This is a genomic window from Acinetobacter sp. MB5, from assembly GCF_003261585.1.
In the GTDB taxonomy this organism is placed as follows: domain Bacteria; phylum Pseudomonadota; class Gammaproteobacteria; order Pseudomonadales; family Moraxellaceae; genus Acinetobacter.
In genome coordinates this window covers 114,827-172,497 of sequence record NZ_POVU01000007.1, presented here as the reverse complement: position 1 = coordinate 172,497, position 57,671 = coordinate 114,827, and the positions used below count along the sequence as shown (strand labels likewise).

Annotated in this window: 49 protein-coding genes and 2 pseudogenes (2 of these 51 running past the window's edge); 17 read left to right on the top strand and 34 right to left on the bottom strand. The window is 39.6% G+C overall.

Annotated features, from left to right (window positions below; translation table 11 throughout):
* The 4 genes from murD to C1A47_RS10795 all read right to left on the bottom strand — a co-directional run.
* On the bottom strand, positions 1 to 533 hold the 5' end (the start) of the coding sequence (gene murD, locus C1A47_RS10810; RefSeq protein ID WP_111895047.1) for a UDP-N-acetylmuramoyl-L-alanine--D-glutamate ligase. It extends 817 nt beyond the left edge of the window; only the first 533 of its 1,350 coding nucleotides appear in the window; it begins with the start codon at positions 531 to 533; the stop codon falls past the left edge of the window.
* 154 nt (positions 534 to 687) lie between these two features.
* Entirely contained in the window at positions 688 to 939 is a 252-nt protein-coding gene (locus tag C1A47_RS10805; RefSeq protein WP_111895046.1) for a DUF6587 family protein, read from the bottom strand.
* An 18-nt stretch (positions 940 to 957) separates the two neighbouring features.
* Entirely contained in the window at positions 958 to 2,811 is a 1,854-nt protein-coding gene (gene feoB, locus C1A47_RS10800; RefSeq protein WP_111895045.1) for a ferrous iron transport protein B, read from the bottom strand.
* Positions 2,808 to 3,068 carry a FeoA family protein gene (locus tag C1A47_RS10795; protein WP_111895044.1) on the bottom strand — a complete coding sequence of 87 codons (261 nt, stop codon included), beginning with the start codon at positions 3,066 to 3,068 and terminating at the stop codon, positions 2,808 to 2,810. Before C1A47_RS10795 ends, feoB begins: the two co-directional genes overlap by 4 nt.
* A gap of 154 nt (positions 3,069 to 3,222) precedes the next feature.
* Between C1A47_RS10795 and xerD the strand changes: the two genes are divergently transcribed.
* From xerD to thrC, 4 genes are all read left to right on the top strand, one after another.
* Complete coding sequence (gene xerD, locus C1A47_RS10790) at positions 3,223 to 4,140, top strand: site-specific tyrosine recombinase XerD (RefSeq protein WP_111895043.1); 918 nt, start codon at positions 3,223 to 3,225, stop codon at positions 4,138 to 4,140.
* Between the two features lie 115 nt (positions 4,141 to 4,255).
* Positions 4,256 to 5,071 (top strand): DsbC family protein, encoded by an 816-nt coding sequence (locus tag C1A47_RS10785; protein WP_111895042.1) that lies wholly within the window; start codon positions 4,256 to 4,258, stop codon positions 5,069 to 5,071.
* Between the two features lie 98 nt (positions 5,072 to 5,169).
* A complete protein-coding gene (locus C1A47_RS10780; protein ID WP_111895041.1) occupies positions 5,170 to 6,471 on the top strand; it encodes a homoserine dehydrogenase in 1,302 nt (433 codons plus the stop codon).
* Positions 6,472 to 6,528: 57 nt separating this feature from the next.
* Positions 6,529 to 7,668, top strand: coding sequence for a threonine synthase (gene thrC, locus C1A47_RS10775; RefSeq protein ID WP_111895040.1), 1,140 nt, complete (start codon positions 6,529 to 6,531; stop codon positions 7,666 to 7,668).
* Positions 7,669 to 7,875: 207 nt separating this feature from the next.
* Here thrC and C1A47_RS10770 read toward each other — a convergent pair whose 3' ends face one another.
* Positions 7,876 to 8,886: a D-alanyl-D-alanine carboxypeptidase family protein gene (locus C1A47_RS10770; protein WP_171294375.1), complete on the bottom strand. Its 1,011-nt coding sequence runs from the start codon at positions 8,884 to 8,886 to the stop codon at positions 7,876 to 7,878.
* A 214-nt stretch (positions 8,887 to 9,100) separates the two neighbouring features.
* Between C1A47_RS10770 and C1A47_RS10765 the strand changes: the two genes are divergently transcribed.
* The 3 genes from C1A47_RS10765 to C1A47_RS10755 are packed head-to-tail and all read left to right on the top strand — an operon-like array spanning position 9,101 to position 12,802.
* The gene (locus tag C1A47_RS10765) at positions 9,101 to 9,736 is read left to right on the top strand and encodes a response regulator (RefSeq protein WP_111895039.1); all 636 of its coding nucleotides are present in this window, start codon (positions 9,101 to 9,103) and stop codon (positions 9,734 to 9,736) included.
* A gap of 13 nt (positions 9,737 to 9,749) precedes the next feature.
* Positions 9,750 to 11,318, top strand: a complete 1,569-nt coding sequence (locus tag C1A47_RS10760) for a sensor histidine kinase (RefSeq protein WP_111895038.1) — start codon at positions 9,750 to 9,752, stop codon at positions 11,316 to 11,318.
* 14 nt (positions 11,319 to 11,332) lie between these two features.
* On the top strand, positions 11,333 to 12,802 hold the full coding sequence (locus tag C1A47_RS10755) for a sigma-54-dependent transcriptional regulator (protein ID WP_111895037.1): 1,470 nt from the start codon (positions 11,333 to 11,335) through the stop codon (positions 12,800 to 12,802).
* Positions 12,803 to 12,830: 28 nt separating this feature from the next.
* Here the strand turns inward: C1A47_RS10755 and C1A47_RS10750 are convergent, their stop codons facing one another.
* The 4 genes from C1A47_RS10750 to lptF all read right to left on the bottom strand — a co-directional run bounded on the left by C1A47_RS10750 (position 12,831) and on the right by lptF (position 17,851).
* Complete coding sequence (locus tag C1A47_RS10750) at positions 12,831 to 14,021, bottom strand: S41 family peptidase (RefSeq protein ID WP_111895036.1); 1,191 nt, start codon at positions 14,019 to 14,021, stop codon at positions 12,831 to 12,833.
* Between the two features lie 10 nt (positions 14,022 to 14,031).
* On the bottom strand, positions 14,032 to 15,579 hold the full coding sequence (gene gpmI / locus C1A47_RS10745; RefSeq protein WP_111895035.1) for a 2,3-bisphosphoglycerate-independent phosphoglycerate mutase: 1,548 nt from the start codon (positions 15,577 to 15,579) through the stop codon (positions 14,032 to 14,034).
* Between the two features lie 99 nt (positions 15,580 to 15,678).
* Positions 15,679 to 16,749, bottom strand: a complete 1,071-nt coding sequence (lptG, locus tag C1A47_RS10740) for an LPS export ABC transporter permease LptG (protein ID WP_111895034.1) — start codon at positions 16,747 to 16,749, stop codon at positions 15,679 to 15,681.
* Positions 16,750 to 16,759: 10 nt separating this feature from the next.
* Complete coding sequence (gene lptF / locus C1A47_RS10735; protein ID WP_111895033.1) at positions 16,760 to 17,851, bottom strand: LPS export ABC transporter permease LptF; 1,092 nt, start codon at positions 17,849 to 17,851, stop codon at positions 16,760 to 16,762.
* A gap of 156 nt (positions 17,852 to 18,007) precedes the next feature.
* Here lptF and C1A47_RS10730 point away from each other — a divergent pair, with 156 nt between their 5' ends.
* The 3 genes from C1A47_RS10730 to C1A47_RS10720 are packed head-to-tail and all read left to right on the top strand — an operon-like array spanning position 18,008 to position 20,496.
* On the top strand, positions 18,008 to 19,441 hold the full coding sequence (locus tag C1A47_RS10730; RefSeq protein ID WP_111895032.1) for a leucyl aminopeptidase: 1,434 nt from the start codon (positions 18,008 to 18,010) through the stop codon (positions 19,439 to 19,441).
* Positions 19,434 to 19,841: a DNA polymerase III subunit chi gene (locus C1A47_RS10725; protein ID WP_111895031.1), complete on the top strand. Its 408-nt coding sequence runs from the start codon at positions 19,434 to 19,436 to the stop codon at positions 19,839 to 19,841. Before C1A47_RS10730 ends, C1A47_RS10725 begins: the two co-directional genes overlap by 8 nt.
* Before the next feature lie 34 nt (positions 19,842 to 19,875).
* On the top strand, positions 19,876 to 20,496 hold the full coding sequence (locus C1A47_RS10720; protein ID WP_111895030.1) for a hypothetical protein: 621 nt from the start codon (positions 19,876 to 19,878) through the stop codon (positions 20,494 to 20,496).
* A 28-nt stretch (positions 20,497 to 20,524) separates the two neighbouring features.
* Here the strand turns inward: C1A47_RS10720 and C1A47_RS10715 are convergent, their stop codons facing one another.
* The 6 genes from C1A47_RS10715 to glnK form a co-directional block, all read right to left on the bottom strand.
* Positions 20,525 to 21,184: a riboflavin synthase gene (locus C1A47_RS10715; RefSeq protein ID WP_111895029.1), complete on the bottom strand. Its 660-nt coding sequence runs from the start codon at positions 21,182 to 21,184 to the stop codon at positions 20,525 to 20,527.
* 21 nt (positions 21,185 to 21,205) lie between these two features.
* Positions 21,206 to 22,498 carry a DNA adenine methylase gene (locus tag C1A47_RS10710; RefSeq protein WP_111895028.1) on the bottom strand — a complete coding sequence of 431 codons (1,293 nt, stop codon included), beginning with the start codon at positions 22,496 to 22,498 and terminating at the stop codon, positions 21,206 to 21,208.
* 2 nt (positions 22,499 to 22,500) lie between these two features.
* Entirely contained in the window at positions 22,501 to 23,580 is a 1,080-nt protein-coding gene (gene ribD, locus C1A47_RS10705) for a bifunctional diaminohydroxyphosphoribosylaminopyrimidine deaminase/5-amino-6-(5-phosphoribosylamino)uracil reductase RibD (RefSeq protein WP_111895027.1), read from the bottom strand.
* Between the two features lie 3 nt (positions 23,581 to 23,583).
* Positions 23,584 to 24,042, bottom strand: a complete 459-nt coding sequence (nrdR, locus tag C1A47_RS10700) for a transcriptional regulator NrdR (RefSeq protein ID WP_111895026.1) — start codon at positions 24,040 to 24,042, stop codon at positions 23,584 to 23,586.
* Between the two features lie 122 nt (positions 24,043 to 24,164).
* A complete protein-coding gene (locus tag C1A47_RS10695; RefSeq protein WP_111895025.1) occupies positions 24,165 to 25,568 on the bottom strand; it encodes an ammonium transporter in 1,404 nt (467 codons plus the stop codon).
* 61 nt (positions 25,569 to 25,629) lie between these two features.
* Positions 25,630 to 25,968 (bottom strand): P-II family nitrogen regulator, encoded by a 339-nt coding sequence (glnK, locus tag C1A47_RS10690; protein WP_004749947.1) that lies wholly within the window; start codon positions 25,966 to 25,968, stop codon positions 25,630 to 25,632.
* A gap of 244 nt (positions 25,969 to 26,212) precedes the next feature.
* On the opposite strand from glnK, the gene C1A47_RS10685 reads away from it, so the two are divergent.
* The 3 genes and pseudogenes from C1A47_RS10685 (at position 26,213) to C1A47_RS10675 (ending at position 28,271) form a co-directional block, all read left to right on the top strand.
* The gene (locus C1A47_RS10685; protein ID WP_111895024.1) at positions 26,213 to 26,440 is read left to right on the top strand and encodes an accessory factor UbiK family protein; all 228 of its coding nucleotides are present in this window, start codon (positions 26,213 to 26,215) and stop codon (positions 26,438 to 26,440) included.
* Positions 26,441 to 26,509: 69 nt separating this feature from the next.
* A pseudogene (locus C1A47_RS10680) lies at positions 26,510 to 27,349 on the top strand (YifB family Mg chelatase-like AAA ATPase); the annotation flags it as partial.
* A gap of 103 nt (positions 27,350 to 27,452) precedes the next feature.
* Positions 27,453 to 28,271 carry a hypothetical protein gene (locus tag C1A47_RS10675; RefSeq protein WP_111895022.1) on the top strand — a complete coding sequence of 273 codons (819 nt, stop codon included), beginning with the start codon at positions 27,453 to 27,455 and terminating at the stop codon, positions 28,269 to 28,271.
* A 5-nt stretch (positions 28,272 to 28,276) separates the two neighbouring features.
* Here the strand turns inward: C1A47_RS10675 and C1A47_RS10670 are convergent, their stop codons facing one another.
* The 8 genes from C1A47_RS10670 to C1A47_RS10635 all read right to left on the bottom strand — a co-directional run bounded on the left by C1A47_RS10670 (position 28,277) and on the right by C1A47_RS10635 (position 39,905).
* The gene (locus C1A47_RS10670) at positions 28,277 to 29,764 is read right to left on the bottom strand and encodes a hypothetical protein (protein WP_111895021.1); all 1,488 of its coding nucleotides are present in this window, start codon (positions 29,762 to 29,764) and stop codon (positions 28,277 to 28,279) included.
* A 115-nt stretch (positions 29,765 to 29,879) separates the two neighbouring features.
* A complete protein-coding gene (locus C1A47_RS10665; RefSeq protein WP_111895020.1) occupies positions 29,880 to 31,964 on the bottom strand; it encodes an AAA family ATPase in 2,085 nt (694 codons plus the stop codon).
* 71 nt (positions 31,965 to 32,035) lie between these two features.
* Positions 32,036 to 33,886, bottom strand: a complete 1,851-nt coding sequence (locus C1A47_RS10660) for a hypothetical protein (RefSeq protein WP_227539771.1) — start codon at positions 33,884 to 33,886, stop codon at positions 32,036 to 32,038.
* 27 nt (positions 33,887 to 33,913) lie between these two features.
* Positions 33,914 to 35,359, bottom strand: a complete 1,446-nt coding sequence (locus tag C1A47_RS10655; RefSeq protein WP_111895018.1) for a hypothetical protein — start codon at positions 35,357 to 35,359, stop codon at positions 33,914 to 33,916.
* Positions 35,329 to 36,384, bottom strand: a complete 1,056-nt coding sequence (locus tag C1A47_RS10650) for a TniQ family protein (protein ID WP_111895017.1) — start codon at positions 36,382 to 36,384, stop codon at positions 35,329 to 35,331. The genes C1A47_RS10655 and C1A47_RS10650 overlap by 31 nt, the downstream gene beginning before the upstream one ends.
* Positions 36,381 to 37,292 carry a TniB family NTP-binding protein gene (locus C1A47_RS10645; RefSeq protein WP_111895079.1) on the bottom strand — a complete coding sequence of 304 codons (912 nt, stop codon included), beginning with the start codon at positions 37,290 to 37,292 and terminating at the stop codon, positions 36,381 to 36,383. Before C1A47_RS10645 ends, C1A47_RS10650 begins: the two co-directional genes overlap by 4 nt.
* 10 nt (positions 37,293 to 37,302) lie before the next feature.
* The gene (locus tag C1A47_RS10640) at positions 37,303 to 39,207 is read right to left on the bottom strand and encodes a Mu transposase C-terminal domain-containing protein (RefSeq protein ID WP_227539770.1); all 1,905 of its coding nucleotides are present in this window, start codon (positions 39,205 to 39,207) and stop codon (positions 37,303 to 37,305) included.
* Entirely contained in the window at positions 39,204 to 39,905 is a 702-nt protein-coding gene (locus tag C1A47_RS10635; protein ID WP_005291218.1) for a heteromeric transposase endonuclease subunit TnsA, read from the bottom strand. The genes C1A47_RS10640 and C1A47_RS10635 overlap by 4 nt, the downstream gene beginning before the upstream one ends.
* Positions 39,906 to 40,057: 152 nt before the next feature.
* Between C1A47_RS10635 and C1A47_RS10630 the strand changes: the two are divergent.
* Positions 40,058 to 40,609, top strand: a pseudogene (locus C1A47_RS10630) (ATP-binding protein); the annotation flags it as partial.
* A 62-nt stretch (positions 40,610 to 40,671) separates the two neighbouring features.
* Here C1A47_RS10630 and C1A47_RS10625 read toward each other — a convergent pair.
* Positions 40,672 to 41,451: a TorF family putative porin gene (locus C1A47_RS10625; RefSeq protein WP_111895015.1), complete on the bottom strand. Its 780-nt coding sequence runs from the start codon at positions 41,449 to 41,451 to the stop codon at positions 40,672 to 40,674.
* A gap of 504 nt (positions 41,452 to 41,955) precedes the next feature.
* Between C1A47_RS10625 and C1A47_RS10620 the strand changes: the two genes are divergently transcribed.
* Positions 41,956 to 43,260, top strand: coding sequence for an OprD family outer membrane porin (locus tag C1A47_RS10620; RefSeq protein WP_111895014.1), 1,305 nt, complete (start codon positions 41,956 to 41,958; stop codon positions 43,258 to 43,260).
* Positions 43,261 to 43,364: 104 nt separating this feature from the next.
* Here C1A47_RS10620 and ppa read toward each other — a convergent pair whose 3' ends face one another.
* Both ppa and C1A47_RS10610 read right to left on the bottom strand, forming a co-directional pair.
* Positions 43,365 to 43,892 (bottom strand): inorganic diphosphatase, encoded by a 528-nt coding sequence (ppa, locus tag C1A47_RS10615; RefSeq protein WP_111895013.1) that lies wholly within the window; start codon positions 43,890 to 43,892, stop codon positions 43,365 to 43,367.
* 113 nt (positions 43,893 to 44,005) lie between these two features.
* On the bottom strand, positions 44,006 to 44,404 hold the full coding sequence (locus tag C1A47_RS10610; protein WP_111895012.1) for an MAPEG family protein: 399 nt from the start codon (positions 44,402 to 44,404) through the stop codon (positions 44,006 to 44,008).
* A 107-nt stretch (positions 44,405 to 44,511) separates the two neighbouring features.
* On the opposite strand from C1A47_RS10610, the gene C1A47_RS10605 reads away from it, so the two are divergent.
* Positions 44,512 to 44,898, top strand: a complete 387-nt coding sequence (locus C1A47_RS10605; RefSeq protein ID WP_111895011.1) for a hypothetical protein — start codon at positions 44,512 to 44,514, stop codon at positions 44,896 to 44,898.
* Between the two features lie 38 nt (positions 44,899 to 44,936).
* On the opposite strand, the gene C1A47_RS10600 is transcribed toward C1A47_RS10605, so the two are convergent.
* From C1A47_RS10600 to C1A47_RS10575, 6 genes are all read right to left on the bottom strand, one after another.
* Entirely contained in the window at positions 44,937 to 46,616 is a 1,680-nt protein-coding gene (locus tag C1A47_RS10600) for an AMP-binding protein (protein ID WP_111895010.1), read from the bottom strand.
* Between the two features lie 132 nt (positions 46,617 to 46,748).
* Positions 46,749 to 48,974 (bottom strand): DNA topoisomerase IV subunit A, encoded by a 2,226-nt coding sequence (gene parC, locus C1A47_RS10595; RefSeq protein WP_111895009.1) that lies wholly within the window; start codon positions 48,972 to 48,974, stop codon positions 46,749 to 46,751.
* Positions 48,975 to 49,166: 192 nt separating this feature from the next.
* On the bottom strand, positions 49,167 to 50,486 hold the full coding sequence (locus C1A47_RS10590) for an MFS transporter (RefSeq protein ID WP_111895008.1): 1,320 nt from the start codon (positions 50,484 to 50,486) through the stop codon (positions 49,167 to 49,169).
* Positions 50,487 to 50,549: 63 nt separating this feature from the next.
* Positions 50,550 to 51,191 (bottom strand): trimeric intracellular cation channel family protein, encoded by a 642-nt coding sequence (locus C1A47_RS10585; RefSeq protein WP_111895007.1) that lies wholly within the window; start codon positions 51,189 to 51,191, stop codon positions 50,550 to 50,552.
* Positions 51,192 to 51,231: 40 nt separating this feature from the next.
* Positions 51,232 to 51,699 carry a YchJ family protein gene (locus C1A47_RS10580; protein WP_111895006.1) on the bottom strand — a complete coding sequence of 156 codons (468 nt, stop codon included), beginning with the start codon at positions 51,697 to 51,699 and terminating at the stop codon, positions 51,232 to 51,234.
* A gap of 44 nt (positions 51,700 to 51,743) precedes the next feature.
* Positions 51,744 to 53,330, bottom strand: coding sequence for a TerC family protein (locus C1A47_RS10575; protein WP_111895005.1), 1,587 nt, complete (start codon positions 53,328 to 53,330; stop codon positions 51,744 to 51,746).
* 380 nt (positions 53,331 to 53,710) lie between these two features.
* Between C1A47_RS10575 and C1A47_RS10570 the strand changes: the two genes are divergently transcribed.
* On the top strand, positions 53,711 to 54,322 hold the full coding sequence (locus tag C1A47_RS10570; protein WP_111895004.1) for a TIGR00730 family Rossman fold protein: 612 nt from the start codon (positions 53,711 to 53,713) through the stop codon (positions 54,320 to 54,322).
* Between the two features lie 248 nt (positions 54,323 to 54,570).
* Here C1A47_RS10570 and guaA read toward each other — a convergent pair whose 3' ends face one another.
* Complete coding sequence (guaA, locus tag C1A47_RS10565; protein WP_111895003.1) at positions 54,571 to 56,139, bottom strand: glutamine-hydrolyzing GMP synthase; 1,569 nt, start codon at positions 56,137 to 56,139, stop codon at positions 54,571 to 54,573.
* A 140-nt stretch (positions 56,140 to 56,279) separates the two neighbouring features.
* Positions 56,280 to 57,671 carry the 3' portion of a cation acetate symporter gene (locus C1A47_RS10560; RefSeq protein ID WP_111895002.1) on the bottom strand. The gene runs 324 nt beyond the window's last position, so only the last 1,392 of its 1,716 coding nucleotides appear in the window; its start codon lies beyond the right edge, outside the window — the gene reads right to left on this strand; its stop codon occupies positions 56,280 to 56,282.

The following is a 57,671-nucleotide window of genomic DNA, read 5'->3' as shown; positions in this document are numbered from 1 at the left end:
AAGACCACTGCGACTTCAGCATTAAGATGTGATGTGGTTTCCAATTGGAAGCTAGACAATTCCAGTACTAAAAGTTCAGGATCATCTTTGAGCAAGTCTAGTGCTGGACGACCTAAATTTCCCCCAACAGCTACTTTTTTACCTGCATCTTTGGCCATTAAGCCAACCAACGTAGTCACGGTACTTTTCGCATTTGAACCCGTGATTGCCACAATCGGTACTGCAGTCGCACGACGGAGTAGTTGCACATCGCCCACAACCGAAATTCCTTTGGCAATCGCCTGCTGAATTTCAGGCAACTGGGGTGCAAGTCCAGGACTTAAAATAATTTCTTCAGCTTGCAGGAGCAAATCAACATCCAGTTTTCCAAAACTGGTCTGGACATGACTCGGAATCTGATCATGTCCAGGCGGTGTAGCACGTGAATCGGTTACAGCAACCTGATACCCATGTTCCACCAAAAAATTAACGGCTGAAACACCAGAAATACCAAGCCCTGCAACGACTTTCAATCCACCGCGTTGTATTAACATATTTGCCCCATCGCATTTATTTTTAAACTTGGCAAATGTTAGCACTTTGCTTTTTGGAAAGCTTTTCTTGATCGTGGCTTATCGCATTTTTTTTGTATATTCACGTAAAAAAACCGCCAGTTTTTGGCGGTTTTTATCGATCAGATTCGAGTCATTATTTCCACTTCACTGCTTGTACAGTGACTTTTTTAGGTTGTGAAGAGGTGTCAGCACTACAGCCACAACCACCTGAACAACCTGCTGCTATTGCAGGACGCAACCATTTTGCCAGAGTCATCCAGCCACGTTGCTCACAACCACGTGCTAAAGCAGAAAATACTTTAAATGCCGATTGCGGGAAGATCTTTTTAAAACTATAGATGGCACTCCAAAGTACCAGTGCACCAATAATAAGATAAGTGACCATATCCACCTCCACTTGCATTTAGCCCAAATAGTGCGATGCAATTTGATAGGTTAAAAATGCTGAGAAATACGCCAAGGCAAACAGATAGCCTGTCATCCACGCCACCATTTTCCATGAACCTGTTTCACGGCGTACTGTCGCTAAGGTCGATAAACAATGCGGTGCATAGATATACCAGACCAAAAGTGACAAACCAGTTGCAATACTCCAGCCTGTTCCAGGAGCACTGATTAAATGTGTTAAACCTTGTGCCATTGCATCATCATTAGCCGCAGACAACGCATAAACCGTCCCTAAAGAGGCCACCATCACTTCACGCGCAGCCATACCTGGAATCAAGGCAATACAGATTTGCCAGTTAAATCCAATCGGCGCAAACAGCGGTTGCATGAAATGCCCTAAACGCCCAGCAAAACTATAATCAATTGGAGGCATCGTCGCATGTACAGGTGGACTCGGGAAACTACACAAGAACCAAAGTAGAATCGATAACGCAAAGATAATTCCACCAACACGTTTCAAGAAGATTTTGGCACGATCCAGCAATCCAATTCCGATACTTTTCATATTCGGAAAACGGTAACTTGGCAGTTCCATCAACAAGGTGTATTGAGATTTATCTTTTTGGAAAAACTTTAAGATGAATGCAACAATCAGCGCACTCACGATGCCAGCCATATACAAAGCAAATAACACCAGACCTTGTAGGTTAAGGAAACCCCAGATCATTTTGCTTGGAATAAATGCTGAAATTAGCAAGGCATAGACAGGTAACCGAGCAGAACAGGTCATGAGCGGTGCTACAAAAATTGTCGTTAAGCGGTCACGTGGATCCTGAATTGTGCGTGTTGCCATAATGCCTGGCACAGCACAGGCAAAACTAGACAATAATGGAATGAAGGCACGGCCACTCAAACCAGCTTTATACATCAGCTTGTCCAGCAAGAACGCCGCTCGAGGTAAATAACCAGTTTCTTCCAACAGCAAAATAAAAAAGAAAAGAATCAAAATCTGTGGCAGGAATACAATCACCCCACCCGCACCAGCAATCACACCATCTACGGCTAAACTATGCAACAAAGGCTGCGTAATCAAAGTACCTACTTGTCCACCAAACCAAGTAAATGCTGACTCAATCGCATCCTGAAAAGGGGCTGCCCAAGTAAATACCGCTTGGAACACCACAAACATCAAGACCGCAAGACTAATCAGACCCAATACAGGATGAAGAAAAATGCGATCCAAGAATTCAGTTCGTTTATCTTCATGGTCAGAAAATACGACTGTATCTGCAAGAATTTGTGTAACTTTCTGATGCTGATCGCCAATCAGACCATTCATTTCAGTCTGTGGTAAGGCAAATTTTTGCTGACTTAAAGCTTCAATCAGATTCACCACGCCTGAAGATGTTTTAGCTACTGTTTCAACGACAGGAATACCCAAACGTTCAGAAAGTTTTTGCGAGTTAATCTGTATACCGCGGCGGCGCGCTTCATCCATCATGTTGAGCACCAGTAAGACTGGACGTCCCAACTCAATGACCTCTAACACCAGACCTAAATGTAGTCGCAAGTTGGTCGCATCAACCACGCATAAAAAAGCGTCTTGCTGACTTTCATCTTTAATTTTACCCAAGCAGACATCACGCGTAACTGCTTCGTCTGGGCTAGTTGCATCCAGACTATACGCACCAGGTAAATCCAGCACACGCACCTGATTTCCAGAGGGTAATTGAAAAAAACCCACTTTACGTTCAACAGTCACACCCGCATAGTTACCGACTTTTTGGCGTGTTCCCGTGAGCTGATTAAATACTGAGGTTTTACCGCAGTTTGGATTGCCAACCAGAGCAACTCTTAAAGTTTCGCTCATGCTCCAACCCCATTCGCTGAAATTTCGATTTTCTGAGCTTCTGCTTTACGCAAGGCAAAACGGGTAAAACCAATTTGTATCAGCAATGGATCACCACCAAAGACCCCTTTGGCCATGACTTTTACAGGAGTCCCCGGAATAAATCCCAAAGTTTCCAATCGACTTGCTACCAAATCCGCCTTGCCTTCATCAACCGATTGTCGATTGACCTTGGTAATGACAGCGGCTTGTTTTACCTTTAGCTCTGATAACCGCACAGCGTTCTACTCACAAACTTTTCGCTCATTATAAACATAAATGAGAATAATTTACATACACAACTTGCATCTAGGTTCGCTTTACAATTCGACTTTTACAAAATTTTATTTTAGATTGATTAAGCAGCTTTCATTCTTATCTCTATTTTCTTCAATGATCAACAAAAAACCGCGCCTTCCAACGGCAATTAATATACCAAAAAATTTAGATTTTTTATTAGGTTATAGGGATTATCTGGTTGCTCAAACCGTAAGCCCGCATACCCGAAATGCCTACTTGTCCGACCTGATTCAAGCCAGTCATTATCAGGAAAAACCGTTGCTCGATTGGTCGAGTGAAGATATTACCGATGTATTGATTGCGTTAACTCAACAAGGAAAAAGCCCCCGTTCCATTGCACGCTTTCTTTCCGCTTTGCGTTCTTTCTTTAAATTTTTACGTGAACAACAGTTACGTACTGATAATCCTCTCAGTACCCATAAAACGCCAAAACTCGGACGTGCACTCCCCAAGGACTTATCCGAAAGCCAAGTTGAAGCGCTCATTCATGCACCAAATACTGAAACAGCATTAGGTCTACGTGATCGAACCATGCTGGAAGTGCTTTATGCCTGTGGATTACGGGTCTCCGAACTGATCAATTTACGCCTAGAGTTGCTTAACCTCAAACAAGGCTATGTCCGTATTGTGGGTAAAGGCAATAAAGAACGTCTTGTTCCACTCGGTCAAATTGCCTGTGAATGGCTTGAAAACTACTTAAGGGACTCTCGACCACAATTCCTCAAATCCAGCAGCGATTATGTCTTTTTAACCCAACAAGGTGGGATTATGAGTCGGCAAAACTTTTGGTACGCCATCAAACGCTATGCCTTGCAAGCCAATATCGACTTTGAGATTTCACCACATACGCTACGCCACGCATTCGCCACACATTTACTCAATCATGGCGCGGACTTGCGTGTGGTACAAATGCTACTTGGGCACAGTGACCTTTCTACCACGCAAATTTATACCCATGTTGCCCAAATACGCATGCAGCAACTACATCAGCAATATCATCCACGCGCTTAGACATTTCAGGTTAAAAGTGGTTAATTACACAAGGTAATGAAAAGTCACGAAGCATCGAACATTTTTTGTTATGCTAGCGACTGTTTCTTTTTATTGATCAGTCAAAGGGTTATTTATGTCCTTGCACCGTTCCAAAATTTTTCTGGCCTGTACACTTGCGGCTGCGGGCATGCTCAGCGCTTGTTCTAAAGATAAAAATACCGAACAAAAAACAGACTCTCTTACCGCAACTGCACCAGCAACAGGACAAGCCTCTCCAATTTTAGAGCGCAATGCCAAACAGCGTTTAATCAATACTTTGCAAGATGGTCTTAAAAAGGCCAACATTAATGTCAAAATTGTAGACATTCAAGCAACTGAAGTTCCAAATCTGTATTGGGTCAATCTGGATGGTATGCCATCCGTCTACGCCACAGCCGATGGTAAATACATTATTCAAGGTGATGTACTACGTTTAGGCGACAGTAAGCTGCACAATGTCGGTCAAGCATTACAAGCGACTGAAAACAAAAAGCTGTTTGCAGCGCTGAATCCAAAAGATTTGATCATTTACCCTGCCCAAGGGGCAACCAAACATGTGATTTATGTATTTACCGATGCCAACTGTCCATACTGTCATAAACTGCATGGACAGTTAGCTGAGATTAATGCAAAAGGGATTGAAGTCCGTTATATCGCATGGCCACGTGGTGACCAGTTCTTCCCAGCAATGGAAGCAATCTGGTGTAATAGTGACCGTAAAGCGGCATTTAATGCTGTAGCACAAGGTCAGCAAATCCCTGCTGTGCAATGTAACAGCCCTGTCAAAGCACAATATCAGCTTGGACTTAAAATTGGGGTAAATGGCACGCCAGCTATCTACTCTGAAGATGGCTTATATCTTGGTGGCTATCTCAGTCCAGATGAATTAGAGCAGCGTTTAGCACAATAATCTGTAATAAGGTGAAGATATTGTGATCTTCACCCTAGAGTCTGTGCATTTTTTTAGCTATGATCAACCTCAATCGCAATAAATATTTGGAGTGTGACGTGAAACCAGTTCGTCTGGCTATATTAGGTCTTGGTACCGTAGGTGGTGGTGCGCTTAAACTATTACAAGAAAACGCCGCTGAAATTAAACGTCGCACAGGTCGAGAAATTCAAATTACCCACGTTGGCACCCGTCGTCCACGTCCTGATTTGAATTTGGAAGGAATTAAACAAAGCGCTGACTTACTTGATATCGTTCGCCAACCCGATGTTGATGTTGTGGTTGAAGTCATGGGCGGTATCCACCCTGCTTATGAAGTGATTAGTGAAGCCATTAAACATGGCAAACAAGTGGTCACTGCCAACAAAGCACTCCTTGCTGAACATGGTAATGAGCTCTTCAAAGCAGCTGAAGACAATGCTGTACAAATCGCCTATGAAGCAGCCGTTGCAGGCGGTATTCCAATTATCAAAGTGATTCGTGAAGGTTTGGCAGCAAACCGAATTGAATGGCTCGCGGGTATCATTAACGGTACAGGCAACTTCATTCTGACTGAAATGCGTGATAAAGGTCGTGCCTTTGCTGACGTATTAAAAGAAGCACAAGAATTAGGTTATGCCGAAGCCGATCCAACTTTCGACGTTGAAGGGATTGATGCTGCACACAAGCTCACCATCTTAGCGTCTTGTGCATTTGGTATTCCATTACAGTTCAATAAGGTCTATACCGAAGGCATCAGCAAAATTACAGCTCAAGATGTAAAATACGCTGAAGAACTTGGCTTCCGTATCAAGCATTTAGGTATTGCCCGTCGTGCAGAGAAAGGCATTGAACTGCGTGTTCACCCGACTCTGATCCCATCTGAAGAATTAATTGCCAATGTTAACGGCGTTAAAAATGCTGTGCTTGTTCAAGCGAATGCAGTCGGCCCAACATTGTATTACGGTGCTGGTGCTGGTGCTGGTCCAACAGCTTCAGCAGTTGTTGCCGATATTATCGATATTGTTCGTGACATTTCATACACTGAAGATGGCGCAGGCACAATTCCTCAATTGGCCTTTGAAGCATTGGCTGACATGCCAATCCTGAGCCGTGAAGAAATGACTACGGGTTACTATATTCGCGTCAATGCTGAAGACCAAACGGGTGTACTTGCAGATATCACCACGATTCTGAGCCGCGCAGGAATCAGTATTGATGCCATCATGCAACAATCTCGCCTCAAAGATCTTATTCCTATTGTGATTCTGACCGATCCGATCGTGGAATCCAAAATGGATGAAGCGCTTGCTCAAATTCAAGCGCTGCCTGCCATTCATGGCGAAATCGTGCGAATTCGTTTAGAATCGCTGGATAACTAATCAGGTCGAGGGGAACCATTCCCCTCTACATGCTTCTTTTCTCATTGGAACATCATCATGTCGAATGCCAATCGTTATACTGGTCTTGTAGATCGTTATCGTGATCGTTTACCTGTATCTGCAACTACACGTGCAATCTCTTTAGGTGAAGGTAACACCCCTCTCATTAAACTGGAGAATATTCCACGTATTATTGGCAAAGATGTTGAAATCTATGTGAAATATGAAGGTCTTAACCCTACAGGTTCATTTAAAGACCGTGGTATGACCATGGCAGTAACCAAAGCAGTTGAAGCAGGTTCAAAAGCGATTATCTGTGCATCTACTGGTAACACTTCAGCTGCTGCGGCGGCCTATGCTGCACGCGCAGGCATCAAAGCATTCGTTTTGATTCCTGAAGGCAAAATTGCAATGGGTAAAATGGCACAAGCCATGATGTACGGTGCGATTACCATGCAGATTCGTGGTAACTTTGATGATGGTATGCGCCTTGTAAAAGAAGTGGCTGATCAGGCACCTGTAACGATCGTAAACTCAATCAATCCGTACCGTTTACAAGGTCAAAAAACCATTGCTTATGAAGTGGTAGAGGCATTAGGTCGTGCACCAGATTATCACTGCTTACCTGTAGGTAATGCAGGTAACATCACTGCGCACTGGATGGGTTATACCGAAGCTGTTGCAAACCAACCTGCTGACCAGTTTGAACAAGTGATTTATGATGCTGAAACTGACCAGTTTACAGGTCCTAAACCAGAAGGCTTACCAATCATGGTAGGTTATCAAGCTGCTGGTGCTGCACCTTTCCTTCGTGGTGCACCTGTTGCTAATCCTGAGACTGTTGCAACAGCAATTCGTATTGGTAATCCACAAAGCTGGAATCATGCCAAAGCGGTTGTACGCGACTCTAAAGGCTGGTTCGACGAATTACAAGATGCTGAAATCTTAGAAGCTCAACGTTTGCTTTCGATGTATGAAGGCGTGTTTGTTGAGCCTGCTTCTGCTGCTTCAATTGGCGGTGCGATTCGCGACATTAAAGCAGGTAAAATTGCTGAAGGTTCTGTGATTGTATGTACAGTGACTGGTAACGGTTTGAAAGATCCAGATACAGCAATCAAGCAATGTGCTGATGCTGTCATGTTGTCAATTGATGCCACTATGGATCAAGTGAAAGATTCAATTCTTTCAAACATGTAAGCATTTTGCTGAAGTAAAGAAACCAGTTGCTTGCAACTGGTTTTTTATTTTGAGCATTTCATTTCTTCACTAGCTCAAGGCAGAAAAGCAACAAGTTTTTGACTTTATAACCGCTTCATTTCCAAAGTGACTCAAATGATGATTCAGTTTGAATATAAAAAAGCCCTTCCTGAGAAGAGCTTTTGAAAAGTCATAAAATCTAAAAGCTTAGATTTGTTTTGGTAAATTGTTTACCCAAGTCAACAAGTTAGTTGCATCACTGTTACGTGATTGTGTTGTTGGTTCGCCCAGCAATACCACAACTGTCGGGCGTGAATTGATCGTCGCGTGCATTACAACACAACGACCTGCTTCATTAATAAAACCTGTTTTAGACAAATTAATATTCCAACCACCATTACGTACCAAAGCATTGGTATTATTGGATTTAAGTACACGATAACCCAAATCAAAATCATAATGTGGCGTTGAAGAGAACTGACGAATCACACCGTAGCGCGACGCTTCAGCAACTAAAATTCCTAAATCACGAGCAGAAGAAACATTGCGAGGATCAAGGCCTGTCGATTCATAATAATGGGTTGAACTCATACCCAACTGGCGTGCTTTTGCATTCATTGCCGCAACAAAAGCAGGTTTCCCACCTGGATAAGTACGTGCCAATGCAGCTGCAGCCGGATTTTCAGACTTCATCAACGCCACAAGCAACACTTCTGCGCGATTCATCTTGTCGCCTGGCTTTAACGTTGAACTTGCACGTTTCGGACCTTCAAAATCACTTTGCTGTAATGTGATTTCCTGTGACATGTTTAAATGTGCATCAGCCGTCACAACAGCAGTCATGAGTTTTGTAATTGAAGCGATCGGACGCGACATATTACTGTTTTTGCTATACAGTACTTCACCAGTATGGGCATCCATCACCAGTGCCGAACCTGCGGAAACATTTGGACTACTACTTGCAAAACTTGTATCAATAACACGTGGTGTGCTACGTAGTGTCGTGGTTACGCTGGCGCTTCCACGCGGGGAAACCTCAGCATTGTTTCTATCTTGGTTGAGTAGCTGTTGTGCTTCATCAGTTGACCAAGTTACTTTTGCTTGGGAAACCGCCCCAGAGCCATTGTTCACGATGAGTTCAGCAAAACTATTGGCACTCAACCCTATTAGCATAGACATGCTTACAGCACGTACTATAGATTTTTTTAAACTTTTCACCATATTACACTCAACTCAGGGCCAGTAAGATACATTTGCGTATAACCACGAATATGCCTTACATTTGCACAACACACGTACTTTTTTAAAGTTTGGTAATTGTGCACAACTTTTAGGTTATATTTTAGGATAGCATTGCTAATTTTGTCGTTTCATTGCAAGCTTAATTTGCTTTATGTAACAAAAAAATCATTTAGATTGGGAGGTGTTGCTCGTGATTTCGGTTTTAGTTGTGGATGATCATGAATTAGTACGCACAGGGATTTGTCGTATGCTGGCAGACCATGCGGATGTTGAAGTCATTGGTCAGGCCGAATCAGGAGAGGAAGCTTTGTCACTTGCACGCCAACATCACCCGAATGTGGTTCTGCTCGATGTAAATATGCCAGGTATTGGCGGCATTGAAACTACACGACGCTTGCTCCAGATTACCCCAGAAACCAAAGTGATTGCGGTGAGTGGCTTGGCTGAAGAACCTTATCCGTCATTATTGCTAAAAGCAGGTGCAAAAGGCTATATCACCAAAGGTGCTCCTATTCAGGAAATGCTGCGTGCCATTAATAAAGTGATGCAAGGTGGAAAATATTTTAGTGCCGATATTGCAGAACAACTGGCCAGCTCTTATTTATCAGAAACACAAAAATCACCTTTTGACCAACTGTCTGAACGCGAGATGCAAGTCGCTATGATGGTTGTAAATTGCCATAGCGCCCAAGCCATTGCAGATAAACTCTTTGTGAGTGTCAAAACCGTTAATACCTACCGCTACCGAATTTTTGAGAAACTTGAAATTGATAGTGACGTCAAACTGACGCATTTAGCGATTCGCTATGGTTTGATTAAACCTTAATTAGGGTATTAGCATGAATGCGCTATCCACATCCAATCCCAATACTTTATACCGTCTTGGGATGTGGTATGGCGTTTATCGGCTGATTATTTCTTTCAGTTTAATGCTGATATTTTTTCTCACATTTCATTTATCTACAAGTAGTTATGAACATATTGGCATCTACTTTTTCACGCTACTGATCTATTCTTTTTTAGGTACACTACAACTCCTTGCCTTAAAGCTTTTTCCTGTTGCGCTGTCTCGTCAATTATTGTTGATTAGCTTGATTGACGTTGGTTGTTATTCCAGTCTGACTTTTGCATTAGGCGGCCCAAATCTGCATATTGGCCTATTATTTGTTATTACTATTTTCATTGCCAATCTGCTACTTAGCCGAAGTCAGGCGCTTGGTATCGTACTCATCTCGATTATCGCAGTATTCTATCTACAGCTGTTTGGTAGCTGGTTTGCCACATCCAATCTCAGCCGAATCGGCAACAGTGTTTTACTGGCCTTTTTATTTTTTGTGGTTTATTTAACAGGGCAATTTGCAGTTCAACGCTTTCGGTTACTAGAACATATCAGCATCACTCAATCATTAGAGTTACTACAATTACAGAATATTAATCGTTATATTCTTGAGCAGATTGATATGGGCTATCTGGCGATTGATGAAAATAAACAGGTTGTTCTGAGCAATCCAGCTGCCTATACTTTGCTTGGCATTCCAACACTGATGGTCTTTCGCCCTGCTCCCTTACAAGATATCCAACCAGATTTATATCAATATCTAGAACAAAACTCTGCGAATCAGGGCGAACGCTTTATTTTTGAAACCATGCAATCACGCTATAGTATTCATATTCGCGTACAAAAACTTGAGTTACCTCAGCAAACACTCACCCTGTTTGTGATGCAAGATGCACAGAAAATCAATCAGCACGTCCAACAGCTCAAGCTCGCTGCATTAGGGCAACTTTCTGCCAGCATTGCCCATGAAATTCGCAATCCTCTGTCCAGTATTGTACAAGCCAACTGCCTACTGTCCGATGCCAATACAGAACAGCAGCAGTTACTCACAGCAATGATTCAAAAACAAACACAAAGAATTAATCATATTATTCAGTCGACCTTGAACATGGCCCACAATCAGGCGACTTTACCCATCGATATTCAACTTAAACACTTTTTACCCCAATTGATCATTGAGGATTTATATGAAGTTCATAGCCAAATTCTCCTCGAAATTCGAGATGATGTATTCATTTCATTTGATGAGGGACAACTTCGTCAAGTCCTGACCAACCTGATTCGTAATGCCTTGCGTCACAATGCACCTGATCAGCCACAAATCCACGTCTATGCCTACCAGCAAGATGATTATGCATTCATGGATGTGATTGATTTTGGTACTGGCATTGCCACAAACAGAGTGCATAATCTGTTTAGCCCATTTTTTACAACAGAAATTGATGGAACAGGGTTAGGACTTTACCTTTCTCGTAGTTTTTGTGAAGCAAATCAGGCAAAATTAAGTTATATCAAACTACAAGACGGAACGTGTTTCCGCATTGAATGCCCTGCCATTCAGATAGAATAAGTCATTGGAGCATTATGACAATCCAGCAACCACGCGTGCTTTTGGTCGATGACGAAAAAGATTTATGCATGCTTATGCAAATGAGCTTAAAGCGTATCGGTATTCAGTCGGAAGCCGCCTACAACATCCTACAAGCCAAACATTTACTTAAGGCACAGCGTTTTGATGCCTGCTTAACTGATTTAAATCTCCCTGATGGTGATGGCATCCAACTGGTTCAGCATGTCACTGAATATTATCCCAACACACCGATTGCGGTGATTACGGCGTATGGCAATATGGAAATTGCAATTGCAGCACTCAAGGCAGGAGCTTTTGACTTCGTCAGCAAACCTGTCTGCCCCGAAGATCTACAACAACTTTTAGAAAAAGCAATTGTTCCGATCGAAGGAAATCAGGACTCAACTGAAATTCCACAAATCGAAGAACAAATGCTGATTGGTCATTCTGAGATTATTCAACAACTCAGACATACCATTCGTAAAATTTCTAAAACTCAAGCACCTGTGTTTATTACAGGTGAATCAGGTACAGGCAAAGAAGTGGTTGCAAACCTCATTCACTGCTTAAGCAACCGCAAAAATGGACCTTTTGTCCCGATTAACTGCGGTGCGATTCCTGTCGAGCTGATGGAAAGTGAACTTTTTGGACATAAAAAAGGGAGCTTTACCAGCGCAACTCAAGACAAACAAGGGCTGATTCAAGCTGCTCATGGAGGTAGTTTGTTTCTTGATGAAGTTGCTGAATTACCTATGAATATGCAGGTCAAACTGCTGCGTGCGGTACAAGAAAAGAAAATCCGTCCAATTGGTAGCGATGTTGAAATTGCCGTCGATTTTCGTATTATCAGTGCAACCCACCAAAACCTAGATGCTCTGATCGCACAAGGAAAATTTCGACAAGATTTATTTTTCCGTCTTCATGTGATGGATTTACGCATCCCCCCTTTACGGGAACGTGGACCAGATATTTTAGAGCTGGCGCATTACTTTATTCAGAAAATCTGTCAGGAATGGCAAATCCCACCTAAGCAACTGACAAATGCTGCACAGCAATTTTTACTGCACCAACCCTTTTCAGGTAATGTCCGCGAGCTACGCAATATTATTGAACGCGCATTAACCCTGAGCGATTCAAATGTCATTGATGTGAATCATGTCAAACCCCATGCCAAACAAACTGCGAATCATCCAATACACGCTGAACAAGCTACAACTAAAGTACCTCATCATTCAGCAATTATGGTTAATTCCTTAGCCTCTCACCCAAATGACTATAGTATTTCTCGACAACGATTCAAGTTACCCGAAGAAGGTCTAGAAGCTTATTTGGAGAATATTGAAAAAAATATTTTATTAAATGCCTTAGAAATGACGCACTGGAATCGAACCATGGCGGCAAAAAAACTACAAATGTCTTTCCGCTCTTTGCGTTATCGTCTGAAAAAATTTGGTTTAGATATTGATGGTGATGAAGACAGTTAAACACTGTCTTCTTTTTGCAATGATCTTGTTATTTGTGCTTCAGTAGCATATCTGCCACATTATCGATATACACATCATCACGCATATCTACAGGTAGGGCATAGATTTGGTTAGGCTGAATGCCTTGCCCGTCAATCATTGTCCCTTTCGGCGTATAGTAATGAGAAACGGTCATTTGCAAGGCTGCGCCATTCGGCAGAGGGAAAAGTTTTTGCACCACCCCTTTCCCATAACTTTTTTCACCCATCACCCAAGCACGATCATGATCTTTGAGTGCTGCTGTAAACACTTCAGCAGCCGAAGCTGAACGGCCATTAATCAGCAAACCCAGTTTAATGTTGCTAAATTTATTACCAGGTAAAGCCTGAAAGGTTTGATCGCCTTCGGATCGGCTTTTGGTGGTGACAATCACACCATTACTTAAAAATAGATCTGTTGTTTCAACGGCCGCAGAAAGTAATCCACCTGGATTATTTCTTAAATCGATGAGAATGGCTTTGATGCGATTTTGTGGATACTGCTCAATGACGTTCTTAATTTCACTGGCTGTTTCTTGTTGGAATACTGGAACTTTAATCAGGAGAACCTGATTTCGTAGCATTGTCGATGAAACTGCAACTTCGACTTTTTTATTTCGAACAATCGTCAGAGGTTGTCCTACAGGTGCCGTTTGCACACTTAAAACTGTTCCAATTGAGCCATATAACAAGTTTCGTACTTGTTCATGGTTCAAATCTTTCAACTCTTGGTTATCAACCTTGTAGACTACCATGCCATTACGCAGTCCCAATTTGACCGAGTCAGAGCTGTCTTTTAAATCTTTGATTTGCCACTGATGACGCAGCTTATCGTACACCAGATCAAAATCAACTGATGCAACATCTCCCTCAGTATATTGCATCAGTTGACGATAATCATCGGGTGAAAGATAACGCGAATAACGATCTAAGCCACCCACCAAGCCCTTAATTGCCTGTTCAAACAATGCATCATCTGATTTTTCAGTGACGTAGTTATCTTTGACAATGCTATAAATCTGCACAAACTTTTGAATGGAATCGACAGGAACTTCATCATTACGAGACTCTGAACCATCGGTATCATAATCAAGTTCAGCATCAGCTTGGTTGGTGGCTGCATTTGCCGCATAAACTGGATGACTCAAACAGCAGAGCGCTAAACTGGTCGCAAGACAGACATGCTTGAGTTTTTGAATCATCCATTCACCTTTATGCTTGTAATGTAATTAAATTGCGTCCACGCATTTCAGCTGGCGCAGGAATATTCATGAGATGTAATAAAGTCGGTGCAACATCGGCTAACACACCACCTTCAGCAATCACCGCTTGGGTTGGGCCAACATAAATAAATGGCACCAATTCGGTCGTATGCTGGGTATGTACTTGTCCACTTTGATAGTCTTGCATTTGCTCAACATTACCATGATCGGCTGTAATCAGCATATGACCATGATTTGCCATCACTGCGTCATAGACACGACCCAAGCAAGTATCGACAGCTTCAACCGCTTTCACTGCTGCACTGAAAATACCTGTATGTCCAACCATATCACCGTTAGCAAAGTTCACCACCAACAGATCATATTCACCTGAATTGATCGCTTTGACTAACTCATCCGTCACTTCATAAGCACTCATTTCTGGTTTCAGGTCATATGTCGCAACATTCGGTGATGGAATCAAAATACGTTTTTCACCTGGATATTCTTCTTCACGACCACCGCTAAAGAAGAAAGTGACATGCGCATATTTTTCAGTTTCAGCAATACGTAACTGGGTTTTACCCAAATTAGACAAGTATTCGCCGAGTGAATTGTGTAAAGCTTCAGGCATATAAGCAACAGGTGCATCAATACTGGCTTGGTAACGGGTCAGCATCACGTATTTTGCCAGTTGAGGCATAGCTTTACGTTGGAATCCTGTAAAGTCTTTTTCTACAAAGGCACGAGTGAGTTCACGGGCACGGTCGGCACGGAAATTCATAAATACAACACTGTCACCATCCTGAATGGCAGCAACATCACCCACGCGGGTTGCCTTGACAAATTCATCGCTTTCATCTGCCGCATAAGCTTGTGCAAGGCCTTCTGTTGCTGTAGCAACGACGCGAACGGCTTCACCTTCGGTCAATAAACGATAAGCTTGTTCTACACGATCCCAACGGTTGTCACGATCCATTGCAAAATAACGGCCAATCATCGTTGCGATACGACCTTGATTTGGATATTGAGCAAAGACCGCATCAAGTTTTTGTAAAGACGGCTCAGCACTACGTGGTGGTGTATCACGACCATCAAGGAAAGCATGCAAATAGACTTTTGCACCACGTTTCAGTGCCAGTTCGCACATTGCAACAATATGATCTTCATGTGAATGCACACCACCTTCAGACAACAGTCCCATGATGTGTACCGCACCGCCTGTGGCTTTGGCTTTTTCGACGGCATCAATCAACACTTCGTGTTTAAAGAATGCACCTGAGCGAATGTCTTTGGTAATACGGGTAAAATCTTGATACAGCACACGACCTGCACCCAGATTCATGTGTCCAACTTCAGAGTTCCCCATTTGTCCGTCAGGTAGACCGACATCTTCGCCTGAACCTGAAATTAAGCTATGCGGATGCTTTGCTTGCATTGCCGTCAAATTTGGCGTTTTTGCTGCTAAGAAAGCATTGTCTTCAATCGCTTCACGATGTCCAATACCATCCATAATTACCAAGACATGAGGAATCTTAGCTGCCTTCGCATCCGTCATTTTTAGCTCTCTTTCAATAGTCAATTGCGTGGGCGCATTTTACCTAATTTTTAAGCAATTCTCCATCTACTAAAAACTGATCATCATTCTCAGTTAACATTATTTGGCACGATTCAGAAGATAACCACCTACAATAAAAATCAGAACAATTGGCACAAACACAAACCATGCAGGCGATGGCGAGTAGACCAGACTTGCATAACCCAAAAAGTCTTGCATGTAGTAAAAGCCTAGACCAACAAACAAGGCAATGACCAGACGAAAACCCATCGACTGCTGACGTAGCGGCCCAAAAATAAATGAACAGGCGATCACCACCAAAGCAATCAGTGAAAATGGCATGCCCACTTTTTTCCAGAAAGCCAACTGGTAAGTTTTTGGAACCTGACTGTATTTAGATAAGTAATTGATAAATGAAACCAACTGACTTGGTGCCAAATCTTCAGGGTCAATCGTGACCATATGCACATATTTAGGTTGCAAAGCCAAAGATAATGGCAATTGTGCCGATTCTGTCAGATGAGCATCACCATTTGGCTGAATTTGCATTTGCTGACTTTGCTTGAGGTTCCATTTTCCAGCGCTACTATATTGTCCCTGCTCTGCATTCAGCACGCCTTTAAGACGATAATGATCATCCAAATCAATAACCTGAATATTGCGTAATGCACCTTGGGAATTGGCATAGTCGATATAAATAAAGCGTTGACCCTCACGTGTCCAGTAACCTTTCACTTCACCCAGTGCAGCAGCCGTTTGATGTTTCTTAATACTATCTGCACGCTCATTACTATACGGAATCACCCATTGACTCAGCGCGAAGGACAGAATGACTAAAAGCATGGCCGAGCGAATAACCCAGCCCACAATTCGCCACAAACTTAATCCCACCGAACGCATTACAATCAGTTCACTATTGGATGCTAAAGTTCCAAGGCCAATTACCGATCCCATCAGTGCTGAAATTGGTAAAATTTGGTACAAGTAATTCGGAGTATTCCAAAATACGTAAGCTAAAGCCTGCATGGCACCATAGCCAGCTTTAAGATCACTCAGCTCAGCCAAATAGGTGAATAGAAATTGTAACAGTGTCAGGACTGCTGTAGCCCCGAGCATAGCCAAAGTTGAGGTTTTCGTCACATGTTTAGCGACCAGACGACGTGCGAACATTCACTTAACCTCACTTACTCAATTTAAGTTTTAACTTTGGCGCAAGATTGGGTTTGCGCAAAAACAATAAAGTCACAAAAGCATAGACAAACAGTACAGCTGGATAAGCCCAGACACTTAACTGGTCTTTGGTAATTCTTGTTTTGACTGCCATCAATGCCACAATCAGACTGGAGAAAATCAGAATTGCAGGCAGTAAACGATAGTAACGCCCTTGACGTGGATTTACTTCAGAAAGTGCTGTTGCCAACAGTAATGCCACTACAATGGCAAATGGCACACATAACCGCCAACCGAGTTCACTTTGCACAACAGGATCTTGGCGTTTTTCCCATAATTGCGCTAAACGCATGGATTCAGCCTGATCACCTGAAACCTCTGCATCTTTATTATTTTCAATTCTTAAACGGTAGCTTTTAAATTCAGCTTGAGTATAACGTGGCTGTCCTGGATAGATTTCATAACGACGACCATCGATCAAATCCACCACACTGGCAGGATCATTTGGAATTTCTACACGCGTTGCTTCACGCGCCAAAATCACCACATCTGGTTTATTCTCTTTAGTGGCACGTTCATAGAAAACGACATCTTGTAAATTCTTACGGTCTTCCGACAAACTACCAGCATAAATGGTATAAGGCCCTGACGAAACGAACTCTTTTGGACGAACCAAGTCAAAGCCTGTACGTACTGCTTGAGAACTCGATAGCTGCTCGAATTTACGTAAGCCCCAAGGCGACACCCAAGTCATCATTACCAACTGAACAACCAGAAAGCCAATGGTCAACGGAGCCAATAGACGAGCCAACTGATTACGACTCACACCACTCGCATTAAGTACTGCCATTTCATGATCGATATACAAACGTCCAAAGACCAGCATTAAGCCAATAAAAAAGCCCAATGGCATAATGAGCGTCAGAAATTCAGGTAAGCGATAACCAATGATGCTAAATAACACACTGGCATCCAAGCGTCCTTGTGCAGCAATACCAAAATATTTGATTAAGCGACCGCCCATCATAATTAATGTGAGTAGAGCAATGACGACCAGAGAGGTCTCCATCACCTGCTTAACAAGATAACGTCGAATAATCAAAGGAAGCTTCCGTAAAAAATGAAAACATGATTGGTGAGTAGTTTAACCCAATAGCCAACAGAAAAAACCCATACTTGTATTGCACATTGCAACCCGATCCAGTGTAATGTTGCAATCGTTTAAATTCTGCAAACATCAATAGGCATTTAAAATCATATGAAACTGTCTTTAAAAAACACTCAAGACGCAGGCTCTGCCCTATTTGTCTTGGTGAATGCTGAACAAATCCAACATCCAGCCGCACAACATATTGAAAATTACCAACAAGTTTTGGCAACGGCACAATTTAAAGCAAGCTTGAATGAAAGTGTAACCTTAATTACACAGCATAATCATTATCCATTTTGTAGCTTGCTGGGTCTAGGTGATGCGGCTCAAATTCAGGCAACTCAACTGGCTAAATTGGCACAAACCATTGTCAAAGCCTCTCAAAAAAAATATCGTCAGATTGATATTGATATCTCGGCACTCCCTGAACAGTGGCATTCCCTGTTTGCGCTGAGCCTAACACAAGCCAATTATAGCTATGATGAATTTAAATCGAAGAAAAATGAATTTATTTTAGATGAAATTCAATTCATTACAGCGCAATCTCCACTGAATGCTGAGCAGCTTCAACTGATTCAAGCCGTCAATGCTGGACAGAATTTTGCACGTGACCTCGGCAACCGCCCAGGAAATATCTGTTTCCCAGAATACCTTGCAGAACAAGCTTTGACATTGGCTGCCGAATATCCTGAACTACTCAAAGTGACTGTGCTTGATGAGCAGCAAATTGCTGATTTGGGTATGAATGCCTTCTTGGCAGTCAGTAAAGGCTCTGCTCGTGCAGGTCGTATCATCACCCTCGAATACAAAGCTGAATTAGAACAAGCACCGATTGTTCTTGTTGGAAAAGGCGTGACTTTTGACACAGGTGGTATTTCACTCAAACCTGGCTTAGGCATGGATGAAATGAAATTCGACATGTGCGGTGCTGCATCCGTGCTCGGTACTATGCGTGCACTATGCGAAGCGAAGTTACCAATTCATGTGGTCGGTGCTGTGGCGGCCGCAGAAAATATGCCATCTGACCATGCGACCCGTCCAGGTGATATCGTCACTACCATGAGCGGGCAAACCGTCGAAATCTTAAATACCGATGCCGAAGGCCGCTTGGTACTCTGTGACACATTGACTTATATCCAACGCTTCAACCCTGCGGTTGTGATTGATATTGCAACTTTAACAGGCGCTTGTGTGGTGGCACTCGGTAAAGTGCTCAGTGGTTTATTCTCTCCAGATGATGCCTTGGCACAAGAGCTGACTCAAGCAGGCGAACAAAGCTTTGACCGTGTATGGCGTATGCCCGTGCTGGATGACTATCAAGAATTACTGGATTCACCATTTGCAGATATTGCCAATATTGGTGGGCCTCACGGCGGGGCAATTACCGCTGCGTGTTTCTTGCAACGTTTTACCCGTGACTATCGCTGGGCACATTTAGATGTTGCAGGCACAGCATGGCTTTCTGGTGCTAGTAAAGGTTCAACAGGTCGTCCTGTTCCGTTATTAATGCAATTTATTGCGAACCGTGTTCAACATGACTAAAGTCAGTTTTTATCTGTTTGAAAATAGCGTAGAACGGCAAGTCGACAGTGCTTGCCGTTTATCGCGAAAACTGTTGCGACAGCCTGTACGGATTTGGTGGTATTGCTGCCAAGCCGAACAGCAACAGTTACTCGATGAAGCTTTGTGGAGTTTCGATCCGCAAAGCTTTATTCCCCATGGCATTGATCAACCACAAGCCAGTGTCTGTATCTCGGCACAACTCCCAGAACAAGGATCTTGGCTCATTTTCAACTTTGAAGACCAAGCACTTGAACCCCAAGACACGTTTGAACACATTATTGAAATTGTCGAAAATCAAGAATCGACTAAAATAATAGGACGCAACAAGTTTAGACAGTATCGCGATTGGGGCATCAGCCCACGTACTTTTAAATTATAATATAAACCAATGTGTTATTTTGAGGAGTGAAATTGTGGCGTTAGATGTTGGAGCAGATTTTGAAAAGCGTTGGCTTAATGCGCCACAAGCCGTTCGCCAAACCTATATCAATGACCTGACACGGATTTGTGAATTATTTGCGGCTGATGTGCGTCTGGATGATTGGTTGTCCCACAATAAACAGGCTCAGCTTCAGTCTTATGAAACCATCGAAAGTGCTTATGCTGGTCTCAAAGCCCGACTACTTGAGGAAGCACGTATTCGTCGCCAACATGCTTTGGAAAAGTCCTTGGCAGAAAAACGAGCACAGCAACAAGCCTATATCGATGACCTACAACTCGATGAACGCCTGCAATATCAGGCACAAACCCAACAATTACAAGCACTACAACAACAGCTTTCTCAAGAAAGCACTAACTACACTGAACGTTATACAACGACACCAACACTACGTTTTGAACCCAATGCCAATACGGTAATTAGCCCTGAAATTCAGCATGCGCTGGACAATTTAAAAATTCGTTTAGAGCTTGAAGCTGAAGTTCTGATTGAACAAATTCAACAAAGTGTGAATAGTTTAAATCAGAAAATCCAGCAAGCCGCAGATGAAGAAATCAGACACTTGCTGGAACAGCATCCATCTTCAAATACTTAAAAAAATCTCGGCATCTGCCGAGATTTTTTTATTTTAGAAAACCATTTTCAGCTAGAAAAGCCATACTAATACTCGACTGGGGTTTCTGTTCTGCGGCTTTATTACCCAATAACAGACGTTCGATATAGCGTGCCAACACATCCACTTCGAGATTCACTTTTGACCCTTGTTTCCATGTCCCGATATTAGTGCGTTCTGCTGTGTGTGGAATCAAATTCAAGCTGAGAATATTTCCACGTAAATGATTGATCGTTAAGCTAATCCCATCCACTGTCACTGAACCTTTTTCTGCCAGATACTTAGCAAGCTCGACAGGTGCTGTCACTTCGAAATACAGCGAACGCGCATCTTCACGTACCAAGGTGATTTCACCAATTCCGTCGACATGCCCACTGACAATGTGACCACCAAAACGGGTGGTTGGCAACATCGCCTTTTCAACATTGACAGGCTGTCCAACTTGCCATGAACCTAATGTGCTGCGGTTCAGACTTTCACGGGAAACATCAGCAGCATACCAGTTCTCTCCCCACTCGATCACCGTCAAACAAATGCCGTTAGTCGCAATCGAATCGCCTAAATGCACATCGGACATATCTAGATCTGTTTGAATCCGTAGACGCACATCACCACCTACATTTTGCAGGCTGGAAACTTTACCTAAGCTTTCAATAATTCCAGTAAACATAGTCTGTTCTCTTTATTTTGCTTACCACAGTGCCAATTGAGCGCTGACCCCTGAGGTATCAACACCGCCCAATTCCGCATAATGATAAAGTTGTCCCAATAATTGTCGCAATGGTGGCCCAGACTTCGCGTGCGTATCGGTAATCACAATAAATTCCAGTACACGTGCGCGCTCTGACTGACGTTGCTTACTCACGCGATAGCGCGGTACATCTTGTGTTAATAGGGTCACTCGGCCACGTTCCAAGTTGGCTTTTAACAAATCTTTGGCAGCAATATTTCCATCTGTCGAGTAGCTGGTCAAAATATAGCGTGCATTAATCGTTGCCAGTAAAGTCTCATAGGCTTCTTTGGCGTGTTTAGATGAGTTATATAAGCTCGGACGTTCTTTACGCCATGCACGGTCAATCCCACTTTTAAAACCTTTGGTGTCTGGTGATGGCAAATCAGCCTGATCCCAAAGCGTCAGTGAATTTAACACATGATAATTACTGCTATAGGCATGCTGATTGTACGGTGGATCCAAATAAGCGACATCGACTTCAAAGCTACTCATCTGATTGGCTAAATGCTGTGCATCGACACACCACATTTCTGCCATCGGATTTTTAGCATCCCCAATTTCACAAAAACGGCTCGGGGTTAACCAAAGTAATGACTCAATTCGTTCCAGTGCGGTTTGGGTTTTCCCTCCCCAACCATGATGGAAACTTTTGAACACACCACTGGTATTACTGACAAAACTGGCTGAATATAACAGAGGTGCAAGTAGCGCACTCATTTCAGTATCATCAATTGCCCCTTGTGCCTGCCATGTCGCAATTTGCTGACGGATCGCATCAATACGCATACCATTACGGCGTTTAAAGAACAATCGGTCACGCGCAGGATCATATTCTTCGTCATTACGCGGACAAAGGTTATGTGTCACCCAACCCTTCGCTAAAGGCAAGCGGTTCAAGTAGTCAATCGCTTTCTGATAACCACCCAGCTCTTTAAATTTGGGCGCATCTACACAAGACAACACCGCATGGTTTAATGCGTGACTATAAGGCTCCCAGTCATTGGCAATCACCCGATAGCCATTTTGACGGGCTAAACGTGATACCACGCCACTGCCTGCAAAGAAATCCGCAAAAATGGGCGCACGCTTGCCTTTTCGATTGAGTGTTCCTGTTTCTTCCAGCGCTTCTAAAATCAAATGCAATAAGCGACGCTTGTTTCCCAAATACGGAACCAACTGATGAAATAAATACTCATCAGTCGTACGAGCAGCATGGCGGCGTTTATGATAAAGCGTTGTTTCTGAACTCATAATCACTCTTGCAATGGAATTAAGTTAAGGCGAAGATCATCCCCAACTTGGGCAACTTCCTGAATACGAAAACGGTATTGCTGGTTTAAGCTTTGCAAATCAGCTTGAAACATAGCACGTGCTGAATAACCCAGTAATGTGGGTGCGACATAATGAATATATTCATCAACTAAGTTCTGCTGAATAAAAGCAGAAGCCAAGGTTGCACCCGCCTCCACCAATACATCATAAATTTGGTAGTCACGGACTAATAGCTTTAACAAATCATCTAAAGGCTGAATCTCAAGCTGTACGATACCTAAATCTGCCAGCTCTTGTCGAAAAGGCCCCATGACCATTAAAGTCTCTGGTTGTTGCAAAATCTTTGCAGTCAACGGTAATCGACCTTGTCGATCCAGCACAATACGTTTTGGTTGTACCACTGTCGTTAAATCCACACCAGCTAACTCACGTACATTTAACTGACAATCATCCGCAAGGACTGTCTGAATTCCTGTAATGACGGCACCTGAAATAGCTCGCCAGTGCTGTACATCCTGACGTGCTGCCGAACCTGTAATCCACTTCGACTCACCCGATGCCATGGCTGTGCGACCATCTAAACTGGACGCAACTTTCAGACGAACATAAGGCATTTGGGTCGCCATCGCTTTTAAAAATCCACGATTTAAAGCAGCCGCTTCCGCTTCACAAAGCCCAGACTCAACCTCAATACCCGCAGCTTTTAAGATTTCCACGCCTTTACCTGCCACCAATGGATTTGGATCTAAGCAGGCAATAATGACTTTTTTCACTTGAGCTTTGACCAGTGCTTCTGCACAGGGTGGCGTACGACCATAATGTGCACAAGGTTCAAGTGTCACATAAGCCGTTGCACCTCGTGCTTGTTCAGCAGCCTGACGTAAAGCAAAAACTTCTGCATGGGGCTGACCTGCACGTGGGTGAAATCCCTGACCGATCACCTGATCATCTTTGACCAACACACAGCCCACATTTGGGTTAGGTTTCGTGCTGTACACGCCTTGTTTCGCAAGTTGAATGGCTTGCTGCATATAAATAGCATCAGAAGAATTCGACATCATGCGTTAGTGTTCTCGTTGTTGCATTAACTCAATATGTTGACGAAAAGCTTCAACATCTTGGAAATCTTGGTAGACCGATGCAAAACGCACATAAGCCACATGATCCAAACAAAAAAGAGCCTGCATCACAATTTCACCAATCGTACGTGAACTGACATCTCGCTCACCTAAACGGCGAATTTTAATTTGAATATCGCTAAGCACCGTTTCAATTTGTTCTTGTGTAACAGGGCGTTTTTGTAAAGCATGCATGAGTGAACGACGCAGTTTAGCCTCATCGAACGGTTCATTTTTACCATTTGATTTAATCACGCGTGGCATAACGACTTCATAACTTTCAAAAGTTGTAAAGCGCTCACCACAACTCGGGCATTCACGGCGACGGCGAATCTGGCTTCCTTCCGCAGCTAAACGCGAGTCAATGACTTTACTATCAGCAACATTACAAAACGGACAATGCATTACACAATGAATCAAGAAAAATGGTCGCTCTAGTGTATCAAAAATCTTCCAGATACTAAATGTTGTGTTTGAAATAAAAAAAGCCCCTATCAGGGGCTTTTTTTTAATCGATGATCTATCGATTATTCGATACGTTCACCATGCTGGCTAAGGTCAAGACCCATACGTTCATCATCGTTGCTGACACGAAGTCCGATCACAACATCAATCACTTTCAAGATCACGAAAGTCAAGATACCGCTGTAGGCAATTGTTGCAAGTACACCTTCAACTTGTACCCAAACTTGGTGTGCAAGATCTGTTGGCGCTTTGTCACCCATAATGAATGGGCTTGCAAATACACCTGTTAAAATCGCACCAACGATACCACCAACTGCGTGTAAACCAAAAGCATCCAAAGAATCATCAACTTTCAGTAGGCGTTTAAGGCCAGTTGTCCCCCAGAAGCAGACTACACCACCAATCAAGCCCATGATTAATGCACCGCTTACAGTGACATAACCAGCTGCAGGTGTAATCACAACCAGACCAGCCACCGCACCTGATGCAGCACCTAGTACAGAGCCTTTTCCACGAATCATTTTCTCAACAAACAACCAAGAAATCGCTGCTGCTGCTGCTGCAACTTGAGTAGTGACCAGTGCATAACTTGCTGCGCCGTTTGCACCCAAAGCTGAACCACCGTTGAAACCGAACCAGCCCACCCACAACATGCTTGCACCAATCACTGTTAATACAAGATTGTGTGGTGCCATGGATTCTTTACCAAGACCAATACGTTTACCCAAGAGAAATGCTGCAACAAGACCTGCAACACCTGAGTTGATATGTACAACTGTACCGCCCGCAAAATCTAGAGCGCCGTCTGTACCTAACCAACCACCACCCCAAACCCAGTGTGTAATTGGTGCATAAACAGCAATCACCCAAATCGTAATAAATGCGACAAAGGCACCAAATTTCATACGCTCAGCGACAGAACCGCTGATGATCGCAACGGTAATGATCGCGAAAGTCATTTGGAAAATCACAAAGAGAATTTCAGGAATCGTTCCTTGTAAAGTATCCGTGGTAATACCCGAAAGCATGGTTTTACCAAAGCCCCCAATGAAAGCATTCCCCGAATCAAAAGCAAGTGTATAACCGATCACTACCCAAACGATACTAACAATCACTGCTGCAATAAAGCTGTGTGCCATTGTGCCAAGAACATTCTTTTTACGAACCATACCGCCATAAAATAAAGCGAGGCCTGGAATTGTCATCAGAAGAACAAGTGCGGTAGAAATCAGAATCCAAGCTGTATCACCTGTATCTAATTTTGGTGTAGCAGCCGGTGCAGGAGCAGGAGTCACTGCTGGTGCTGAAGCGGGTGTTGCTGTCGCAGCAGATGCTGCCGTGGTTGCTGCTTCCGATGCAACAACTGCTGATTGTGCTGGTGCAGAAGATGTTGCGTCATCCGCCCAAGCAGCAGAACCACCGAGTAGTGCGCCTGACAAACTAAGCGCCATAATTATTTTTTTCATGCGTATCCCCCAACCTTAATCTTTTGCGAGCTAAACTCTGCTGAGCAAACTTCGTGCCAAGTTACACAGCATCTGGACCAGTTTCGCCAGTACGAATACGGATCACTTGCTCAAGGTTGGTTACAAAGATTTTACCGTCACCAATTTTACCTGTGCTTGCAACACGTGTAATAGATTCAATCACTGAATCAACCATTTCATCACTAATGGCAATTTCAATTTTTACTTTTGGTAGAAAATCAACGACATATTCAGCACCACGGTACAATTCCGTATGGCCTTTTTGACGTCCAAAACCCTTAACTTCAGTTACGGTAATCCCTTGGACACCGATTTCTGAGAGTGCTTCACGCACATCATCTAGTTTGAATGGTTTTACAATTGCAGTTACGAGCTTCATGTTTGTTTTCCTTCGGCTTGTTGTTCAGCTGTAAGGTTTTATGTTCAATTTTCATGCCAAATTTCCTGCGGTTAGGGGAATACAGAAAGATCCGACACGAACTATCTTTATACCCTATTTTAACGCCTTACGTGCATAGATCAGAAAAAAAAGAAGTTTTTTTTCAATTTATGATGACCAAAACACATCATGCTAGAATGCGGCATCTTTCAAGTATTTTACGACCACTTATAAGGATCACATCATGATCGAAACCTTACTACAGGCTATATTAGAGCAAATTGATCAACCAAAAAAAGACCTGGAGCACAATTTGAGAGCATTACTCAATGAAGCAGTAACACGCATGGATTTAGTCTCACAAGATGAAATTCAACGCCAAAAGAATGCACTACTTCTTGCAAATCAACGACTAGCTTTATTGGATGAAAAAATCAAACAGCTTGAAAGCACATTAGAATCACAAAAATAAGCACCATAAGTGTGCAAATAAAGACAATATTGATTAAATAATAAGCACCAAAACGGAACCAAAAATTACATGTCTTTTGCAAAAGTTTATACGCGAGGAGTCTTGGGACTACAGGCTCCTCTGATTGAAGTTGAAGTTCATGTCAGTCAAGGCTTGCCCTCTTTAACCATTGTCGGTTTACCCGAGGCTGCTGTACGAGAAAGTAAGGATCGTGTTCGATCTGCCATTATTAATAGTGGCTTTCAGTTTCCAACTAAACGTCTCACCATTAATTTAGCCCCTGCAGACTTACCTAAAGATAGTTCGCGTCTGGACTTACCGATTGCAGTTGGAATCTTGATTGCATCTGGACAAATCCCTGATCAGGCAATTGCTGATTATGAACTGGTTGGAGAACTCGCGCTCGATGGTCAGTTACGGGCGGTTTCTAGCATTTTAAGTATCGCTTTAGCCTGCAAAAAAGCTCGGCATAAACTTTTATTACCAAGTGACAATGCAGATGAAGCTGTACAGCTGCAACACTTAGATGTATATCCTGCGCATTCACTCCAGCAAGTCTGCCAACATTTACTGAGCCAACAGCCTATTGAGCTACATGTACTCCAAACACAGGAAATAAAAGGTTCGACCTTATTAGATCTTGCAGACATTAAAGGTCAGCTTCGTCCTCGACGAGCTTTAGAAATTGCCGCAGCAGGAAATCATTCCATTTTATTTCGCGGGCCGCCAGGTACAGGTAAAACACTGTTGGCCTCTCGCCTACCCGGTATTTTACCCAAACTTGATCAAGATGAAAGTTTGACTGTTGCCAGCATTTATTCTATTGCAAATCAGCCTTATCAATTTGGTCAGCGCCCATTTCGCGCTCCGCATCATACAGCCTCGGCAATTGCTTTGGTGGGAGGTGGTTGTTAATTCTAAAAATTAATTCTACTGTACAAAATATTTTTCTACCATTTTCTAACATTCATTGATAAGTTTAAGAGTCAGTTACAGATTTAGAGTCAAAAAGATGGAATATATAGAATTATCATTGACAGAAATAGAAGCGCTTCTTCTTAAAAAGAAAATACCTTTTAATACACCAGGTTTTTATGATCATGAAAATTTTATAAATGAAGAAAAAAAAGATCCTAAGTTTTTAGAAATATATGCTGCATATATTAATAAAAGAAACTATTCAGACCAATATCTAGTACAAGCTGAACACACAATAAAAGAAATTTGCAAATTATTTTACAACAGTATTAGAAATAATAAAAAATTAGGAGCATGTGTAGATGTAAGTACAGTTATATCTAGAGTTCTAGATAAACTTGGTGTTTGGAATTGTGTCATAAAAGGAAGTTTAACAATCAACTTTCCTAATAGAGCCAATCTTCCTCAAACACACTTTTGGGCTATAGATACAGGTGATTTTACAGCCCCTCATGCTTGGGTTTATGCACCACCATTTAATGTAATAGATTTAACACTCAAGTACCAACATTATCAAAAAAATGAGGCTGACTACTTGCCGAATTATTTTATTGGCAAAAGCGACGAAAGGTATCACCCTCAAATAAATGATATTTATAATCCAATCATAGTAAAGACAAATGATAAAGAATTAATAGAAAACCATTTCAATCAAATAACCAAATTTCAAAAATATATTTACAGTACTGGATATACCAATGATGGCACTAAATTGAATTTTATTCCTATAGCAACAGGCACCTCAGATGTATCATTAGAAAAAATACAAAATATTAAATTTGACAATTTATATCCGTATGACTTCTTTAAAAATAACATCCTGCATAAGATAAAACCAATAGAAACTAGATAAATTATTTAAGATAATTTATCTATTGTTTTATACACCCTATAAGGATTATCTGAAACTTTAATTTTAGGTAAATTTGAACATTTACCTAAAGCAGAAATCTTTATAGCGGTTAGTAAATCTTTCGAAGCCACCCCTAAGTATATATTATCAAGATAGTCACTTACATCTTTGCTATATTCAATATATGTTGAATTTAATTTCTTATCATAGGTAACACTTGGTGATGATAGTGTACCTATTGTCATCAATCTACACTCCTCTTCTTCTTTAAAAGAAAAATGTTTAAATAGAAATTTTAAAGATGTTAATATATGATCTAATATCTTTAAGAATATTTTATTTTTTGAATTATCATATATATTAGCCAAACTTTTCATTAATAAAACACCATGGCTTAAAAGCTTATTCCTTAAAGTAATACTCTTACTATATCTCCAATAAAGTCTTTCAATGTCATCTATTGACTTTGTATCCGCATATTCTTGAAAAAATGACCACTTACTTCTTTTTGCTACCTCTAGATAGCCTGTCTTTGGTTCTATATAAATACACCTATATAAGTTAAAAGAGTCATTTTCTTGAAAGAATTTATTATTTATAGTTAGACTTACACCTGAACATTCAATAAGCTCCTTCCGACCATACAATCGAAATTGATTTAAAGAATTATGATTAAACGTAAAACAAGAAAAAAAGTTAAGTTGTTCTTTACCTAAATCATCTGAGCTTTCAGGGCTAATATTCATAAATTTAAATAACATATTCCCTTCTGAAGGGTCATTCATAAATTCTGGAGATACTAGTCTTAATTTTGTATTTTTTTCTATCAGCATCATTGCAACATCAATATTAGTATAATGTGCAACTTTCCTCTCATAACTATAATTCAAAGAAATATTTAAATAATTTAATATATATATTTTTATTAACAAAAATATTAGCAAAGCTTCATATTGAAAATCCTCCTGATCCTCACCACCATTATCTCTAACCTCATAAATAAAATCGATATCATCTTTTAAAACATTAGTATATTTTTGAAATAAACTCTTTTTATTCAAAATATTACATACTATTATTTTTATTTGACTAGATACAATATTACTATCTTCATCATGATAACTATTGTTATATTCCACCGTATCAAGTGCATAATCCAAAGCTTCCATACAACAAAAATATAAAGGATACTTTTTTATATCAACTTTATTTTCAAAAGGAATATTCTCGATTCTTTTCTCACAATCCATTCTATCCAACAATTTATTTATTATATTTAGTTGTATAATATCTTCTTCATTAACAGAGTTAGAAGCTATTGACATTATTTTATTAATTTTAAAAGATAGCTCTGAAATTTTCTTGTCATTTTCAATAATCTTCGCTAGCAACGCATTTGATGGATAATGAGTTTTAATCCTCCCCAAATATAGACTGTAATTCACAGTTAGCACTTTAAAAAAAACTATTATTAAATCTGATAAAGAGTTCATTTCTATCCTAAATACTTAATATTAACAAGTGCAAGCCAAAGCAAACACTTGATTAAATAAAGAATACTACAATAAGTACAAAAATCACACTATGTCACTTAAAGTTTAAAATATCCTAAATAGATATCTTTTCGAATAGTGCCTTCCATCTCTCTAGATCACTCTGATCAATCTTGTTTTTATCTGTTTTTAATAAATTATTTTTTACCAATCTAGAAAAATCAACTTTCCATCCTTTTTCCAAAGGAATCTCATTATCTTGAGCAAATTTTTCCAATTGCTTCAAAATAGGCTTACCTTCTTCATATACATCTTCGAACTCGACATCGGGATTATTTGAACGCAACTGATATCTTGCCATTTTAATTATTACATTTGCAGGTATTAAATCCTCTATTTCAGCTTGCTCCATATCTACAATTTTTGAAACTTCTAACACATATTCTGGATTATCCTTATATAGATCTTTTCTTAAGGCTTGTACCATTTGTTCTCCTTGACTATCTGAGTCAAGAAGAATTTTAGGTAATTCTTCATTTTTACCAGTCAATAGGCTAACAATTGGTTTTACTCCTCTAGTACCACCAGCAGGAACAAAAATAATATCTTTCTTAGGCGTTAATTCACCAAATGCAATTAACAAGGTTTTTATTGCTGAGAGATATATTTGATCGGAAGGTCCTTCTACCAAAACAGGTGTGCAGTTGTTAAATAGCATCTCAGAGACACTAAGACCTAATGCAGCATGTACGGGATAAATTGATTTTGTCTGTGATGGATTAGATTCATTTGCTCTTAAATTAGAAGATACATTTGTAGTTCCATCATCTTGTATAAATACGGCTTTCACCCGATCTAAATGATTAGAATCTACCAAAAAAGGGGAATGCGTTGTATAAAGTATCAGATTAGTTTTAGATAAATTTCTAAAAAATAATGACAAATCCTTTTGAGCTAATGGATGCAAAGATAAACCTGGCTCATCTAACAATAAGATTGAATCTTTGTGAGAGTCTTTACTTTCTACTAAAAATGTCAGATAAAAGCTTAAGAACCACTGTAAACCTGTACTACGTCCCTCTAGTTCAATATCCTCAGGTCTTTTATCATCAGATACCCATATTCTAAAGTGATTACCATCAGCTTCAAATCTAAATCTATATTCACCTTGCTTCCACCAATCTCTAAACTTTGCTGTTAACTCAGTAGATGCCGATTGCAGAAGAATACTACGTTCTTTTTTTTCTTTGGATTTTAATTCAATTTCTTCATCTGACAATTCATCATCTGAATCTGAACGTCCTAAATCTAGAATATCTTGAGGTTCGAGTTTCACATAATCAAAGAGAACTTTTAATGTTTTTACTTTGGCAGACTCTTTTGCCCCCAAATCTGTTCGACTCATATTTTCAATAACGTGAGGTAAATAAATTTCAGAATCCAAATTTCCATAATTTGAGTAATATACAAAAGTTGGAAGATTTTTAACAATATAATGCCTAGACTCGGCTAGTTCATCGGCACTAGGTCTATCAATTTCAGTTGAATGATCTTTAAAAAAACTCTCTGTTTCATTTAAAGTTTTAGTGAACTCACTTGTTTTAGGTTCTTTCTCATCACGTAAATTTGATAAAAGTGAACTGGCGTTATCAATACGTGCTTTATCTATTATTGAGCTTTCAAATAAACCTCTAAGTTGATTAAAAACATCAGAAAAATTATCACGTTTCTCTTCATTTTCACTTTTTAACAATTGAAGCTCTTGTATATATTTAATTTTCTCATCTATAAATTTTTGAAAAATATCTGCTTTTAATGTTGGTGATTTTTCATCAGGAAAACTAATCAAATAAATCCCATCATACCTTCTTGAAACAGAAACTTTTTTTACCTCATTTTGTGGTCTTTTTCTTAAATTAGAAACATGCTTAGACTCTTCGTCATTCAATAAAAATTCAGTACGGATAAATACTGTTTCCTTATTACTAGCCCTCAACTGACTATATAGTTTACGTGGTGCATCAGTTAAGAGATTAATGTCCCCATCTTTACTAGCAGGGTTAAGCTTCCACAAAGCACATAATAAGTTAGTTTTCCCTGATTCATTAGTACCAATTAAAGCAGTAACGTCTTCTACGTCGATCCATTCACTTTTATCAATTGATCTAAAATTTTCAACTTGAAATCCAGTCAATAACACGTTCAAACCCTCATAATATAATAAAAAACTTATAGCTTATATGTACAAGTCTATAATCAGTAAACTTAAACCTAATTGTCCACCAACTTGATTTCAAACTTTTCAAGAATTGTTTTTTTCATTTTTGCACTCCAAGTAAGACCACCTTTCGAATGTTTAAAAGACTTGAGACAATCATCTTTTTCTTCTAATCGACCTTCAGTATCTGCTAATGCTTTTAATAAATCTTTAAGATGATCATCTCTTAATCTATATGGTACCTTGATCAAATAACCAATATAACTCTCTTTAGATTTTTCTCGTCTCATTATTTCCAATAAATAGTAATTCATATATTTATCAAAATTTTCGAACTTAGAATATTTAAAAAATAATTGAAGAAGCATTATTTCTCGAAATTCTTTTTTTCTTAAAACCCAATTCTTTTTTTCAATGCATTCATAATCAGCATAACTTATTTTAAAATCATCAATGATGTTTGAGACGCAACCATGATTATTTGTTATTTTCAAAAAATAAGATTCATCTTCATTTTTTAACTCGTTTATTGCATTAAAAACATCAATCGGAACCCTTGTTGGATCTTTTAAAGCATTAGACTGTTTAGTTTCATTTACCCATGTTTTTTTGCCCTGATGAATATATTTTTCCCCAGATGAAATATTAATTATCTCCTCTTTTTTTTCATCTTCAATAATTATATCTTCTTTATAAAAAGTAAATTCATCATCATCTTCAAATACTGTAGTAGGGTATTCCATATTTACAGTTCTTATGACTGTACCATCTATTGCAGAAGTTTGAACTTCCGAAAGAATATAATTTTTTCTACCACCCTCATTTGGTCGACTATTAGTCAAATTAATTTTCTTATCTTTAACAACAGTTCTTACCGTGTCTATTTCAACCTCAGTACCACCATTAACTTTTTGATCCTTATTAAGTTTTTTAAACTTTCTTTTTTCAACAATATTTACTTGAATATTAGTTGGAAGTTGGAATGACTCTATACGAAGTACTAATAATCTAGTTTTTTCCTCATTTAACCAAATTCCCCTGCCAGTAATATTTGTCTTACCTGTAAAATAGCTTTCAAGCCTTACATTCAGATGATCATTTTCTTTAGAAGCTATACTATTTTTAAATTGATCAAACACTTTATTTGTATGGTCTGACAATATTAAATGTGCAAGAAATATTGCACTACTATCCCCCAAATTTTCTTTTAGTCTCAAAGTTATTTGATTGTCAGAACCTATTTTAAAATCACTACTATCTGTATCCACATACTTTGAAATAATTTGCTCTTTCGTATGTGTCAGAATCATACGCCTTAGCTCTTTTCTCATTGGAGCATACAAAGCGGTAAAAATTTCTAGACATGGGATAACATATTCAATGCCATTATCAGTAAAAACATTGCAAAAACTATTTTTAACATTTACCTGATTTTGATAATTAGCATTTTCTTTAGTTCTAGGCTGACCGTTATAATTTAGAGGCAAAGAAAAATAAGAAAATGGAATAAGATAGTTTCCATCATTATCCTGCGACCCAAATTTCACCATCTTGCTTTCATTGGGGATTACTTTTATTTCAAAATCTACTTCTGTTTCCTCACTACCTTTTTCCTTTGAATATTTATTAAATTCAAAAAAATCTTGATGCTGTCTACTGTCACCAATTTTTTTGTTATATAGGATTTTTTCTTTGCCACGCCAAACAGTCCCTCTTCTTACTACATCCAGCTCAGCAATCGGAATTTGAATTAGTTGTGGCTCATGTGTTTTAGAATGCCAAGGAGCTGGTACTAGAAAAACATTTACTAGAGGATTGGATACATAATCACTCGTAATCGGAATAGATCCCGTAGCGTAGACTATGCGTACGATTCTATCATCTGGAAATTCTTCTACTAACACTCTACCAACCGTTAAATAGTTTACAATTCAATCATTAGTAGCATTTAATTTTGTAAAGTTCAAGCTACCTAATCCAAGGTAAAAGGTTATACCTTTTAACCTAACAGAGTCTTTTACGCTTACTAATCTGACAACATCCACATTCTTTAAATCATCAGGAAATTCAATATTATGCATATAGGTAAATACTTTTTGTAATAGATGATTTTTAATAGTTGATTCAGAGATTAAAAGTATTGAGATTATCTGCTGTTCCAATCGTACGTTCGATTCTCTTCTTTTTTCAAAAACAAACTTGCCTTTATCTTTAATGATAAGCTTCAAATCATAATAAATATTTAGATGATTGATAAATCCTGTTAAGGATGCACGTTGCCCCCAATGTAGCCAACAAAATTGATCCACAATCATCTGATTAATTTCTTTTTTTTCTAAAATATTGACGAATCTAACAAACATGACCGCAGATGTAATTGCTAATCTTTTGGAATGTAATTGACTGGTTTTTTTATTTATTTTTTCAACATAACTCGTAAAACAATCATAAAATTGATTTGTGATTGAAATTTTTAAAATTTGATTTGCAATTTTTTCTTTAATTAAAAATTCCTCATGATTTCTTGAACCTAGATCATGCATTACCTTTAAAATGAGACTCGTATAATTGACTTTAAATTTCTTCAACTCGTTTTTGACAAGACTACTGCTGGGTAAAATTTTAAATTCAAAATAATATCTGTTCATTTGCTTAAAAACAGGACTAAGCTGCAATACCATTCTAGCAGCGATAATATAGCCTTTCTGCTCACATAAGACGTTTAACACCGCTTCATATAAATTTATTACAACTAAATCAAACTCTTTGACGTACTCTTCCTTTCTTTCAATAAACAGCCTCTTAGCTCCACAGTTTCGACACTCTGTTGTCCAACTACCAGCAGGAATATCTATATGACATATCCGACAGTATTTTTTATTTAAAAAGCATTTTTTACAGAATTTATCTTGTTTTAAATTACACGCATAAATGAAGTTTTTATTTTTACATGAGGAACATTTTTGGTGAAATAATTTTTTGATGCATTGGGAGCAATAGATTTTCTGTGAATCAAATAATGAATAATTATGTATATATCTTTTTTCTTTCCCACATTCATCACATTTTCTAAGTTTCCTAAAAAAAACTGAGCAAGAATTACAAATGATCCCATGTTCTACTAATTTTCCAATTTTTCGTCCAATCCTATTACATCTAATGCATGGTAAAGTCTGAACTAAACAGGCTTGGCAAGTATCATCTTGTTCAAATATCCTTTTATTATTTTGACAGAGATTACATTTTTTTATAATAAATTTTCTTTGATAACAATAGTCACAAAAGACTTTACCAAAATATTTTCGTTTTGGTATATCTAACTCTACCTTACAGCCAAAACAAATTTTTACTTCAATTTCATCAACAATTGATTCCATTTTTCTAATACCTGTTCTTTTGGTAAAGGTTCAACAGTATGAGTAAATTTTTTCTTTATTAGCTCTTTTTTCTTTCTAGGCAATGAAGGTAAGTATTCTAAAAAATCTTTATTAAAACTATATCTATTCATTATTATTCTTGAAGTAAAGCTTTGTTTTGTATATCCAAATTCTTGAAAAAAGAGAGCTAGTTCTATCGCAGATTTATCCTGTATCACTGAGATAATTTTCATTAATTCAAACAACCAGTCGGGGGACATTGTTTCAATATTTTCACTTGATCTACTTTTTTTACTTATTTCAATGCTCAGATCATTGATTAGCCTTATGTCTGAAACAGTTTGAATAGCACAAGCATGATTGAGAAATCTTAATAAAAAATGATATTTATCAAATACTTTATTTACAATTAAATCATTATCGATATATCTGTCACCTACTTTTATATAGCTATTCAATTTCCTTTGAACATTAAAAATTTCATTCGAGGAATTAAAACTGATCTGTAAACTCAAATCATGACCACATCTTACACAATAACGGATATCTAGCCTGTTATATGATAATTTATGTGGGCTAAAAGGTAATGAGCAATCTATGCAAATAGTTTGTAATAGACATCTATGCTGAGGGCAACATACATTCCATGCTAATCTCCATGATTTCTTTAAATATGCCTGTTGATTTAAACAAACAGGACAAAATCGGAGCCCCCCTGTACGATCTAAACTACGAATCCCTAATTTAGTAATCCATCTCCCCTGAGGACTTCGACTATTAATTATATTGTTCTCATTCTTCAATGTTAAAAGTAATAACTGATCCTGTGACATAGTATTAGATAACAATATCTCAAGATATTCAGAATCTATATTTAGATCTAAATCGCTAGTCCAAGGTCTCCAACTTCTCCCCCATATTTTGTGCGTTAAAGTTAAAGGTTCGCATCCTTGAGCAATTGCGGTACGTATTAACCATGAACTTAGTAATTCATCATCATATGGCTCTACAAACCAAAGTTTCATACATTAATACTACGAATTGATCTATAACTTTGATTGGTCTTGCGTTCACGAAAGTGATTGATTATAGAAATATCAATGTTTTCTTTTCCAGAATCGATAGCGTCCTTCGTACAATCCATTAATAACCGAATAATGTCTCCCAAATTCCCACTACTTATTTGATGTATAGCAATTGCTTTTTCTTTATCCGCCAACCCTGAAGGTTGCCTTAAGGGTAATAATTTCTCATAACTTGCTAATAACTTCCTGAAATTACTATCCAATGCCCATGTCGTTAATTCTGCAACATCAAAACGACTCGCATGTTGTTGATCAGAATAAAGTATTTGCACAGCTTCTTGGGTTCCCACACCAACAATGGATAGATTTAACTCATTACTTAAGCTTTTTAAAACATTCATAATCTCACGTTGTTTCAACGGTGTGCCAGTTAAAAAATTATGGATTTCATCAATAATTAGCATACGGATGTGAAACTTTCTAAATAAGTGAACAACTTGCTGTTTCAACTGAATAGCTGGCGACGTGTGTTTAAAAGCTACTAAAAATTGTTCTAGAATAGCAATATAAAGCTTTTTTTCATCAGCACCAATTGGTGCATCTATTAAAAGATGATGCTTCCTCACCTCAATAATTTTATTAAATTGATCTTCAATATTTGTTTGAGGATGTCTTTCTACAAATTTTCTTATGATTGTTGTTTTTCCAATATTAGGCTCACCCACAATTAATAAACTTTGTGGACGAATCCTTATAGGTTGATTTAATAAGTCATCTAGTAAATCTAAAATATTTTTCGCTCTGTCATATCCTATCCACTTATCTGAATAGAGGTACTTCAACCTTTCTTGATTCGACAAAAAAATAATCTGCCGTACACTTTCATGCAAATGCGAAAACTCATTCATATTGTGATACTCACTCAATGTCATTATATGGCTCTATTGATTCATTCCAAAAATCATCTTGTATAACTGGATTCGCTGATTTTAATAATTCAAGTACAGGACTTTTGGAAGAATTAGGTGGTTTTAAAGCCTGCTTATCACGTAATAAATTTTTCTCATGTTGTTTTCTTGCCTTTTTTGTTTTGCTAGAAGCATCTTTAATCATTTCTTTAGATTCCAATATCGCTTGATAAATAAAATCTTGATTAGTTGTATCTTTTAATTGCTCTTGTAGATTTTTTTGCACAATTTCGTATTCTGCAATGCTAATAGGAGGGATCTCTTTTTTTGATGTATATACTTTAAAATATTTTTTTAAATCAGGCTCATAAAACCAGATATAACTGATATCACGAGGATCACGTCTAAATGAAAATTTGCGTTTAACCTTATAATTGTCAGGATCACTACAGCCAATCCATTTTCGTAACACTTCTGAATAATACTGTAATTTATCTAACTCAACCCCATAACGCTGTATTGTCCTTTTAAATTCAGGTAAGAAATCAAGTGCTAAAGTTATTTCATCATTCACTCTTGGCTTTAATCCTGTACCAGCTTGGTCTTTTGTTCCCCATATTCCTTGTTCCCATTTTTTTATTGGGGACATGTTTAAGCTAGAATGAGTTCGTTGGTGATATATTTTTGTCATCCAGAAAATTAACCATTTCTCTAATTCTTTAAGAGTAATGGCAGCTTTTTTCTCTGACTGATAGTTTCCTTTCATTTGTATATTAGAAAAAGTTGTGCCTTCTAAAAGGTGAATTTCATTATTTACAGTGCCAATCAGACGCTCAATATGTCCTCCAAAATTTGCTTTCCCAATTGGTCTGAACTCCCAGTTAATCCCATACTTCAAACAAGATCTTTGCAAGAATTCTGTGCGAAAATCTACACCATTATCGGTATGTATCGTGTCCATTACTCCCCATACATCCCAAGTAGTATTGATATCATGCTCTAAAAGAATGCGATTTTTAGGCAAAATAGAGTTGACAATACATAACCCAACAGATGTTGCACTAGGATGATCCAAGGAAAGGTAAAAACCAACAATCATCCGACTATACACATCAATAGCTAAAGTCAAAAATGGTCTGCCTATTGGTAATCTATGTGTTTCATCAACAACAATAATATCTATGGGTGTATGGTCAATTTGAACAACAGCTAATGGATAATTGGCATTCGGGAAATGCCCTGTGGTTGGTTCAAATTTATCTTTCGCAGCTTTTTTTCCAGCTCGACTTTTTAATACAAGTTGCTCATTAATCTGACGTACTCTATATCTAACTGTATTCGGATGAGGTGGCTCAATATTATTTTTTAGACATAAAGCTTTAACCATTTCAGCTAGACTACTTAATGTAGGCTTTTGTTCTGTTAAATAATAATCTCTAATCGCCTGACGTATGATTTCTTCAGTCGTATCGTTAAGACGACTTTTGGATTCTTTCCAACCTCTTTTATTCGGTAATAAAGCCAATATTGACTTCGACTTTCTATATGCCGATAACCAGTTATAAATAGTTGTATAGTGTAATCCCTCTTGATCAGCTAGTTGTATTACCTCAGCCTTACTCGATTTATCAACAAATTCCTGAATTATGGAATATCGCTTTATGGCAGTTTTCCAATCATCTTCTGATATTTCTGAGTGTTCAATATGGTGATTATCCTGATCAGTTTCTAACTCACTTAAACTTAGCTCATCGATGCGAAGGATTTCAGATTTGAAAGTCTTTAAATGAACTCCGATGACTTCTTCAAAACTTAAAATATCTGAAATTTGGTATTCATTTTTATGATATTGAACAATTGCTCCAACTTTGAGTTGGAGCAGACGCCTATCAAGAGTAATTTGCTCTTTCATCATAAGCCCTCAAAATTTATATAATTTTTCAGATCATTATTTACCCATATCACCGTTGTTGGTTTAAGTGGCTGTGTTAAATCACAACAAATGAATTTCTTTTCAATTAGAAACCAGATATGAGCTATCATTTGTAAAACTTTTTGATCAGATTTATATAGGCTACTTGCTAAGCCATTTACACAATTGACTCCGAATTCTTCCAATCTATCTAGAATCCGAATAGTTTCATCCTTAGGAAAATCTGCATTCTTATAGCGCTTAAGAAACTGAATATTTGCTAATAATTGATCTCTAATGCGTTTTTCATCATAAATTTTAAAATTCCAGCCATGCTCATGAGCATATCCAAGACCAGCTTTTAATTTTGGCTTTAAAATAGTCCAGTCTTTTTTCAATTTCTGTATAGGCTTCACTTCAATTAACAAAGGTGGTTGATAGCATTTAGTTTCATAAAATTGCACTAAAAAATCAGGCGTATACGTTGAAAGATTGTCTAAATTTGTACGATATGGAATTTCTACAGGCTGACTGACAACTTGCATAACATTTACATTAAATTCTAACTTTTGTAATAAATCTCGCTCTAACGTAGATTCAAACCAAATTGTGTCTTCACCTCTAAAAGCATAATAACCTGAGACACTGCCATAAACAGGCTTAGGTTTTCGGACGGGTTTAAAATCATCTTTAATTGGCATTTTGGCTCTCTGCAACTTTGTAGAGTCTAATTTTGGTAATATGCAACTTTGTAGGGTCTAATTTTGTAAAGATTAGAGGCTATTTTTATAAAAAGTGGCATAAAAATCCTAATTTCTAACCTCATAGTAGCTTTTTTTATTGTATTTGACATCAACCTTTAGAAAGTCAGGAAATTGTAATTTCGCGGGCCGCAAGACAAATGACCTTTCCTGCACAATTTCAACTAATCGCTGCCATGAACCCCTGTCCATGTGGCTATGCTTTTAATCAGGACAGTCGTTGTCAATGCTCTGCAGAAGCAATTAAACGTTATCAAAATCGAATTTCAGGGCCACTGTTAGATCGAATTGATTTACATATTGATGTCCCACCACTATCTGCACAAGACTTGCAGACTCAGCAGCGAAGTGAAGATTCTGCAACCGTGCGTAGTCGAGTTCTTGCTGCCTATGAGCAACAGATCACGCGACAAGGTTTTACAAATCAGCACTTATCGCCGCAACAACTCGAACAATATGCGGCTTTATCTCTTGATTCACAAAAAATGTTGGCGATGGCACAGCAACGCTTAAATCTATCTGCACGAGCCTATCATCGGGTCTTGCGTGTAGCGCGTACCATTGCTGACCTAGCACAAAGTGAGCTGATTACTTCGTCTCATCTGTCTGAAGCACTCTCTTACCGAAGCCCATTTCAAGCCTAATTTCCCCCATAAAAAAACCGCATGATCAACATGCGGTTTTTACAGTCTTTACTTCACTCAACTTAGAACGTTTTAGTTAAAGTAAATACTGCACCTGTATCTGTTTCACGTTTAACTGAATTAGGCAAACCAGTCGTGCTGAAGTTATTACCAATTGCATCAAGTTCAGCAGTTAACCCTGGAACTGATTTAAAGCCATAAGTCACACCTGCTTTCCAGTCCACAAAGTCATCACGCTGTTTATCACCATAACCAAAGATATCTTTATCTGCTTTACTATAGCCAGCCCCTAGAACTCCACCAAAACCTTTGGCGATTGGGAATGAGTAACTCGCATTAAAGTTCCAAGCGTTACTACCTGTGTAACCACCCCAGTCATTGGTATAGTTCACATTGGTAAATAAACTGTCGCCATCTAACATAAGGCTAGCAAATGTTAATTTGGCATAAAATTCTGTCCAGTCCCAATCTTTGGTATGGCTTGGATAATTATATTCCACTACACCCAAATCAAGTGTTGGTTTGACTTTATCTGAGAATGGTAAAGTAAATGTAAAACCAACCGATGGGTCTAGTTCTAAATGTGGAACATTATCACCATCAAAATCAACATTTGAAGCAAAAGTAGAAAAATACAAACCGCTAGAATGTGCCAAAGTAAATGATCCTTGAATTGCTGGATCATTTAACGTTTGAGTCATTCCTCGGAAACGATAGTCTGAAGTTAATGCAACATTACCACTAAAGGTTAACCCATATGCTGCTAGCGTATTATCTTCAGCAGCCATAGCTGCTGTTGAAAGTGTTGATGCAAGTAAAGCTGTTGTTAGTAATTTCTTCATCACTCTGTTTCTCCCCAAACAGTGAATTCGATTTTTTTTGGTTATTTCTCTCAACCCACTCAGTATTAGCAATTGCTATGCCAACTTTCCTGATGGATATAAAGGATTATTCACATCCAATTTCCTGTGAATATGCTCACTTTTAGTTCATTCTATAAATTTATCTGTATAAAAAAAGTGCACAAATTTAAATCAAAAAGAATTAAAACAAGCGGCTCAGCAAAATACATATAACATAATATGTTTTATTTGGAAAAGTATATGCCTTAATATTTTTAAATGAAAATGAATATCATTTTACACACTATGAATATAATTTTTAATCTGTTTGTTTTGAGTTTTAAATTTAAAAATATAGATATATTAAAATCATATGAAACTTTAGTTAAAAAAACATGAAATAATATTGATACCTGCAATCTTTTTATTATAGATTAAAGACCACTTTGTAACGATCTGTATCAGGCAGCGTTACGAGTCTTTTTTTATTTTTAGGGGAAACCAATGCTAAAAGCACAGAAGCTCACCTTAGCAGTTTTAATTCAGGCAACTTTAATATCTTCCGCATACGCAAGTGAACAAAGCGAATCTAAAGGCTTTGTTGAAGATGCAACAGCATCAGTTTTACTAAGAAACGGCTTTATCAGCCGCGATAAAAAAAATGTTGCTCCAGGTGATGATACAAGCTCTTGGGTTCAATCTATTATGTTTAATGCTGAGTCTGGCTTTACCAAAGGTACAGTCGGTGTTGCAGTTGGTGTAATTGGTGATTACTCATTTAAATTAGGGCCTAACAAACACTCTGGCAACCAAATGATTCCTTGGGAAAATGACAATCGAAGTGATCCATATAACCAATGGGCACGTGGTGGTGCTTATATTAAAGCACGCGCATCAAATACCACTTTAACTTATGGTACACAAGTTCTTGATATTCCTGTACTCGCGAGCAATACAATACGTATGGTACCTGAATACTTTACAGGTACTTTAATCACGAGCCATGAAATCAAAAACCTAGAAGTAATCGCTGGTAAATTCACCAAAGATCAAATGTCTGACCAAATTGCAACAGACCAAAATAATTTAAAACGTGCCTATGTTTGGGGTGCAAAATATAAATTTAACGATCAACTTTCTGGCTCTTACTACGGTTTGGACAGCAAAGATGCGCTAACTCGCCATTATGCTGATGTAAACTTTAAACAACCATTAAGTGCTGATAGCTCATTGACTTATGACTTAAGCGGCTACCACACAGAGTGGGATAAAGGTGCAAGTGCATCTATTTCAAAATATGATGACACGTCTTCAGATCGTTCAAACAACATTTGGGCGCTTTCTGCAACCTACAACAAAGGCCCTCATACTGTGATGTTGGCTTACCAACAAAGTACTGGTAACTCAGCTTACGATTACGGCGAAAATGCAGATGGTTTCCAAAGTATTTATTTGCCAAACTCATACCTTTCAGACTTTAATGGTCGTGGTGAGAAGTCGTTACAGTTACAATATAATGTTGATTTAGGTGCTTTCGGTGTTCCTGGTCTATCATTTACAACAGCTTATGTATATGGTTGGGATATCAACACATACGCATATAACAATACGGCTAACACAACACGAAATGCTAAAGAAAGTGAATTCTTTAACCAGTTTAAATACACTGTTCAATCTGGTTTTGCTAAAGGTGTGAGCTTACGTCTACGCGAGTCAATCTATCGTAATAGCGACTCTTATGCCGCTATCTATATGCCTGATACCAACGAAACTCGTATCTTCCTAGACATTCCAATTAAATTCTTTTAATCATGACTGATTAATACGAATAAAAAAAACCTACACTTTAAAGTGTAGGTTTTTTTATGCAGCAAAATAAAATTAATTTGCTCATCATAATGAGCAAAAATCATTTATTTTTTAGCAGCTTCAATTGCTTTTACAACTTCAGCTTTTGCAACATCTGCACCTTCCCAACCCGAGATTTTGACCCATTTACCAGGCTCTAAATCTTTGTAATGTGCAAAGAAATGTTCAACTTGGCTGATCAACAATTTTGGAAGATCAGTATATTCTTGAACATCTTTGTACAAAGGAGACAATTTGTCATGTGGTACAGCGATAAGTTTCGCATCAATACCACCGTCATCTTCCATATTCAATTTACCCACTGGGCGACAGCGAATCACAGAACCTGCAGCAACTGGATGTGGAGTTACAACCAATACGTCTAATGGATCACCATCTTCTGACAACGTATTTGGCACATAACCATAGTTTGCTGGGTAGAACATTGCTGTACCCATGAAACGGTCTACAAACAATGCATCAGAATCTTTATCGATTTCGTACTTAATTGGTGCAGCGTTTGCTGGGATTTCAATGATCACATAGATATCATTTGGTGCATCTTTACCAGCAGGGATATTGTTGTAGCTCATGACAATACTCTTTAAATAGAAACAAATTGAAAAAATTGAGTATAGAACTCAAGTTTTATCATGCGCACAATTATACATGTCACATGATTTGATGGGAAAAATATTCAACAGGCTTACAGTAGACGAATGGTAAATATCAACAATAAAATCGGGCAAACCATCGAGAAAAACCACATAATTGAACGTAGCGTTGCCCAATTTGCCAAATAACAAATACCATACAAAACACGAAAAACAATATAAGCGATCCCTAGGGTCATAATCATGGCTTGATTCATCACCATGTATTCAGCCATCAGGACAGAAGCTAAAAATAATGGCAAACTTTCGAAGCTATTTTGCTGAGCTGCATTGGCTCTTGCAGCCAAACCTGTGGTCTTGGCTAAAAATTCACGCGGATTTTGATTATCTTTGAATTTAAATCCACCTGCGGCTTTAGCAATAAAGGCAAATGCATAAGGCAATAAACATGCAGTCAAAATTAGATAAATAACTCCACTGATGCTTTGCATGAATTTTTCTCTTATTGAAATTAGACAAGTCCACATCATAGCATGGCTTTTCCGTGATTTTTTTTGTTAAATATAGAGCTTTCTATTATGCAAATGTGGACACGCGAATGGTCAATCAAGATCAACAAACTCTGTTAGATGCCCTTTCTCAACAAGCCCTCGCCCAAAAGCGTGTTGATCGCATTCTCAAAATTGTTTTGCCGATCATGTCCTTACTGATTACCACCATTTGTGCCAATATGACCTGGCAATCGACGCTCGGTACATTTGTCATGCTCACCATAGCCTTTTATGCTGTTGGCATTAAACGTTGGTCGATTTGGCTCTGGCTCGTTTTAACGGCGTTATACTGCGTCATTGATAATTACCTGACTTTTGGAACATTGCAGCTTAAAAATCTACGTTTGCAAATGGTCGGCATGCTCCCTTTCCTGATCATTATTTATATGGCACGTCCTTATTTAGACAAACTCATGCTGCAACCAAAAAAATAAGACCGAAATTTCGGTCTTATTTTCAACAGGAAAATGCGTTATTTGGTTTTATTACGCAAGTCTTTACGCAAGATTTTACCGACATTCGATTTTGGCAATTCATCCATAAATTCCACATAACGTGGACGTTTATAACCTGTTAAGTTGTCTTTTGCATAAGCCAACAATTCTTCTGTCGTTAGACTTGGATCTTTCTTCACGACAAAGAGTTTTGGCACTTCACCTGATTTCTCATCTGGTACGCCAATCGCAGCGACTTCCAAAACTTTTGGATGTTTGGCAACAACTTCCTCGATTTCAGCAGGATAAACGTTAAAACCTGATACCAAAATCATGTCTTTTTTACGATCCACGATTTTAATAAAACCGCGATCATTCATCACACCAATATCACCAGTACGGAAGAAGCCATCTGCTGTCATGGTTTTTGCCGTTTCATCTGGGCGGTTCCAATAGCCCTTCATGACCTGTGGGCCACGAATCGAAATCTCGCCTTGTTCACCCAATGCAACTTGGTTGCCATCATCATCTAAAATTGCCACCTCAGTTGCAGGTAATGGAATCCCGATTGTTCCACTGAACTCTGAAGATGCAGGCGGGTTAAAGGTTGCCACTGGAGAAGTTTCAGACAAACCATACCCTTCATGGATAATGATTCCTGTCAACTTTTTCCATGCTTCCGCAGTCGAAGGCAACACTGCCATACCGCCACCTAGCGCCAGTTTCATTTGGCTATGATCGAGCTGACGGAAACCATCATTATTCACTAGAGCATTAAACAAGGTATTTACCGCAGGGAAAATCGTGGGTTTGAACTTGGCAAGTTCTTTAGTAAGCGCTGGTAAATCACGTGGGTTTGGAATCAGTAAGTTACTGAAACCTTTATACATACCGTAAAGTTCGCATACAGTAAACGCAAAGATATGATAGAGCGGCAAAGCACACACCAGGCGCTCAACTTCTTGTGAATCCTTGCCAAATTTACTTTGGAACATGGTGTCACATTGCAGCATATTTGCAATCAGGTTACGATGCGTTAGCTCTGCACCTTTCGACACCCCTGTTGTACCACCTGTATATTGCAATACAGCAGTATCGCTCATGGTCACGATTGGACGCTTATATTGGCCTGGGCTGACTTTATGCAATGCCGTATTAAAACGCACATGACCTGGAATATCCCAGTCAGGAATTTGTTTACGCACTTTACGTAAAACAAAGTTGACCAAGTTACCTTTCACGAGTCCCAACATATCGCCAACCGATGCCACAACCACATGTTTGACTGGTGTATGACCAATAATTTTTTGATAAACCGAAGCAAAGTTTTCAATAATCACCAAAACTTCTGCACCAGCATCATTCAGTTGGTGCTCAAGTTCGCGTGCGGTATACAGTGGATTGACATTCACTAGAATCAATCCTGCACGGAAAATCCCTAAACTGACAATCGGGTATTGAAAGACGTTCGGCATCATCACTGCAACGCGTGAACCTTTCGCCAAACCTAAACTTTGTAAATAACATGCAAACTTCTTACTCTCACGCTCAACATCAGCATAAGTAATGGTTTTATCCATGAAAATAAAAGCATCTCGAGAACCGTATTTTTGAAAATTACGTTCAAAAATATCAATTAAGGAAGTATTTTCGGATGGCAATTCAACCGTTTCGGGAATACCTGTTTTTTTGTATTCATTAATCCAAATTTTTTCCATAATGCTTTTAATCTCCAATCTGTAATCCTATCTGATCGCGTTGTATGCTATGTGGCTGATTGTTGAGTTTCTTATGCCCAACGCGCTTTTGCTTCCACAATAGCATATATAACGTATTTCAAAATTGGCTTACTAGATCAATGTCTGAACTATGAGTTTATTTGCTTTTTGATAACCACGTGGTAAAAGCTGTCCTTTGGAAGCACGTTTTCCAAGATATTTTTGTAAGTCATCGCCTTTAAGTTTCAATTGTTGTTGTCCTGCAACGACCTGAAGTACATCAGATAAATTTAATAATTGCATATCTACAACAATTTCATTGTCTTGAAGTTGTATCAGTTTGTTTCCTTTACCTTTATTTAAAACAGGCAACTCCTGTAGGTCAACAATCAAGACGCGCCCTGCTGAGCTTAGCAAAGCAACATGACTGTTTTGTTGAATGTCCATGAGTGGCAAAACTTGTGCCTGATCAGGAACTGTCAAGAAAGCCTTACCTGCTTTAGCATTGGTATCCAGTGCATTGGCTTGTGTTTTAAACCCATAGCCCGCATTACTTGCAGCCAATATCTCTTGCTGATCATCCGCAATCAAGACCTGAGTAAATGAGACTCCATTAGCAGGTGCAAGTTTTGAGCTTAACGGCTCACCCAACCCCCGTGCCGATGGCAAGCTATTGATTGGCAAAGCATAACTACGCCCTGTCTGATCCATGATATAGACCCGCTGATTGCTCTTACCAACAGCATGACTTAAGTACTGATCGCCTGCGCGGTAATTGAGATTTTCAGCATCGACCTCTGCACCTTTTGCAGCACGAATCCAACCTGCTTCTGACAAGACCACCGTAACTGCTTCGGCAGGCATCAAATCTTGTTCTTTAATTTGCACGGCTTCTGCACGTTGCACAATGGCAGAACGACGCTCATCACCAAATTTTTTCGCATCTTCCTTAAGTTCATTAATCACGAGGTTTTTCAATGACTCAGGATTCGCCAATTGCTCTCGAATAATCGCAGCTTTGGCAGAAAGTTCATCCTGCTCTTGGCGAATTTGCATTTCTTCTAGTTTTGCCAATTGACGTAATTTCAGTTCAAGAATTGCTTCAGCCTGAATTTCATCGACATTTAGCTGCTCCATGAGCGCTACTTTAGGCTGATCAGCTTCACGAATGATTTGAATGACCGTATCGATATCTAAATATGCAATGAGCAAACCAGCCAAAATATGCAAGCGTTTTTCGATTTTATTGAGATGATATTGCAAACGGCGTGTCACGGTTGCTTTACGGATTTCAATCCATTCCAGCAGGATTTTACGAATCGATTTGACCTGTGGACGACCATCTGCCCCGATCATGTTTAAATTGACTCGATAGCTCGATTCCAGATCCGTCGTTGCAAACAAGTGACTCATCACCTGTTCAGCATCGACACGGTTCGAGCGCAGTACAATCACCAAACGGGTTGGGTTCTGGTGATCCGATTCATCACGAATGTCGGACACCAACGGTAATTTTTTCGCCAGCATTTGGTCTGCGATTTGCGTGACGACTTTTGAACCTGACACCTGATACGGCAAATCAGTGATCACAATTTCATTTTTTTCAATCGTATACACGGCACGCATACGGTAACTACCACGACCAGAGGTTTGGATTTTTAATAATTCATCTGGCGGGGTAATAATTTCTGCTTTGGTTGGCAGATCAGGGCCTGGAATATATTCTGCAACTTTTTCATCAGTCAAATTCGGGTTACGAATCAGGGCAATGGTGCCTTTAATCACTTCACGTAAATTGTGTGGCGGAATATCAGTTGCCATCCCCACCGCAATCCCTGTCGTACCATTGAGCAAAATATTTGGTACACGTGCAGGCAGATTAATTGGCTCTTTGAGCGAGCCATCAAAGTTGTCCTGCCAGTCACACGTGCCCTGCCCAAGTTCAGACAGTAACAATTCACTAAACTGCGATAATTTGGCTTCGGTATAACGCATGGCGGCGAAAGACTTTGGATCATCGGGTGAACCCCAGTTACCTTGCCCTTCAATGAACGGATAACGATAACTAAATGGCTGTGCCATCAGCACCATTGCTTCATAACATGCCGAATCACCATGCGGATGGTATTTACCAAGCACATCACCCACGGTACGTGCGGACTTTTTCGGTTTGCCGCTATGCTTCAAGCCCAGCTCACTCATGGCATACACAATACGACGCTGTACAGGTTTTAAACCATCACTAATATGGGGCAATGCACGATCCATAATCACGTACATGGCATAATTTAAGTAGGCTTGTTCGGTAAACTCTGCTACGGAGCGGTTTTCTGTCGCATGATGCGCAAGATTGGTCATAAAAATATTGAACCTATCTGAGAGCTAAGATGAATAAAAATGTGAATATCGCTATTTAACAAGATCGTAAGCGAAACGTAAATAAAACCCTTTGATCTCGTTGTTTTTTTCTACGCTTTATCTGAATTTGAATCAAATATTGAAATGTAACGGCATGCTGAAGCACATCGTTACCATCCAATCGAAAAAAGATTACAAACCAATCGACTCAAGCGTTTTACCTTGAGTTTCTTCCCCAAGAATGACGATCACGGCTGCAACTGCCAGTAACACTACAGTAAACATCATAAAGACATGATGAAAAGCGTCTGGTGCAACCATTAAGCTTGTCACCACCATTGGTGCGACAATGCCGCCAATCCGTCCAATCGCGGCTGCCCAGCCTGAACCAAAAGCCCGAATATTGGTTGGATATTGCTCTGGGGTATAGGTGTATAAAACACCCCACGCGCCTAGATTGAAGAATGACATCAGGCAACCCCAAAACATAATGCTGCTGTCACTACTGGACTGTCCAAAGAAATAGGCTGACACCGCACACAATCCGATAAAACCTGCGAGGGTCACTTTACGTCCCAGTTTTTCAACCAGCCACGATGCCACGATATAACCAGGCAGTTGTGCCAAAATCATGAATAAAACATATTCAAAAGATTTCACAATATCATAGCCCTGCTTGACTAACAGGCTCGGCAACCACGTAAAAATACCGTAGTAGGAAAATACGATTCCAAACCAAATCAGCCATAGCATTAAGGTACGACGCACAAACGGTTTTTGCCATAATTGTTGGAAGGATACTTTCTGCTGATGAGCAACAGGCAATACTTCAATCTCTTGAATGACTTCAACACCTGCCTGCTGTTCCAGTTTCTGAATGAGCTGATGTGCCTCTTCAATGCGATTACGATTAATCAAATAAGGAACAGATTCAGGGACTTTGGTTAAAACAACCCAGACATAGAACAGCGGCAAACCGCCAATCAGAAAAGCAATATGCCAGCCAAAATGTGGAATCAGAAAATAGGACACCAGCGCTGCAACCAGCCAGCCTAATCCCCAAAAACTTTCTAGAAGAACAATAAAACGACCACGTACCTGTGCAGGAATATATTCACTGACTAAAGTCACGGCAACTGGAAGCTGACCGCCAAGTCCTAAACCGACCAAAAAGCGGCAGACTAAAAGTACCGTGAGATTCGGTACAAAAGCGCACAAGGCTGTGGCAATACTATAAAGCACCATGGTACTGGCAAAGACATTCTTACGACCAAAACGATCGGCCAATGCACCTGAAAAGACCGCACCAATTGCCATACCGACAAAACCGATACTGACAATCCAACCACTTTGCGCAGGGGTCAGCCCCCAGTCATGCACCAGTTTAGCCATAATAAACGCGATGATGCCTGTATCCATCGCATCGAACATCCACCCCAAACCGACAATCCAGAGCAGATTATAGTGAAAGCGACCTATCGGTAAGCGTTGTACACGAGATACCAGATCCATAAGCTGTTCTCAAATTAAGCAATAAGTGATTCAAAAAACGTCAAACCAATCTGAGAAAATGCCTTAATCATCAATTGATGATGCCGAGTGTCCATCATCTTCTTTATAGATAAATTTGGGCATTTCCAAACCAAAATAGATGGCAATAACCCGTAAACTAAAACCAAAAATCAAGGTAATGACAATGGTGGTTTCAAGGCTTAAATGCAGTACAGTACATAGCCAGTAACAAACGACTGCAACAAAAGAAATACTGGCATAAAGCTCACGACGGAACACCAACGGAATATCATTACACAAAATATCCCTTAAGATACCACCAGATACGCCCGTCAGGACACCTGCTACAGAAGCCACGATAAAACCATGCCCCATCTGGATAGCAACCTGACAACCAATAATGGTAAATGCAATCAGGCCAAGCGCATCAAGTAACAAGAAAATAGAACGGAGATGTTTCATCCATTTGGCTATAAAAATGGTAACCAATGCTGCGCAGCTAGTCAGCACCAAATATTCAGGATGCTTGACCCAACCTAATGGATAATGTCCTAACAAAACATCACGGACAGAACCACCACCCAGCGCAGTGACACAGGCGATCAGAATCACGCCAAACCAATCCATGCTGCGTCTACCCGCAGATAAGGCACCTGTCATGGCTTCCGCAGTAATTGCGACAATATAAATAACCGTTAACAGCATTCCTTAAGACCTTTCTAGATAGTTCTCATCATGGTTTATTCTAAAGAAAAGCCGCACAACAATGTTTAAATTTTTTGCCTGAACCACAAATACATACCTGCTTCATACTTGGGTTTTGCTCAAGGGTGGGATCCAGAAAAAACCACTGCTCAGCATGAAAAACAAAATAGGATTTTTCATGGTGGATTTGCTGTTCCTGACCATCAAAATAGTAAGCTTTAAACTCCACCATGGCGTGGGTTTTATCGACTTGTGGCAGACTATTGATAATTTCCAGTTGTTGCCACTGATTATGTCGACTCCATGCATCTAAGGCAGCGCAGTCAAGCTGCTGTTGCTGACCTAGAGCCGTAGTTTTGACAATATAATCAATCTGATGCTTGGCAAATGCACTATAGCGCGAACGCATAAGCTGAGCTGCACTTTGCGCTACGGTTAACCCCTGATGTAAGGGTTGGCAACAGCTAACATATTCGCCATAACCACATGGGCATGTTTGTTCACTCATAAAAATAGCCCTGATGTTAAAGGGCTATTTTAGCAAAATCATGCTTAAGATGTTTCGTCTGGTTGAGCTTTTGGTACGATATGCACTTTCTCGATTTTATGTCCATCCATGGTTACAATCTCAAAGCAATAACCATCGGCTTCAACCACATCGCCATTTTCAGGCAAGCGCCCGAGATGCAACAATAGATAACCCGAAAGTGTTGAGTATTCTTCACTTTCATCGACCAGATCACGCCCAAGCAATAAAGAAATATGACGAATATCGGTTGAACCATCAATCATCAACGAGCCATCTTCGAGACTTTCGGCCGCAGCCTGCATTTCATCTTCGTCTGGGAATTCCCCAGCAATCGCTTCTAAAATATCAATTGGGGTGACAATCCCTTCGATCGAACCATATTCATTCAGAACAATCGCCATTTGCAAAGGCGCTTGGCGAAGTTGTTCCATCACCATGAGTACCTGTGCATTTTCATGTACAATCATCGGCTCACGTAAATGATCGGTGAAATTCAGCTTACCTGTTTCAATATATTCATTCAGAATTTTATGCGTTAGGGCAATACCCGCTAAATTGTCTAACTCGCCATGCGCAAACACCAAACGCGAATGTGTCATTTGCATCAAATGTTCTTTGATCTGCTCTGGAGTGTCGTCTAAATCAATCCATTCCAATTCAGGGCGTGGTGTCATCACCGACTTCACAGGACGTTCTGCCAAACCTAAAACGCCCTGAACCATCACGCTGTGATAAGCACTGTTCTGCTCATCAAACATTTCTTCCGCAAAGGCTTGTGTCGCCAACACATCATGTTCAGCAGTGGCTTCATTGCTGCTATTACCCGACTTTCCACCCAACATACGCATCACGGCTGAAGCTGTCCGATAACGTAAATCAGTTGTCGTGACCATACGTTCCTGATTACGGCGTGTGGTTTGGTTAATTGCTTCAATTAACACCGAGAAACCAATTGCAGCATATAAGTAACCTTTTGGAATATGGAAATTAAAGCCTTCCACCACCAAAGAGAAACCAATCATCATCAAGAAGCCAAGACACAGAATCACTACGGTTGGATGTTTGTTCACAAAATCCATAAGTGGCTTCGATGCCCAAAGCATGATTCCGACCGCAATCACCACCGCAATCATCATGATCGAAAGATGTTTCACCATCCCGACTGCGGTAATCACACTGTCGAGTGAGAATACGGCATCGAGCACCACAATTTGAGCAATCACCACCCAAAAAGCAGCATGAACAGGATTTTCATCTTTTAAATGCAGATTGCCTTCAATACGTTCATGAAGTTCCATAGTGCCTTTAAATAATAAAAATACACCACCAAACAACAAGATCAGGTTATGCCCCGAGAACGGGTGCCCTAAAATATGAAATAAAGGCTCATCTAAAGTGACAATCCATGCAATGGATGCGAGTAGCACCATACGCATACACAGTGCCAGCATTAAGCCGACCACACGTGCTTTACCTCGTTGCTCTGGAGGCAACTTTTCTGACAAAACGGCAATAAAGACTAAGTTATCAATCCCGAGGACGACCTCAAGAATCACTAATGTAGCCAAACCTACCCATGCAGAGGGATCAGACATCCATTCGAAAATCATTGATCACACTCCCCGAAGGTCTGCTTTGAAAACTGGACAAATGTCGAAAAGAGAAAATGAACTGAAAGGCAGTTCAAAGTTTGAGTTGTTGAAAAATCTTGCGAGCGCCTACAACCACTACTCATGTTGATCTATATGTTGTGAATCGAATTTTCAGTATAGGCAAGATTTTTTATAAATTCATCATTTTTTATCCGACTTTCGCCGTAGATTTTCAACAATCGTGTGTTTTTATGAACAATCTCTCTCAAAATCACTTTTATATAAAATATAAAAACCACATTTACAAAATACGCTAAAAATACAATAGCTTTCGCATCAATTTGTCATATTTCTTGCTTAATCTAAACCAAAGAACCGTGATAAGGTAAGAATAAAAGATGAATAGTGTTATCAATATGAATAAAGATCTAAAAGTAAAAACAACTCAAATACTCATCGCACTCTATTGTGGCTCCCGTGTAGGCAATAAAGCCATTTATCTTCAAAGTGCTGTACAGTTAGCACAAGGTCTCGCAGAACATGGGTTTGGAATTGTCTATGGTGGCGCAAGTATTGGTTTGATGGGTCAAGTGGCAGATACCGTTCTTGAACATGGTGGTGAAGTCGTTGGTGTTATTCCTGAATTTATGCTGGATTATGAAGTTGCCAATGAACGACTCACCGAGTTGCACATTGTAAATAGTATGCACGAGCGTAAAGCGATGATGGCTGCACGTGCTAGTGCGTTTATTGCACTTCCTGGCGGTTTGGGTACATTTGAAGAAATCTTGGAGATTGCCACTTGGGGGCAGCTCGATCAACATCAGAAACCGATGATTTTATATAACGTGAATGGTTTTTATAACGCACTGATTGCTCAGCTTGACCATGCGGTGCAGGAAGGTTTCTTGCCTCCACAGCATCGTGCCAAGTTAATTGTTTGCCAAAATATTTCTGAAATTTACACAGCCATCAATAATCTGAAAATGCCTGTAAGTTTTGTAATTTAAATCAAATATCTTTCATCCGCTGGCATCATTTGCCAGCTTTTTTTATTTTAAAAATCAAAGGATAAATCATATCATCCATAAAAAAGGACGCTTACGCGTCCTTTTCTTAAATCTTTCTATTCTGCCACAAGCATAGCTCTTGGCGTAATTCAGGCAAGAAGTTTCACTTCTTGAAATCCCTCCTCCTGCCGCAGGCATAGCCTTTGGCGTAATTCAGGCAAGAAGTTTCACTTCTTGAAATCCCTGAATTACTCCCATTCAATCGTAGCAGGTGGCTTAGATGACACGTCGTATACAACACGTGATACATCTTTAATTTCATTCATGATACGAGTTGAGATTTTGTCAACTAACTCATACGGCAAGTGAGCAAAACGAGCTGTCATAAAGTCCACAGTTTCAACAGCACGAAGTGCAACAACCCACGCATAACGGCGGCCATCACCAACCACACCTACAGATTTTACAGGTTGAAATACTGCAAATGCTTGTGCAGTTTTGTCGTACCAACCGCTGTCGCGAAGTTCTTGCATAAAAATGTCATCAGCAAGACGAAGAATATCTGCATATTCTTTTTTCACTTCACCCAAAATACGCACGCCCAAACCTGGACCTGGGAATGGATGACGGTAGATCATGCCGTGTGGCAAACCTAAAGTTGTACCTAATTTACGAACTTCATCTTTGAATAAGTCACGTAATGGCTCAACCAAGTCAAATGCTAAATCTTCTGGTAAACCACCCACGTTATGGTGTGATTTAATCACGTGTGCTTTACCTTGTTTGCTTGCAGCAGATTCGATCACGTCTGGGTAAATTGTCCCTTGTGCCAAGAATTTCACGCCATCAAGTTTACGTGCTTCTTCGGCAAATACTTCGATGAATTCACGACCGATGATTTTACGTTTTTTCTCAGGATCAACTTCACCCGCCAACGCTGTCAAGAAACGTTCTTCAGCATCTGCACGGATTACACGGATACCCATGTTGTCAGCAAACATTTGCATCACTTGATCACCTTCGTTTAAACGAAGCAAGCCATTGTCTACAAATACACATGTTAACTGGTCGCCAATCGCTTTATGTAAAAGCGCAGCAACAACAGATGAATCCACACCGCCAGACAAACCAAGAAGAACTTTTTCATCACCAATTTGTGCACGAAGTTGTTCTACACGTAGGTCGATAATGTGTTCTGGTGTCCAAAGACCACGGCAACCACAGATTTTATGCACGAAGTTAGAAAGAAGTTCAGCACCTTTTGCAGTGTGTGTGACTTCAGGGTGGAACTGTACACCATAGAAACGACGTGTTTCATCGCTTACCGCAGCAAATGGGCAGCTTGGTGTGCTTGCTGTAACAATAAAACCTTCTGGAATCGCACTGACTTTGTCACCGTGGCTCATCCACACATGCAATTGGTCTGGTTTATCTTGTAAGTTACCAATCAACTGGTCACGAACTAAAATATCAACTTCAGCATAACCAAATTCGTGAACAGTACCTGGTTCAACTTTACCACCCAACTGTTCAGACATGGTTTGTAAACCATAACAAATGCCAAGAACAGGAACACCCAGTTCAAACACAACTTGAGGTGCGCGTGGACTACCTTCTTCATGAACACTTTCAGGACCACCCGACAAGATAATGCCGTTTGGTTTAAATGCACGAATGTCTTCCTCAGACATATCAAACGCATACATTTCAGAATATACGCCTGCTTCACGTACACGACGTGCAATCAATTGGCTATATTGCGAACCGAAATCCAAAATCAGGATACGATCTTCAGTAATTTGGGTATTGGTAGTCATGAGAAACAACTATAGATAGCTAAAGAAGATAGGCGCGCTATTCTAGCATTTTTTATTGATGAAGCACATTGCCTAATTTGTGTATTATTTAGACATTAAAAAAAGCCCCTGACGGAGCTTTTTTTGTTTCAATTCACAGATTAGTGATCAGATGCACCTGATGCGCCAATCCCTGTCATTGAGCGAACATATTGAGCATCAAATGCTTTACGTTCCTGTTTCGCACGTGCTGAGTTATCAGTGATTGAGAAGAACCAGCAGCAGATGAATGCTAATGGCATTGCGACAATCGCTGGAGCATTCAATGGGTTAATTGGAGTGTCAGAGATTTTAAGCGTATCGACCCAAACTGCTTTAGACAGTACGATCATCACCACCGCAAGAACCAAACCAACCATACCACCAATTACCGCACCACGAGTGGTTAAGCCTTTCCAGAACATTGAAAGTACAAGTACTGGGAAGTTTGCACAGCATGCTACAGAGAATGCCAAGCCCACCATAAATGCAACGTTTTGTTTTTCAAACAAGATACCTAAAATCATTGCGCAGATTGCAAGACCAAGTGTTGCAATTTTTGACATGCGAAGTTCAGATTCAGGTGTTGTTTGACCTTTCTTGAATACGTTGGCATACAAGTCATGAGAAATCGCAGATGCACCAGAGAGTGTCAAACCAGCAACTACCGCAAGAATTGTTGCGAATGCTACTGCTGAGATAAAGCCCATGAACATGTCACCGCCCACAGCATCACTTAAATGAATCGCAGCCATGTTGTTACCGCCAACTAATTCAAGTTTGCCAGTAACCGCCATTTTTGCAGCATCAAGGAATTGTGGGTTATTTGATACGAACATGATCGCACCAAAACCGATGATAAAAGTGAGTAAGTAGAAGTAACCGATAAAGCCTGTTGCAACCACAACTGATTTACGTGCTTCTTTAGCATCTTTAACCGTGAAGAAACGCATCAAGATATGTGGAAGACCTGCTGTACCAAACATCAAGGCCAAACCAAGAGAAAGTGCATCGATTGGATTTGAAGCCAGTTTACTTGGACCCATGATTTTGGTTGCTTCGTCAAAGCTAATGTTATGAACTTCACCAAACACCTGGATTGATTTCGTGAACATTTCGCTGAAGCTAAAGCCCACAGAGTTCATCACCATGAACGCCATGAAAGTTGCGCCGCTTAACAGCATGACCGCTTTAATGATCTGTACCCAAGTTGTTGCCAACATGCCACCGAAAATTACGTAAGCCATCATCAACAAGCCAACTACAACTACGGCAATGTTGTAGTTCAAACCAAATAGAAGTTTGATGAGCTGACCCGCACCAACCATTTGTGCAATCAGATAGAATGCCACAACAATCAATGAACTAAATGCAGCCAAAGTACGTACTGGCTTCTCATCTAAACGGAAAGACACTACGTCAGACAAGTTATATTTACCAAGGTTACGTAAACGTTCTGCTACAAGGAACAGTACGATTGGCCAACCTACCATGAAACCTAATGAATAGAGCAA

Bases quoted from the DNA above. Each gene is read 5' to 3' on its own strand.
- C1A47_RS10805 (WP_111895046.1), bottom strand. From the start codon at position 939: ATGGTCACTTATCTTATTATTGGTGCACTGGTACTTTGGAGTGCCATC.
- feoB (WP_111895045.1), bottom strand. From the start codon at position 2,811: ATGAGCGAAACTTTAAGAGTTGCTCTGGTTGGCAATCCAAACTGCGGT.
- xerD (WP_111895043.1), top strand. From the start codon at position 3,223: ATGATCAACAAAAAACCGCGCCTTCCAACGGCAATTAATATACCAAAA.
- C1A47_RS10785 (WP_111895042.1), top strand. From the start codon at position 4,256: ATGTCCTTGCACCGTTCCAAAATTTTTCTGGCCTGTACACTTGCGGCT.
- thrC (WP_111895040.1), top strand. From the start codon at position 6,529: ATGTCGAATGCCAATCGTTATACTGGTCTTGTAGATCGTTATCGTGAT.
- C1A47_RS10760 (WP_111895038.1), top strand. From the start codon at position 9,750: ATGAATGCGCTATCCACATCCAATCCCAATACTTTATACCGTCTTGGG.
- C1A47_RS10755 (WP_111895037.1), top strand. From the start codon at position 11,333: ATGACAATCCAGCAACCACGCGTGCTTTTGGTCGATGACGAAAAAGAT.
- C1A47_RS10750 (WP_111895036.1), bottom strand. From the start codon at position 14,021: ATGATTCAAAAACTCAAGCATGTCTGTCTTGCGACCAGTTTAGCGCTC.
- gpmI (WP_111895035.1), bottom strand. From the start codon at position 15,579: ATGACGGATGCGAAGGCAGCTAAGATTCCTCATGTCTTGGTAATTATG.
- lptG (WP_111895034.1), bottom strand. From the start codon at position 16,749: ATGTTCGCACGTCGTCTGGTCGCTAAACATGTGACGAAAACCTCAACT.
- C1A47_RS10730 (WP_111895032.1), top strand. From the start codon at position 18,008: ATGAAACTGTCTTTAAAAAACACTCAAGACGCAGGCTCTGCCCTATTT.
- C1A47_RS10725 (WP_111895031.1), top strand. From the start codon at position 19,434: ATGACTAAAGTCAGTTTTTATCTGTTTGAAAATAGCGTAGAACGGCAA.
- C1A47_RS10715 (WP_111895029.1), bottom strand. From the start codon at position 21,184: ATGTTTACTGGAATTATTGAAAGCTTAGGTAAAGTTTCCAGCCTGCAA.
- C1A47_RS10710 (WP_111895028.1), bottom strand. From the start codon at position 22,498: ATGAGTTCAGAAACAACGCTTTATCATAAACGCCGCCATGCTGCTCGT.
- ribD (WP_111895027.1), bottom strand. From the start codon at position 23,580: ATGATGTCGAATTCTTCTGATGCTATTTATATGCAGCAAGCCATTCAA.
- nrdR (WP_111895026.1), bottom strand. From the start codon at position 24,042: ATGCATTGTCCGTTTTGTAATGTTGCTGATAGTAAAGTCATTGACTCG.
- C1A47_RS10695 (WP_111895025.1), bottom strand. From the start codon at position 25,568: ATGAAAAAAATAATTATGGCGCTTAGTTTGTCAGGCGCACTACTCGGT.
- glnK (WP_004749947.1), bottom strand. From the start codon at position 25,968: ATGAAGCTCGTAACTGCAATTGTAAAACCATTCAAACTAGATGATGTG.
- C1A47_RS10685 (WP_111895024.1), top strand. From the start codon at position 26,213: ATGATCGAAACCTTACTACAGGCTATATTAGAGCAAATTGATCAACCA.
- C1A47_RS10675 (WP_111895022.1), top strand. From the start codon at position 27,453: ATGGAATATATAGAATTATCATTGACAGAAATAGAAGCGCTTCTTCTT.
- C1A47_RS10670 (WP_111895021.1), bottom strand. From the start codon at position 29,764: ATGAACTCTTTATCAGATTTAATAATAGTTTTTTTTAAAGTGCTAACT.
- C1A47_RS10655 (WP_111895018.1), bottom strand. From the start codon at position 35,359: ATGGAATCAATTGTTGATGAAATTGAAGTAAAAATTTGTTTTGGCTGT.
- C1A47_RS10650 (WP_111895017.1), bottom strand. From the start codon at position 36,384: ATGAAACTTTGGTTTGTAGAGCCATATGATGATGAATTACTAAGTTCA.
- C1A47_RS10645 (WP_111895079.1), bottom strand. From the start codon at position 37,292: ATGAATGAGTTTTCGCATTTGCATGAAAGTGTACGGCAGATTATTTTT.
- C1A47_RS10640 (WP_227539770.1), bottom strand. From the start codon at position 39,207: ATGATGAAAGAGCAAATTACTCTTGATAGGCGTCTGCTCCAACTCAAA.
- C1A47_RS10635 (WP_005291218.1), bottom strand. From the start codon at position 39,905: ATGCCAATTAAAGATGATTTTAAACCCGTCCGAAAACCTAAGCCTGTT.
- C1A47_RS10625 (WP_111895015.1), bottom strand. From the start codon at position 41,451: ATGAAGAAATTACTAACAACAGCTTTACTTGCATCAACACTTTCAACA.
- C1A47_RS10620 (WP_111895014.1), top strand. From the start codon at position 41,956: ATGCTAAAAGCACAGAAGCTCACCTTAGCAGTTTTAATTCAGGCAACT.
- ppa (WP_111895013.1), bottom strand. From the start codon at position 43,892: ATGAGCTACAACAATATCCCTGCTGGTAAAGATGCACCAAATGATATC.
- C1A47_RS10610 (WP_111895012.1), bottom strand. From the start codon at position 44,404: ATGCAAAGCATCAGTGGAGTTATTTATCTAATTTTGACTGCATGTTTA.
- C1A47_RS10605 (WP_111895011.1), top strand. From the start codon at position 44,512: ATGGTCAATCAAGATCAACAAACTCTGTTAGATGCCCTTTCTCAACAA.
- C1A47_RS10600 (WP_111895010.1), bottom strand. From the start codon at position 46,616: ATGGAAAAAATTTGGATTAATGAATACAAAAAAACAGGTATTCCCGAA.
- parC (WP_111895009.1), bottom strand. From the start codon at position 48,974: ATGACCAATCTTGCGCATCATGCGACAGAAAACCGCTCCGTAGCAGAG.
- C1A47_RS10590 (WP_111895008.1), bottom strand. From the start codon at position 50,486: ATGGATCTGGTATCTCGTGTACAACGCTTACCGATAGGTCGCTTTCAC.
- C1A47_RS10585 (WP_111895007.1), bottom strand. From the start codon at position 51,191: ATGCTGTTAACGGTTATTTATATTGTCGCAATTACTGCGGAAGCCATG.
- C1A47_RS10580 (WP_111895006.1), bottom strand. From the start codon at position 51,699: ATGAGTGAACAAACATGCCCATGTGGTTATGGCGAATATGTTAGCTGT.
- C1A47_RS10575 (WP_111895005.1), bottom strand. From the start codon at position 53,330: ATGATTTTCGAATGGATGTCTGATCCCTCTGCATGGGTAGGTTTGGCT.
- C1A47_RS10570 (WP_111895004.1), top strand. From the start codon at position 53,711: ATGAATAGTGTTATCAATATGAATAAAGATCTAAAAGTAAAAACAACT.
- guaA (WP_111895003.1), bottom strand. From the start codon at position 56,139: ATGACTACCAATACCCAAATTACTGAAGATCGTATCCTGATTTTGGAT.